Consider the following 49637-nt stretch of genomic DNA (forward strand, 5'->3'; position numbering starts at 1 on the left):
GATCTCGGGCAAGGGATGCAGAACCCGGCTGGGGTCACGCCGGTCCGGGATCACGGCGGCGAGCTTGTCGGCGATGTCCAACCGCCGGGCGGCCTGGGCGAGCAGCAGGACGCCGCCATCCGAGGTCAGGCGTCCGCCATCGAAGGCGGCTGTGAGCTTCTTGCCCCGAACGGATGGAAACGCGAACGGGAGACACGTAGGATCGGACATGGCGGGCGTGGCAGGCTCGGTGCGGTCTGAAGGCTTGGCGTCAGCACCCAATCCCTAAGCCACATCAATGCTTTACGCTACGCTCGCCATCCCAGATCCACCGTCCTCGTGAATAAGACGGGCTAGTGAGCGAGGCTACAGCATCGATCGATAAACCGTATGTTTGCGACGAGTCCGCCGTGCTTCTTATCTTGTCAGGATCGCTATGGGTGGGCCCACTGGGAAAGCTGATCCGGCGATATGCAGCCCGACGCTGCGAAGGGAAGCACCAAGCGGATGTCTTTGAGCACGGCATCTGCTTGTTTCCATACTAGTCCAGATAGCTGGTTCATCTTAGCTCTTCCGAGCTGCAATAAACCAGCTATCTTCAAGCAATAAAGAGACTCGATTTATATCAAGATTACGTAGAGGTATGCAAAAATCTCATCCGCAACAAGCGGAATTATACAAGACTAAAACACATGTCCATTTTATATAGTTTTTCAGTTTTAAGATATTCATTTATAAGGCCGTCTGGTATACTTATAACGAAACCCAATTTTAGATTTTTGTTTATAGTGTCTACTGCGTAAGTAGATCTTTCTTTTTGTGAAGAAGCTTTCCACCATTTTACGAAATCATCACAGATTGATCGCGAAAAACAGTGATCTCCAGCTTTTTGTGATAGGATTACGTCATCATACTGACCGGTTAGCGTATTACTTTGGATTAATTCGGGATGTTCACGCCAGTATCGTAAAAAAACCAGCTCGAAAATGTCATCCGATTTATATACGAAAGATGGTCTAGGGACTGGGATCATTGCACCCTCCAACAAAACATCGCTAGATTGTACGTACGATTTACCTGAGCAAATCGTACCCATAGATTTCTGCACTGACCTATCGTCCGCAAGAGCTAGATCGACAGGGTAAGCAAAATTCTGAGGCCTACGTACTCGGCCGCAAACGCTCTTAGGTGGGAAGGGCAGTCACGACACAAACGCCTTCCGAGCTCTCTGGCCTCCGATACCGTCCGCTTATCGGAAGCCAGTAGCGTCAGAGTGGGGCCCCGGCAGGAGGCAGCACACGCCTGTAAGTGGCTCCTGAGTTCTTACGTGGTCGAACGGGGCGTAACGCTTGGATGTAGCTTCTGGAACTCCTGTCGTTCCATCGCTTGCGTAATATCGGTGATCGCGCGCGAGATAGCATCCTCCACAAGTGAGGTCGTCACATTTCCTCTATCCGTCGCAAACACACCCGCTCGCTGTCCGGCAGGTTTTTTGCTGCCATCATCGGCGCTGCATGAGAACAATTTGTTAGCAATCTCAAATATGTAGATCCGGCTTTTTATACCATTGTGGCTCAACTGAAAGTGCAGTGCCGGGATACGCTTGCCGTTTAGGGTGTTGTAAAATTCGTCATGGTCGACGTCCACGTTGACATTTCGTGGTGCCAAATCTTGCTTGGCCTGTTCGATGATCGGTCGCACGACATTGTTCAGAGGTTTCATCGTCTCTGAAAACGCCTTGCTCTGCGCTTCTTGGCTGCGCTCATCAGCATCCCGATAGCCTTGGATTGTCGTCTCAGCAGCAGCTTTCGCCTTGTCGAACATCGCGCCGAAGTCCGCCATTTCAAACTCTCTAATGCCCCGGGAAGGTGAAGGCCTGCCGGCAGGCCCTACAACGCCGCTGCGTCACTCTTTGCTGGGCTTGGCGGGCGGGATCGCCCCGCTGCCGGTGGTCGGCGGGGCAGGGCGCTCACCAGGCGCGGAGGGCTGATGCCCGGCGCCGGGGTTGGAGGGGCTGTAGGTTGGCTGATGGCCGCGATCCAATTGCGGCCGGTGTCCTTCATTGATCGGCCGCCAGCCGTCCTGCGCGTAGCCAGGTCGCCCTTTATTCTCATTTGTCATTGTCAAAGCTCCTTCTTGAATTCTATAAACCGAATTTCTTTCGCAAGCAGCAAAACGCCGTGAACCTCGTCGCGGTAATTCCAAGCACCCGTTTCATCGACGTCCATGACTTCTTCGATGTAGAGATCGCGTTCAGCGGGGTCCGTCGACGCGAAAGAATTGACACCGAAAATGCCCGCGAACTTGGTGCCGTCCGTAAGCGTGACCATAACAAACCGCGCGGTTTCGCAGGTCGCGAACCGCCAATCCCACGAGGTTGGCGTGTTGTGGACGAGGCGCAACCGCAGCTTGGTTGCTATCCACCGCAACCAGTCGCGTTGTATTGCCACACCCAACAGTAAGCCGAAGGCAGACGGCCCCACGATAATCAGCGCCCACCACAAAAGCGTTTTCAGCAGCCCTTTCTCAAGATTTAAAATCAGACCGATGAACGGAATTGAAATTCCGTAATACACAAGCGTGAGCGTGAGATACCCAAGGGCGGCGTCGCTAAATTTCTCCATACGCCCGGCAATGAACTGCGCACGGATGTATGTGATGATGAGACCGGGGATAATAAACGCGGCGACCAGGTAGATGTTATTCAGATCTTTTAGATCAGGCACCAGTTCACTCCTCCCCGGTCACGCATAGCCGCGCTTTTCCTTGTCCCTGCGCTTGGCCTCCACGGCCACTTGCGCCTCGACGGGGGAGGGGTAGTGGTCGCGCCGCACGGTGCTGGCCCGGCTGATCCGCCCCCATTCCCGCATCAGGTCGCAGCCGCCGAACAGGTCGAGTTGGAGGGTAAGACGTAGAGCCGGCGCATGTTCTGCACCTCGTCCGCCCGGCGGAGCTGCACGCAGTTCATGGGCGATGTATCCGGGCGATGGTGGCTTGGCTGACGTTGAAGTTGCGGGCAACGCTGCGCTGGGTTTCGCCGGTATCGAGGCGCTGTAGGGCTTCCCGCTGCTGGAAGTGGGTCAGCTTAGGCTTGCGGCCGAACTTGACGCCCTTGGCCTTGGCGTCGGCCCGGCCCCGTGCCGTGCGATCAAGGATGCGGCGGCGTTCGAGCTTGGCGGATACGCCTAGGACCGCCAGCACCACCTCGGCAAAGTCGCCGCTTGTGTCCACAACCGGCTCGGCCAGGGAGCACAGCCCGGCCCCGGCGGTGTGCATATCGCGGGCGAGGATCAGGAGATCGGTTAGATCACGGGCCAAGCGGTCCGCGGCTGGAATGATAACCAGGTCGCCAGCCGCCAGTGTGGCCATCAGCTTCTTGAGCTGTGGCCGGTCGGCCGTGGTGCTGGTGATCTTGTCGGCGAAAATGCGCTCGCACCCGGCGGCAGCGAGCTGCGCCCGCTGGTTGGCTAGATCTTGGGCTTCGGTGGACACGCGGGCATAGCCGAAAATCATGCCGCATTATGCATCAGATATATGCATCAAGACAGCCTAACTTCACCACCGCGCCCGTTTTGATTCAAAAATTTGGAGTTTTGCATCAAAACGGACAGAGGACGGCATAAAACCGCTTTCAGGTCGCTAGTTTGCTCTATCAAAAACTATATTTTTTCGGCCGGAACGTGCCTTGAGAAACGGCTTTGGCTCTCTCGAAAGGAGACCCATTGTGACCGTTCAATTTTCGCTTCACCTGCTTATTGCGGGCGCTTACTTGCTGCTCGCGTTGACACATTTTCATCCGTAAGAGTGGAGGGCCACACGGCCCTCCACTCATTCCTCAATGACGGCACGGCGCACAGCGCCTCAAGCAGCGGGTGAGTGAGTTCCCGCCTGCGCCTCAAGCCAGCGATGACGCGGCTCGCTACGCGGGGCGCGAGGGCTACCGCCAGCACATTGCCCGACCGGTGCGGGGTGCCGGTGCAATGCAACTGCATCGGGGTCACGCCATCGCTGACCTCGAACGTCAGCCGGGCGCTCACGTCAAAGCTAACGTGTTCGGACACCTTGCGGATGCCTTCTGGTAGCTGCTGCTCGCTCTCAGCCTCGCCAATCTCGGCCTGATCGGGGCGCTTTGGCGAATGCGATAATCGCCGCCTCAATCTTTCAATGTCGAGCGCACTCTCTTAGGTTGCCTTTCGTGGAACAAAACATGCACGAGCGACTTGGCGGTGTTAGACAATAAGCCAAGCCATTGTCCTGTCAGGACGCTAACCAATGGCAAAATGGGGTACCGATCTACGATGACGAAGCTCATCAGCCGCCTTTTTGGGAAAGGCGATGACACCGAAAACTTTCCTGGTCGTCCTTACCGGGTTGTTGGTGGGGCGCTCATCATAGGCGGGATCGCTGTTGTTTCTCCAGGGCCTCGGGATGCCTTACTTGCTTACCTGAATAACACTTGGAAGCTTGGACTTTCCCTGGATGCTCCTTGGTGGATTGGCCTGCTGCTCATTGGCCCCGGCATCTTCCTGTTCGTCTTAGGCTTCATCAGGGATCGGGATGGAACCAGCAAGGGTCAATTTGTGGCGATCCGCCACCAGTCGTTTCAGCCCCTGGCCGCCAATCTGCCCTCTGACACGCTACCAGCACGCATGCGGCGGCGGAGAGTTCAGGTCTACGACTGCGATCAATCTTCATTCATGAACAGTCAACCGGTCGATCCGACCGGCGCCGTCCGCCTGCAGGAGAAACTTGCGCAGCACATTGCCGGCGTCCGCCGCAGCGATCCGGATGCGGCTCTTGGCTACTACGGGATCGTGCACATCCCGTTCCAATTCTTAACCGGCTGCAGCATCTCGACCTTCCCGGAAGTTGCCCTGTTCGAGTTGAACAGAAACGACAACAAATGGCATGAGCTTAAGGCCGGCGATGGAGCAAACCTAAAGCCAAAGCTTACCCAGGTTGCTGATCCAGCGAACCCAACTGCCGCCGTTATGCGGATTGAAATCAGCTACCCAGTACCTACCGCCGAGGTGGCGAAAATCATTCCGGGTCCTTATCGAGAATATACGCTCCGCATCGAAGCGCCGGCTATTGATAAGGTCACGCACTACGGTCAAGTTCACGCCATATGCAAGCTGTTCCGCCAAGCGCTGGATGAGATCCACAACGACCTAGACAGCGGCTTTCCGGTCCACGTCTTCTACTCAGGCCCAGTGAGTTTAGGCTTTAGCCTTGGGCGGCAAATCAGCCGCACCATCCACAATCGTGTCTTCGTCTACAACTACACCTCGCAGAATAACCCAGCCTACGCTTGGGGCGTCGATGTTACGCGCGACACGCCTCCACATGAAATGGTCGTCAAACCAACACTCGTTGTCCCCTGAGGTGTGAAATGTGGATGTTTGATCTCAAGGCGGATTTTCAAGTATTCTACGATACGCATGTTCGTCTGGGCACAACGCGCCGGAACGATCTTGCCGCAAAACGTGACCTCAATCTGAACCGCCTGAACGCTGGACTGAACGATCTGACTGCGGAGACCGGACTACCGCGTCCCTATCCAACGACCTGGTACAACCAGGGCAGCTATGCGATGCACACCCTCAACCAAGATCCATCAGATACTAACGACTTCGATATCGATGTTGGATTGATATTCAACAAGGACGATCTGCCATCTGATCCGCTTAAAGCACGCCAGCGCATTGCAGATGCGCTTGCTAAACGATGCACGAATTTCACCCAGGAGCCGACCGCCAAGAAGAATGCGGTGCGGGTTGCTTATGCCGATGGATACCACATCGATTTTGCGATCTATCGCACCTACACGGATGCCACAGGCACCCTCCATACGGAGCATGCGAGCACATCTTGGAAGCCCCGCGATCCGATGGCGGTCAATACGTGGTTCAACAAATGCGTGACTGAGAAAAGCCCCAAAGCCATGCCTGTCCTCGGGTACTACCCGAAGGTCAAGGACGGGCAGTTCCGACGCATTGTCCGCTTCCTCAAATGGTTCTCCCGTTCACGCGCCTCATGGAGCTTGCCCGGCGGCCTCATCGTGTCGACTCTCGTGGCAGAGGTCTACGTTCCGAACGACACCCGCGATGATCGGGCGCTTTACGATACGATCATCGCTCTCAAGAACCGCCTCGATATTCACACCAAAGTCTACAATCCAGTTTCAGGCAACGAATTTACAGAAAACACTGAGATCCAAAGCCAGGTAAACCGTCTGAAAAAACAGATCAATGCGGCTGCCGCCAAGCTCAGTCCCCTATTTGACCAGGAAAATTGCACGAGAGACAAGGCCAGATCTGCTTGGGATTGGGTTTTCAACCATTCATTTTGGGCAGATAAAGAGAAAGTTATCAAGGCCGCGCTGGATGAGGAGATCACAGCGTCCGCCCTCATGCCATACTTCGTAAAAATTAAATGCGAGCTGGCCGGCAGACAAGGTGGTCGACCTTATCGCACGTATGCGAGCGGCGGCGGGGTCTTACAGAAGAACGTGCATCTCAAATTTACTGTCGAAGGTACAAACGTTCCGCACCCGTTCCTAGTCACTTGGGAAATTCGTAACAGCGGCGACGAAGCTTCGGACGACAATGCGCTGAAACACTCAAGCCCGCCGAGCAATGACTACACGCATTGGACGAGTACGGCTTACAAGGGCAACCATCAGATGATCTGCACAATCACCAAGGGGGGAGCTATCGTCGCGCAAACGGCGCATCTGGTGCGTATCGCGCCCGGCAAGTGGTGGCGTCGCTAGTGGACAGACACCGACGAACGCGCCACGTGCCTGCCTGCTAACAGGCTGCTATTGCTCTAAAAAGTGCGTCACCTTGTGCATGTTTTGTTGGCGTCAGAGCACTAGACTGCCAACAGCTCACCCCTCTGGGTTGTACAGCGTTGTGAAAGGAACTCGGCCTTGAGCTTCCATGCCCGGTCGGTCCCGCTGCATGCGAACCGCACGCGGTCGGGGCCATAGCGGGCGTTGAGCTGGTCTACCAATTCCATCATGCGCACTCGGTGCAGCTGATCCGGCCGGATGAACAAGGAGCTTTGCATCTGATCGGCTGGCGCCAGGTTGGGGAACAGCACGCCGCTTTTCTTGTAGCGGACCTCTGGTCGGTAGATCCCTTTCAAACCCCATGAGGCGGCGCAGGTCAGGCGGTTGGTGTCGGCTGTCGCAATCGTCAGTTTGACGTGCCGGGTGGCGTGGTACGGGCCTGTCGCAAACTCAGGCGGTCCCTCCTATGGCCCAATCCCGAGTTTGCGACAGGCCGGGATCGCCGGATTTGACTGGCCTGGTGTTCAGCCCTTTGCGGTCATGCTGTTGGCGCGGGCACGTGGGAAGTAGCTGTAGAAGGTGTCCCGGTTGACGCCGAGGCGCTTGGCGATAACGGCGACGCTGATTGTGCCCGCTGCCAGCATGGCGCGGGCGGCCTCGAGGTCGGCCTCTGTGAGCTTCTTCGGCCGCCCGCCCTTGCGCCCGCGGGCTAAGGCCGCCTTCAGGCCCTCCATGGTTCGCTCGCGGTTCAGGTCGAGGAAGTACTCGGCCATGGCCCCGTGCATCTGCAGGGCAAAGCGGCCATGGGCGGTGGCGCTGTCGAATTGCTCAGTGAGCGAGCGGAAGTGGATCTCCTTCACCCGCAGCCCGTCGATGGTGCGCATCATCTCGACCAGTGAGCGGCCGAGGCGATCGAGCTTCCAGACCACGAGCACGTCCTCGGGACGCAGGTAGGCGAGGGCGGCCTCGAACTCAAGCCGCCGGGTTCCAGCCTTGCCGGACTTCTTCTCCTCGAACAGGCGCTCGCACCCGGCCTTAATCAGCGCGTCGCGCTGGAGGTCGAGGTTCTGATCGAGGGTAGAAACGCGGGCATATCCGACGAGCATGTCGGGATCGTGCCAGAATAGCCTTTACCCGGCAATAGAAAAGCCGACACGTTTTTCCGACAGAAACTACGCTTTTGTGGGCAACTCGCGACGTCCTGCCGCTCAGTGTCGGGAAAACGGTCGGATATCCGACAGTTTTAGGAGGACGTCCGCTCTCAGCCGATCCCGAGCCCGCGGATGAGGCCGATGCTGACCGCGATGAGGACGGCCAGCGAGGCGGTCACCGCCAGGGTCACCCGGCCGCCGACCCGGGCGAGCACGCGCACGTCGACGCCGAGCCCGAGGGCGGCCATGGACAGCACCGTCAGCACACCTGCAAGCTGCGTCAGCGGCTTGACTGCCACGTCCGGGATCAAGCCCAGGGACCGGAACGTCGCCAGGATCAGGAAGCCGAGGATGAACCACGGCACCAGCTTGGTCAGACCGGGGCGGCCCTTCGAAACCGCGCCTTCCATCCCCGGCTCGCGGGGCAGACGCGGGGCAATCAGCGAGAACGCCACCACGACGGGGCCGAGCATCAGCACGCGCACGAGCTTGACCAGGGTGCCCACCTGCGTCGACAGCAGGCTGACCGGCACGGTGGCGGCCAGCACCTGCGGCACCGCGTAGACAGTGAGCCCGGCCAGCACCCCGTACTGGTTGTCGCTCATGCCGGCGAGCGGAACGAACAGTGGCAACCCGAGCACCATCAGCACGCCGAGCACCGCGGTGAACGCAATGGCGGCGGCGATGTCCTTGGGCTGGGCCCCGATCACCGGCGCAACCGCGGCGATGGCCGAGTTGCCGCAGATGGCGTTGCCGCAGGCCACCAGGATCGCCATCCGTGCCGGCAGGCCGAGCGCCCGGCAAATCGCCACGCTGGCGGCGATACCGATCACGACGGTGCCGACGATGCCGGCGAGTAGCGCCGGGCCGGAGGCGAGGATCGCCCCGAGGCTGAGGGAGGCGCCGAGCAGGACAACCGCGACCTCGAGGAGTTGCTTGGCCGAGAAGGCGATGCCGGTCCGGAACCGCGGGTGCGGCGTCCAGGCGGTGCGCACCGCGATGCCGATCAGGATCGCCAGAACCAGGGCCTCGACGTAGGGGTGGCCGGCGACGCGCTCCTCGACCGCCTGTGCGGCCACCGCCACGGCGGTGATCACCGCGCACAGGCCGATGCCCGGCAGCATGGAGGTCGCGCGCTCGGATTGGGTGCCGGTGCCAGGCGACACCGCCGCCGTGGAGCCCATCTTTGTCGAGACTGGTTCGGGGGAGGCCTCAGGGCTCACGACAGCCTCTCCGGAGGTACTGAGAGCGGAACGGGGAGAAAACGTTTGCTGCACGGGCGCAAGAGAGAAGGAGCCTCTCCGGGCGCGAAAAACTTCGGAAGACGCGTCCATTGCTGACGCGCGTCCCAAGCGCGACACTGACGATCATGCGCACCATTCCTGACAAGCGGTCGACCATGAAGACGTTCGATCCTTTCGGCGAGCCTGTGGCTGACGGCGTGGCGCGCGCCTACTCGTCCACCTCCTCGACCGGCGATCGCATAGCCCGCCGGACTGGCGGCGCGGTGTTCTGGACGCTGGCGCTGGCGATCTTGGCAGGACGCATCTACGCCTTCGACATGCCGGCTGTGCAGAGCGTCGCCACCTACGCCACCCAGGTTGTCGCCCTTCGCTGAGCCTCGCGCAGCGCGGCCCTCAATAGGTATCGGATAGGTAGGTCGCGATCGCGCGGCCGTCGGCCTCGTCGATCGGAGCGTGGTAGATCTTGATCATCTTGCTCACCTCCGCCTCCCAAAAGGCCTTACCTTTCCCCGGCGGCTGAGTGGCGATGTAGTCGACCGAGTGGCAGGTCTGGCAATTGCCCTGAGCCGCCTCGAAGCCGGCCTGATGAGCCGTGTCCTTGGGGGCCCGGAACTGCGCCGTGGGCTCGGGGACATCGTAGCGCACCGGAGCGGCGAGCACCGCTCCGGTCAAGCCCGCGGCGATCAGAGCCGGGAGCACGAGGCCCGCGAGCGCCGGGATGGTGAGAACCGCGCGAAGAACCTTCCTCATCCTCACCTCCCTCACGCCGCCCGCACCCGGGTGGTCTCGACCACGTTGCGCATGTAGCCGGCCTGGTTCCAGCGCGGCTCCATCGGCTGCGCGCCGCCGTCATTGCTGGTCGCTCGCACTCGGATCGCATGCGCCCCCGCGGGCAGGTCGACGTCGAGCGTCCAAGTTCGAAAGGCGTAGGGTCCGAGATCCTGCCCCAGCTTGCCCTGTGCCCAGGACTTGTCGTCGACGGATACCTCCACCGCCTTGATCCCGGAGCCGCCGTCAAAGGCGATGCCGCGCAGTGGCACCGGTCCCGCTTTCACCTGCATCTCGTCGGTCAGGTTCGTCAGGAACGAGCGTACGTTCAAGCGCCCGATCGGCACTGTGGCGGCGGCTGGCTTGCCCGGCTCGGTACAGGCGCAAGCATTGTCTGGGATGCGGTAGGCCGTCTTCATCCAGAAGCCCTCGAACGGCTTGTCGAGCACGGTGATCGCGTTGAGGTGCTTAACCCAGTAGGTGCCGTAATAGCCCGGCACTACGAGGCGCAGTGGATAGCCATTGAGCCAGGGCAGGTCCTCGCCGTTCATGGCCCAGGCCAGCATCACCTGTCCGTCGCGGGCGTGTTCGAGCTTCAGCGACTTGGCGAAGTCGGGCGTCTCCGGGATAACGGGCCCGTCCAGCCCTTCGAAGGCGACCTCGGCCGCCCCCGCCTTGACGCCAACCCTGTCGAGCACCGCTTTCAGCGGCACGCCGGTCCAGCGGGCACAGCCCATGGCGCCGTTGGCGAGCTGGCCGCCGGCCATACGTGGCTCGAAGAAGCCCCGGGAATTGCCCGAGCACTGATTGACCGCCACGATCTCTGTTGGGCCAAACAGACCTTTGAGGTCGGTGAGGGACAGAGACACGGGTCTGTCGACATGACCCTTCACGTCGAGCCGGAAGGCGTCCGGGTCGATTTGGGTCGGGATGTCGGCGAGGTGGTAGCGCACGAAGAAGGCGTCGTTGGGTGTGATCGCGCTCTCGTCAAAGACGGAGAACGGCGTCTCCAGCTGCGGCGGCCGCGCTGTCATCTGCAGGAGCGGACGCTTGCCCGGGTAGGCCACCAGCGGGCGCTCGCCGTTGCCGAACGGAAGGTCTACTTCGCGCGCCAGCGCTCGGCGGCTGGCAAGGGCTAGGGCGCCCGCGCCGAACAGCATATCACGTCTCAGCATGTTCTCGTTCCTCGCATCTCTCTTCGCATGCCGTTCAAGCGTGCAGCCCGAGGCCGAGGAGCCGGTCGGCGTTGCGCCAGAGGGCGGCTTCCAGGGACTCGTCGTTGAGGCCGAGCGAGCGGAAGTCCTCGACGCCCTGGCCCATCGGCCGGAACGGGAACGATGAGCCGAACAGGAACTGGTCCTTCATGAAGCCGTTCGCCGCCTCCACGTAGAGGCCGCCGCCCGGCGCGAACGTGTACATGTCAGGCGAGACGAACACGTTCTCGTTGCGGAAGGCCACTGTCACCATGTCGGCGACATTCGGGTAGAACCCGTGGCAGCACACAAGCGGCAGCTTCGGGAAGGTCTTGGCGACCCGGTCCACCGCGAGCGGGTCGTTGAGGCGCAGGTCTGGCGTCGTCGGGCCCGACATCACGAAGGCCGGGACCTTAAGATCCTGGCAGAGTTCGTAGAGCGGCATCAGGCGCTCGTCGTCGGCGCGCATAGCGTCGCCGTAGAAGCCGGCATCGAGGTTGATCCCCTTGAAGCCCAGTTCGGTCACGGCGCGCTTGGCCTCCGCCAGAGCGGCGTCGCGGCCGAGTTCAACAGGATCGACCGAGGCGATGCCGACGAGCCGCTTCGGATCGTGGCGGACGACCGCGGCAAGAGCGTCGTTTGGGACCCGCACCCCCGGGACCGAGCGGGCGACCATCACGGCGACGTCGATCCCGGCGCCGTCCATCTCGGCGGAAAAGCCTTCGACATCCATGCCGCGGGTGAAATGGTCGATCTCCGTCGTACCGACGCGTTCATTCAGCCAGCGCACGACACCGAATTCCGGCGTGTCGGGCTCAGCGCCGAAAAACTTGTGCAGGAAAGTTGGACGGCTGCGCATGTCTGCGATGGGCATGACTTTCGGCTCCGTATGCGGGACAGGGACGGTGCACGGAACCGCGCACCGGATTGAGAACGTCAGTGCGAGACGGCTTCGAGTACCTTGCCGCGGGTCTCGACGCCCAGGGTGAGGACGAGGACGGCAGCGATCAAAAAACCACCCGCACCGACCTGGAAGGCGGTGGCCGGCCCGTAGTTCTGAACCAGCACCGGTACGATCATCGGCCCCAGGATTGCGCCGATCCGCCCGAAGGCCGAAGCAAAGCCCGCCCCCGTCGCACGGGCCCGGGTTGGGTACAGCTCCGGGGTGTAGGCGTAGAGACAGCTCCACATGCCGAACATGAAGAACTGCATCACGAACCCGGAGACGAACAGCCACGTCTGATCGACGGCGTTGCCGTAGAAGTAAGCTGCGACCGCGGCGCAGACGAGAAAGATAGCGGTTGTGGGCTTACGGCCGACCTTCTCCAGCATCAGTGCGGCGGTGAAGAAGCCCGGGATGCCGCCGATAGTGATCAGGGTCACGAAGCCGACCGAGCCGACGATCGAGAAGCCGCGCTCCTTGAGCAGAACCGCGATCCAGGAATTGAGCCCGAAGAAGCCGATCAGCGCGAAGAACCACATTCCGAAAGCCATCAGCGTACGCATCCGGTAGGCGGGCGAGAACAAGGTCGCGATGGGGTTCTGATGCGGCACTGGCGCCGAGACGGCGGCTACAACAGAGGGGGCGACCGGCGGCAGCGGGCGACCAGTGGCCCGCTCGACCTCCCGCTCCATCATCGACATCACGGCATCCGCCTCGGCATGGCGGCCATTGTCGGCAAGCCAGCGCGGTGACTCCGGCATGGAGCGGCGCACCACGAGCACCACCATCGAGAGCAGGCCCACGATGGCAAACGCCCAGCGCCAGCCGAGATAGGGCAGTACAAAAAAGCTGATCGCACCCGAGAGCACGTAGCCGATCGCCCAAAAGCCCTCCATGAACGCGATGTACTTGCCGCGTACATTGGCGGGCACAATCTCGGAGACCATCGCCTGGGCCACCGGCGCCTCGCCGCCGACGCCGACGCCGATCAGGAAGCGACAGACCATCAAGGCCGTGAGGCTCCAAGCAGCGGCAGCGGCGAGGCTGGCGAAGCCCCACACCAGCATCGTGGCCTGGAACACTGTCTTGCGCCCGAAGCGGTCGGAGGCGGTTCCGGCGATCACATTGCCAATGAGCTGGCCCGCGAAGGTCATCGCGGCGAGTTGGCCGGCCTCGGTTGGGGTAAGGCCAAAGGCTACGACGATCGAGCCGAGCAGAAACGTCAGGAGCGCCACGTCGACCTGGTCGACGAGCCAGGCGGAGGCGATAATCGCGAAGATCTTACGCTGGTAGCGTGACATCGGCAGCCGCTCCAAGCGTCCGGCGATGTTTGTGGTGGCCGCGGCCGCAGCCCTATCAGAAGCGCTGAGTTCAACCCCCATCCCAATGGGGGCGTCTGTTGCGAGTTGCATGGCGTATCTCCCAGGCGTTTCCTGATCCGTGCCCAGGACGTGCGCCGCGAGCGCCCTCCGAGCCATTTTGAGCCTGAAGACTGTCTCTCATCCAATCGGAGCAACTGGATGGAGTGCGGCATCATTTTTCTACTCGAGGCTCACCGTACGTAGCAGCTCTTCTCTTTTTCACCCGATTCGCGCAAATATAATTCTATTTTGGCCCTATAGACAGAGGTTATGGCACTCAATCTCCATCTCCTACGGCTGTTTGCGACTGTGGCTCAGAGCGGGAGTTTCTCCCGTGCAGCCGAGGAGCTGCACATCAGTCAGCCCGCAATTTCGAAGGGCGTGCGCGACTTCGAACTGCAGGTCGGATGTCGGTTGCTCGACCGGGGCACCCGGGGCGTACGCACGACCCGCGAAGGCGAGGCTCTCCTCAGGCATGCCAAAACCCTCTTCGCAATAGAACGAGCGGCGGAAGAAGAGTTAAACGTTCTGAGAGGACTGGGCTGCGGCGTATTACGGATAGGTGCAAGTACAACAATCGCGGTGTACATGATACCGTATTACCTAGGAGTATTTCATCGAAAATATCCAGGCATAAAATTGAGTATCACCAGCACCAATACCAGAGATATAACCAAACTATTGGTTTCGCACGAAATAGATATTGCCTTAGTCGAAGGACCCGTCGAGGAACCGTGTGTTCTCAGCGAAGCTTGGCGCAAAGATGAAATGGTGCTTATTGCTTCACCAGAGCATGTCCTTGCAAATGCAGCAAAGCCAATCGACCCGGCTCTCGTAGCACAAGAAACGTTTATTGCGAGAGAGTTAGGATCCGGGTCACGTGAGGTGGTCGCCGCTGCCCTGGATACAATGCAGATCTGCCCGGTTCGCCAGCTTGAAGTCGGCAGCACGGAAGCGATCAAGCAACTCGTTGCGAGCGGTCTCGGTGTGGCGATTGTCTCGGTCGCTACAATCCGCGATCAAATGGCTAACGGTACACTGGTAATTATTCCGGTCCAGAACCTGCACGTTGAGCGGACTCTATGGCAGTTGAGTGTACATGGGCGCTTAGCTAATCCGGCGACAATTGCATTTAACAAACTCATACGTCTCTAACTTCACGTTTCGCCGCCAGCGCCGGTTATCAGAGCTGATTGGTCGTGTGATGCCCCGGCGGCAGGCCATATAGCCCCGCGCTATACGAACAACCCCACCGGTCGGGAAAACGATCGAATAAACGACGCGCCGCCTTATATGACTATAGCCCTATTTGTATACGATGAGACCGGTGATTTTTTGGATCAAGAATTGAAGCCTGCCGAGATGCGGACATGGTTCCGGCGCACGGTCTGGCTTGAGCATATCTGCCGGAATGCGGCCCTGTCGTGTGCTCGGCGAGGATCTCTCGCGAGCGGAACTTGTTCGTGCTTTGCCCGGCATTGGCTGGCAGGCGGTATTCACGGAGCGAAGGGGCTGGCGTCTTGATTTCCGGGAGCACGCGCTTGTAGATCTCAGGCCGATTAACGATGCCCTCTACCAATCCCGCCCATCACCTCGCGCGCCTTACAGATGCTGCCGCGACACTCAGCACGCCTGCGGAGGTCGCGGCGTGGAGTTCCGCGGTATCGGCCGAGATTGAACGCCTCCAAGCCAAGGGGATGCGGCTTCGCGAAGCTGCGCTCCGTTCGTCGAACCAACGCAGGATCGCCAAGGCCGATGGCTTCTGCGCTGCCGTGGAACCCGAGTTGAACCGTGCCGCTGTCGCCGTGCGCGCGGTCAATACAATGTTCTTCATCGACCCGCCGAGCACGGCGAGACATTAGTCACAGGGTCTCATACAGAGCGCATCCCGGCGAAGCGACCTTATGCTCGACAGCAACGCCGCGGCGGTTTTTCAGCTAAGACTTGGCAGTTCAGCAATGGTGCCCCACTTCAGAGCGCCCAGCACGGCGACTTTCACGGGCGACATCCACGAGGAAGCGCCCCCAGTCGACCGATCGTTTTTACAGAACGGAAGCATCGATAGGTTCCGTTGGATCGAACCTTCAAGCTCGACGATGGTGGAGAACGCCAGAGTGGAGCCCCCCCTTGATCCAAGCCGCGTTTTTGTCCCCGGTCACCGAACAGGATCATCCGCATTGCCGCGGCAGTGCTACGGCGGCACAGGAGAAGACGAACGCGTGTCCGCAGGGTGGTGAGTGGTCCCCCGACCGAGACAGGGACACCCCGACACCCGGCCTGGAGCCGCGGCTGTTCCCGTACGTCTGGCGCCACTCGAAGCGCGACCAACTTGCCATCTGCATGGTCGTCCTGGCCTCGGTGCCATTCTACTTCGCTTCCCTCGACCTGCCCAAGCGCATCGTCAACGACGCGATCATCGGCAAGGCGTTCGCCCACGGCGAGGCGACCGCGCCGTTCCTGGATTTCGAGATCGCGTGGCCTGCCTCCCTCGGTGGCGGTCGGACCGAGCTTTTCAATGGCTTCCACGCCGATCGCCAGGGACTGTTGCTCTGGCTGTCCGGGCTGTTCCTCATCCTCGTCCTGATCAACGGTGCTTTCAAGTTCCGGATCAACCTGCAGAAGGGGGTTTTGGGTGAGCGCATGCTGCGACGCCTACGCTTCCAGCTGTTCTCCCTGATGTTGCGCTTTACCCCTGAAACCCAGCGCGAGGTGAAATCCTCCGAAACCGCGACCATCATCCGCGACGAGGTCGAGCCGATCGGCTCCTTCATCGGCGACGCGATCGTGGTGCCCGCCCAACTCGGCACGCACGCCGCGACTGCGCTGGCCTTCATTCTGATGCAGAACGTGTGGCTCGGACTGGCCGCCGGCGCGATAGCCGGCGTGCAGATAGCCGTCATTCCTCGGCTCAGGCACGCGATCTTACGCCTCAGTCGTCAGCGTCAGATCGACTCCCCCAACCTCGCCGGCCGTGTCGCGGAGGTGCTGGACGGACTCGATGCCGTGACGGTCAATAACAGCGTCCGCTGGGAGAGAGCTGAGATCAGCGGCCAGCTCCATGGGCTCTATGACCTGCGCCTACAGATCTATCGGCGCAAGTTCGCGATCAAGTACTTCAACAACCTGCTCGCGCAGGTGACACCGTTCCTATTCTATGCTGTCGGCGGCCTGCTCGCCCTGAAGGGCGAGCTCAGCATCGGCCAGCTGGTCGCGGTTTTGGCAGCCTACCGCGACTTGCCTCCACCGCTGAAGGGACTGATCGACTGGGACCAGCAGCGCCTGGACGTCGAGGTGAAGTACGAGGCGATCGCCGCACATTTTGGTGCACAGCGCCTGCGGCTGGCCGATGCGACTCGATCAGATCTGCCGCAGGACCAAATCCGCGCCGTGACGTCGGATGGACTCGTCCTGCGTGACCCGCAGGAGGGCCGGTCGGTGACGATCGCGGACCTGCACATCGCCCTGCCGGCGCAGGTCGGGCTTCACTCGCCCGGGACTAGCCTCGCGCACCAGTTCGCGCGCGCACTTGCCGGGTTGCAATCACCGGCGGCCGGGGCGCTCTCCATCGGCACCCTCAACCTTGTAACGGCCGGGCGTGCCGCACGAGCGCGGCGCATCGGCTACGCCGGTCGTGATCCAGTCCTGTTCCCCGGTACCATCCGTGACAACCTCGTCTATGGACTGCGCACGGCGCCACAGTCGCACCCTAAGGATGCTCAGCACCTGTCTGAGGCACACCGGACGGGCAACTCCCCAGACCCGGTGGACACACAGTGGGTCGACCTCGCCGCGCTCGGTGCGTCTGACGCCCGCGAGCTCGACCTGCGGATGCTGGATCTGCTTTCCCGACTCGGCATGGATGAGGATCTCTACCGGTTCGGTTTGACCGCGACCTCGCGCTGCGACGGCACGCCTTTGGGCGAACGCATGATCGCGGCGCGCCGGCACCTGCACCGCCGGCTCGTCGCCAGCGGCAAGGCTGATCTCGTCCTGCCGTTCGAGTCGGAGGAATACAATCCGCGTGCGACAATCGCGGAGAACCTGCTGTTTGGCGTGCCGACAGATCCAGCCCTCGTTGGCCGACGCCTCTCGTCGGAGCCGCGCTTCCGCGCTGTGCTGGCGGAACACAGCCTGCTCAATGACCTCGAATGTCTTGGTGTGGCGGTCGCCCGCACGCTCGTCGAGATCTCCCGCGGCCTTCCACCTGGACATGCCCTGTTTCGTTGCTTCCCAGTGATTGAGCAGGAGGCTCTACCCGAGGTCGAGCGGCGGCTCGCCGCGCTTGGAGATCGCGCGCTTCCGGACAGGACCGGCGACGACATCTTCCTCGCCCTGGCGCTGTCCTACGTCGAGCCGTCCCAGCGGCTCGGGCTGCTCGATCCGGCATTGTGCCGGCGGCTCGTCGGTGCGCGCGAACCGCTCCAGACGCAGCTGCGTTCGGAAGGCAAGCCTGATATCGAGCCGTTCGATCCGGATCGCATCAATATGCGCAGTTCGATGCTGGACAATCTCCTGTTCGGACGCATCGACACAACGCGGATGAACGCCGAGGCCGATATTCAGGAGCACGTCCGAGCCGCCGTGCGGCACTTCGGGCTTGAAGGCGACGTGCGGATCCGCGGGCTCGACTATGGCGTCGGAAACCGTGGCCGGCTCCTCACGGTGCGGCAGCAAGCGTCGATCGAGCTTGCCCGTGCCGTCCTGCGTCAGCCGGATCTCCTCGTTCTGGACGGCACGCTGCGGCACCTTGAGGACTGTGCAAGCGTGATCGAGGCGCTCACGTCGGGCCCGCTCGCGCCTGAAAGTCTTCTGGTCGTGACGGACACCGCCGAGGAAGCGGCTCTATTGCCGGTCCGCGTCACGGTGGAACGATCCGGTGCTGTGCACGTCGTGCAAGCCTCTCCTCCCGTGGTACTGGCCTGACGCGTGTGGCTGAAAGAGCGGGCCTTCGCGTCGCTTGGCGCGGCCAGGACAAGCAGGGTGGGCCATCGTGCGATGTCATCGGCGATGCCAGCCGAACTGCCGGGGCGGAGCGATATTGCAGCTGCCCCGCCCTTGTCCAGACTTTGCCACCGGTATCCAGGCGGAGAGACGGCGAACCTTAGTACTACTGTGTCACAAACTTTGGGTGTAGGGTTGGCGATTCAATCTCGTGATGGAGCGAGGCATGGATCGCTTGAACACCCCGCTAGCTGCCGACCAGCTGCGTTTTGCGGCCTATCTGGAGGCTTCGTCAGGCGTTCTGGGCCATGCTGATCGGATCGCACCGCTGAAGGCCTACTGTACGGGCCTCCTTCTGCCGGGTGCTCGTAAAGCATTGAGCCGATGGCGGCCCGGATCGCGCCGGCGCGTGTCCAGGCCACCCATCAGGCGCTGCATCACTTCGTGGCCAAGGGCGAATGGTCGGACAGCGCTTTGCTGGCTCAGGTACGCAGCGAGATTCTGCCTGTGATCAAGAGCCAGGGCCCGATCCAGGCCTGGATCGTCGATGATACAGGCTTTCCCAAGAAGGGCCGCCACTCGGTCGGGGTGGGACGGCAATACTGCGGTCAGATCGGCAAACAGGACAACTGCCAAGTTGCGGTGACGCTCTCGGTGGCCAACACTCAGGCCAGCCTGCCGGTGGCCTATCGCCTCTACCTGCCGGAAGCCTGGGTCCAGGATCCCGCGCGGCGCAGCAAGGCTGGCGTGCCCGAGGATATTTGTTTTCAGACCAAACCAGAGATCGCGCTGGATCAGATCCGAGCGGCCTTGGCCGATGGGGTGCCACCCGACCTCGTTCTGGCAGATGCCGGATACGGGATCGACACAGCCTTCCGCACGGCCCTGACGGCTTTGGGCTTGCGCTACAGTGTGGGCGTTCAGTCCTCGACGAGCCTGTGGGCCCCCGGAACGGCACCCCTGCCGCCCAAACCCTGGAGCGGACGCGGGCGCCCACCCACTCGGGTGCGACGCAGCCCTGAGCAAAAGCCCCTCTCGGCAGAAAAGCTGGCCCGGTCTCTGCCGGAGCCCGCCTGGCAGCATGTCACATGGCGCGCTGGCACAAACGGTCTTCTAGCATCACGCTTTGCGGCCGTGCGGGCCCGCCCGGCGCATCGGGATGAGCTGCGACACGAGCCCCGTCCCGAGGAGTGGTTCCTGATCGAGTGGCCGGAGGGCGAGGATGCGCCAACCAAGTACTGGCTCTCGACCCTGCCGCCAGAGACGCCCCTGGCCGAGTTGGTCAGTCAGACGAAGCTACGCTGGCGCATCGAGCGGGACTACCAGGAACTCAAACAGGAGATTGGGCTTGGCCACTACGAGGGGCGAAGCTGGCGCGGCTTCCATCATCACGCCAGCTTGTGCATCGCGGCCTACGGGTTCCTGGTCTCCGAGCGAGGCCGCTTTCCCCCCTCAGGACCCGACATCATCGGGCGGAAGGCGCTTGCGCTACCCGCCGGTTATAGACCCCGCGGTGCTCCCAATCCGGCCGGAGCGACACGTGCCTAACTCCATCACCACCTTGCGCCTGACGCTGGCACGGGCACTCACTCGAACCCTGGAACGATGTCCCTGCTGCCAAAAGAAATTTGTGACACAGTAGTATTAGAGGTCAAAGGCCCGGTCACGTTTTGACGTCTGGGTGGCTAGGTGCGCGCGAGAAGTTTGCGTAGCGTACGCGCGTCGATACCCAGTACACGCGCTGTCGCGCAGATGTCGTCGGTCATGATGCGCAGGATTTCCTGAGCGTGGCGTCGAGTGACAGCTTCCAGCGAGCTGTCCGCCGCACCGCTGAGCCTACATTCGTCCGATAGTTTGCGCAAGATCGCATCAATCTCGGCGGTTTCTGCCGGCCGAGCCAGGAAATCGGTCGCGCCCATGCGTAAGGCGGTAACCGCGCCTTGGAAGGTGGCACAGCACGATAGGACGACGATGCGGGCAGCGGGATCTGCTGTGATGAGCCTCGGGATCAGGCTGACTCCGCTGCCGTCCGACAGCTTGTAATCGAGGATGGCGAAGTGAGGTTGTTCAGCCGTGATGATCGCGAATGCCTCACCGAGAGATGAGGCCGCCCAGACGTGGTAGTCCAGCTGGGCCAACTCCCGCCCTCGTTGCTCTCGGCTGACCGGATCCGCGTCAGCGAGCAGGAGGCATCCGGGCCGCTCATGCGCCGCCATCGGGCAGGGCGGTGTTCGTCCCACCCGATCCACCAAACCTTTATCCCGACGCACCCAGTTCAATCCTCCAGCTTGAGCCCTGCCAGCGGCTACGTCTTGCAAGCGACATTGCCCGTCCAGAAGGTGATGGATCGAAGGCAAATTGACCTAGGTGTTTGTCATTTCTCGCCGTAAATGCGCGTCTCAGATGCGACTATAACTCGAAATGCCTATTAATTATCGAATAGTATGTCGGCGACATCTTAAAATATCCGGAGTTGACCTGAACAGCGGCCACCCGGTGACAGGTTAGGCTTTGCCGCGCTTCCCAATCCTCGATCGTCAGATTGAGTGAACCCGGCCAGCTCTCCGAAGGTACATTCAGCACGAGGAGGCGGTCCGCGACCGTATAGAGGTCATGACGCAGCTCCTCCAGTTGCGCATAGGTCGGCTTGGGTGTCGCCGTGATCGCGCAGCCCTTCGTCAATCGTGCTGCCCATTCGGCAGCTTGATCGTTCGCCTGAGTTCCAGTCATGATCAGGGCCTGTTCTGTGTGGCTTCGCCATCATACCGCCCCGAAAGAAAAGCGGCATGATGCGGGCGCCCCAAGCGCAATGCCGGTAAAGAAGCGCCGGTCGCGGGCGTCCAGAAGGTGCGCACGTGGGTGTTGATCAGGTCGGTGCGAACCAGGGCTTCGAATTAAGCCCGGTCGAACATCCGCTCTCCTACCCCCGGAACTAGGCCGCCGCGGCAGTAACCGCTACCCACAGCGTCAGTCCAGGCGGATAGCCGTTGACCCGGGCAATCAAACTGGGACCGCGGTTTGTCATAGGAGCCTCATGGTTCAGACAAGGATCTCACCCGGAAGTAGTTCGATCCAATGCATTTTTATGCTAGTTCTGATCTGGAAATTCGATCATATCCAGGCTGCTCGGTTCAGCGATGTGACCTTCGGTTACGCCAGGCCGAACGTCTCAGTGCTCAAGCCGAGGACCCGAGCCTGGATCCCACCCAAGGTGGCTACATGACCCTCGACCAACTCCGGATTTTCGTGGCGGTCGCCGAACGCGAGCACGTCACGCGTGCCGCTGAAGCGCTCAATCTCGTTCAATCCGCCGTCAGCTCGGCTGTCAGCGCCATCGAGGGGCGGCACGCCGTCAAGCTCTTCCACCGGGTTGGGCGCGGCATCGAGCTCACCGAAGCGGGCCGCATCTTCCTCGGAGAAGCGCGGGCCGTGCTTGCCCGCGCAGCGCGTGCCGAGCTGGTGCTGGCTGAACTCAGCGGCCTACGCCGCGGCACGCTGAGCATCCAGGCCAGCCAGACGATCGCGAGTGACTGGCTGCCCCGCTACCTGGTCGCCTTTCGCCGTGCCTATCCGGAGATCACCCTCAATCTGACGGTCGGCAACACCGCTCAGGCCGCGGCCGCTGTGCGCGAGGGTGGGGCCGAATTGGGCTTCGTCGAGGGCGCGCTCGACGATCCGGCGCTGGCCAGCACGACGGTAGCCGAGGATCAGCTCATGCTCCTCGTCGCCCCTGACCACCCCTGGGTAGGGCGCAGTGAGCTGTCGCTGGACGAGCTTGCGGAGGGCAGCTGGGTGTTGCGCGAGCCGGGCTCTGGCACGCGCTCGGCCTTCGAGGAGACCCTGGCCCAGCGCGGGTTCGCGCCGACACGTCTGACGGTGATGCTTGAGCTGCCTTCGAACGAGGCGGTGCGGTCCGCGGTCGAGGCGGGCGGCGGAGCAACCGTGCTCTCGGCCTCGGTGGCTGCGGCAAGCCTCAAGGCCGAGACGCTTTGTCATGTGCCTTTCGACTTGCCGAAGCGGGCGTACCGGATGCTGCGTCACAAGGAGCGCTACCGCAGCCGGGCCGCCGACGCGCTCCTCGACTTGATCAAGACCGCTCCTGCGAGGACAGCCTGACTGCTAAGGCTGCGGTCTCATGCTGGCGAGGTAATCGACGATGGCGGGCACGTCCGTATCGTCGATCGGTGCCTTGTAGATGTGGATCATCTTGTTGACCGTCGCACTCCATTCAGTCCTGGAGCGCTTGGGTTGGGTCAGCACCATCCCGGCCGAGTGGCAGGCCAGACAGTTGTTGTTGATTGCCTCGGCCTCGTGGCCGCCCGGGAAGGTCCGGTCGCTCTGCGGCAGCTCGACCGAGACAGACTTGAACCGCATCGCCTCGCTAGCCAAGGCGGCTCCTCCGGCAAGCGGGACGGCGAACAGCGCGGCGAGCGCGAGGCGGGGCAGGATCATCGTGGGCATGCTCTGCTCCTCGCCTCAGGATGCCACGACGGGCGTGGTCTCGGCCACGCTGCGCATGAAGCCATTCGGGTTCCAGGTCGGCTCCAGCGGCTGAGCCACGCCCTTCGTGTTGGTGCAGCGGACCTTCAGTTCGTGCCGGCCAGCGACCAGGGCAGGAAGGCTCGCCTCGAAGCGACGGAAGCTGTAGGTGCCCTCGTCTTTGCCGAGAGCAGCGGCAAGCCAGCTCTGCCCGCCATCAGGGGAGACCTCGACGGTCCTCACCCCACAATCGCCCCCAAAAGCGATGCCCCGCAGATTGAGCGGAGCCCCGGTCCTCACCGAGGCGTCAGCCATGACGTTGGTCAGCAGGGAGCGCGGCACCATCCGGTTGATCGGCACGGTGGCGTAGCCGGTCTCCCCGGGTCGGACATTCGCGCCAGGAGTGGCGGGGATGCGGTAGGCGGTTTTCGTCCAGAACTGCTCGTCAGCATGATCGAGTACCTCGATGTCGGACAGCATCTTGACCCAGTAGGTCGAGTACCAGCCCGGCACCACGAGCCGGAGCGGGAAGCCGTTGAGCAGTGGCAGCTGCTCGCCGTTCATCGCGTAGGCAATCATCACCTCGCCATCGCGGGCGTGATCGAGATCCAGCGACTTCTTGAAGTCGGGCGCGTCGGCGACCACAGGCTCGTCGAGGCCATTGAAACGCACCTGCACGGCGCCAGCCTTCACGCCGGCCCGGTCGAGCACGTCCTTGAGCCGCACGCCGGTCCAGAGCGCGTTACCCATGGCGCCGTTAGCCCATTGTGCGCCGGAGACACGCGGCTCGAACAGACCGCGCGAGTTGCCCGAGCATTGGTTGACCGCGGCGATCTCGAACTGCGGCAGGCGGACGATGTCGTCGAGCGAGAGGGAGAGTTCCTTCTCGACATGGCCGTGGATCTTGAGGCGGAAGCTCGGGGCATCGACTTCGGTGGGGATCGAGGCCCAGTGCCAACGCACGTAGAAGCGGTCGTTGGGGGTGAACACACCCTGGTCGAACACCTCGAACGGCGTCTCCAACAAGGGCGGGCGGGTGCGCTGCAGGATCATCGACCCCTTGCCGGGGAAGGCGGTCGTGAGGTCGCGCGCGTCGGGGCCGCCGGGCAGCGGTAGCTTGACCGAGCCAGCGGCCCAGGCAGGCGCGGCGGCACCGAGGCTGCCGAAGCCGAGACCGGCGAGGACTGCACGACGTGACAGGGCGCGGTGGTTCAAGGGTGTTCTCCGCCTTGCGGGCGCGGCGCACTGAGCACCCGCACCACGATATGCGAGGGATATCTTCTCCACTGTGGGCCGTCCAATAGAATGACCTGCTCGTTTCGATCGATTTTGCAGATCAGTGTTTCTCGTCGGCCGTGGAGCATGTACGGGCCGGCGCCGGGCACAGTGTGTTCCCCTTCAACGCTCCGCTGAGGGTCTGCTGCGTCGCCATCGGCAGGCTGCTTCAGGCTGGCGGCGTCAGAGTCGACGGCCCTTGCGTCAGGCCGAGTTCGAGCTGCGGGTTCGACTGGCGCGGTCGGCGCGGAGGCTGTGGCATGGCAATCTCCCGAGGACTCGGGCGATGCTAGCGTTGCTCGGCGCGGGACATGGCCTTTGCCCGCCGCAGCGAGCAGGACGCACAAGCTCATCAGCGCGGACAAGGCCGCGACCGGCTGCGGCGTCGCCCGCATCGCCCCGCACGCGACGGGATCGAGCATCCAGACCGGGATCTCCTGCAGGCGTGCGGCTGGCGCGTCCACGAGTGTGCAGCGCGCGGCCGTACCTGCTGCGCGCCCGATCACCTCGTGAAGGCGAACCGCACGCCCGGCTCACGGATGCCATCCGTAGACGACGACACCGTCGTCGCCAGCGCCGGTACTATGGGTCTTGTGCTGAGAGGTTGTACAACGAAGACCGACCTCATACGGCCCTGGGCGGCTTGACGCCCCGAGCCTTCGCCAACCAAGCTGTCACGGTCCGAGAACTTGCATAGGCCGTGGACCACAAACCGGGTCAACTCCAACAGCCCGAGAACTTGCATAGGTCGTGGACCACAAACCGAGTCAGGGTCACGGACACGGCGCTGTGTCAAAGGCTTCTGGTCGTGAGATGCACCGGCCTGACGGATAGGTCATGGTGCGGCTCAGCCCGCCTAACGCCCCAAGTACGGCGCCACCACCAAAGGCGGCAGGCGGGTTGAGCCGAAACCGATCAAGCATCGTGTCTATAAAACGATCGGAATGATCGTAACGTTCTGTTGGATCGGCGCCCTTCGATCCGCAATGGTGGGCTACCGCACCGGAGCCAACCACGATGCAGATCAAGCCTTTAACCGCGCGCCGCATGTCGACCGGAGCCATGCACCGCGTTCTGCCGGGCCTTGGCCTCTGTCTCGCGGTCACTGCCGTCGCAGTCGGCCTGGAGGCAACCGAGGAGCACTTGTTCGGCCGCGCCTGGCTGGAAGCGCTGGTGCTCGCCATCGTGCTCGGCACGGCCGTCCGCACTGCCTGGAACCCGGGGCCGCGCTTCTTTCCCGGCATTGCCTTCGGCGCCAAGACCGTGCTGGAGGTTGCCGTCGTCCTGCTCGGCGCCTCGCTCAGCGTCACTACCCTGCTCGCCGCCGGCCCCAGCCTGCTCGTCGGCATCGCCGCCGTGGTGACGCTCGCCATCGCCGCGAGCTACGGTATCGGTCGCGCGCTAGGGCTACACCCCAGGCTCGCCATCCTGGTGGCCTGCGGCAACTCGATCTGCGGCAACTCGGCCATCGCCGCGACCGCCCCAGTGATTGGCGCCGAGGCTGAGGATGTCGCCTCCTCCATTGCCTTCACCGCCGTGCTTGGCGTCCTCGTCGTCCTCGGCCTGCCGCTGCTCGTCCCGCTGCTTGGCCTGTCGCCGATGCAGTACGGCGTGCTTGCCGGGTTGACCGTCTACGCTGTGCCGCAGGTGCTGGCCGCCACCGCGCCGGTGGCCGTGTTGAGCGTGCAGGTCGGCACTCTGGTCAAGCTGGTGCGCGTGCTGATGCTCGGTCCGGTGGTGCTGGCGCTCTCGCTTGGCGCGAGCCGGTTGCGCGAGGAGACCGACGTGGCGGCCCCGCACGTCACCGCCGGCGAGCGGCCGAGGCCCGGGCGCGTGGCGCTGCACCGGCTGGTGCCGTGGTTCATCCTGGCGTTCCTCGCCATGGCCGGCCTGCGCTCGGCCGGGCTGATCCCGCAGGCCGCGCTGCCCCCGATCGCGGCGACCGCCAACCTGCTCACCATCGTCTCGATGGCAGCGCTCGGCCTTGGCGTGGACGTGCGCAGCGTGGCGGGAGCTGGGGCGCGGGTGACGCTGGCGGTGGTCGCCTCGCTCGCCGCACTCACCGGCGTCAGCCTCGCACTCATCCGCCTGCTCGGCATCGCCTGAGCGGTGCCCTGACGTCGATACCGCTCCAATGCGGACGGTCCAGCCGTCCGCTCAACGAGTAAAGTCTCATGCTCTTGATCGATGCCGTGCTGCTCTTGACCTGACCGGTATTTTGGACCGAGCCGATTGAGAGGCTACTGCATGGTGGCGGCCATGGGTAGCCGGAAGGCCAGGTCCGGGAAGGTGACAGGCGCGGGCGGCCGATAGCCCAAGGACGAATGCGGTCGAACGCGGTTGTAGTTATTCTGCCACATACCGATCACGGTCTGTGCCTCCTTGAGTGAGTAGAAGATCTCTTGGCGTAGGCACTCGTCCTTAAGCTTGCCGTTGAAGCTCTCGCAGTAGCCATTCTGCCACGGCGATCCTGGTGCGATGTACTGGATCTGCGGGCCGGTTTTGGCGACCCATTTCCGCAAAGCCTTCGCGATCATCTCCGGGCCGTTGTCGCAGCGGATGTTCTCCGGGATGCCATGCAGGCACATCGCATCGGCCAGCGCCTCGATCACACCCAGACTGTTGATGCGCCTCGCGACCTTTAGCGCTAGGCAGGCGCGACTGTGCTCGTCGATCAGCGTCAGGATACGCAGGCTTCGCCCGTCATGGGTCTGGCCCTGCACAAAGTCGAAGCTCCAGACGTGATTGCGATGGAGAGGCCGCAGCCGTACGCAGGAGCCATCGTTCAACCACAGCCGGCTTCGCGGCCGATGCTTCTGCGGGACCTTGAGCCCCTCACGACGCCAGATCCGCTGAACCCGGTCCTTGCCCACCTGCCAGCCCGCTGCCTGCAGCAGCGCGGTGACGCGGCGGTAGCCGTAGCGTCCGTACTGGACGCCAAGGCGATGATGGCGCGGGTCAGCGCATCCTCGTCAGCCGGTACCGTGGGCACGTAGCGTTGCGTACCCCGGTGCTGGCCGACGATCCGCCAGGCGTGGCGCTCCGAGAGGCCGTACTTCTCCTGGATCGCGTCGACTGCCTGCCGGCGTCGCTCCGGGGCTATAAGTTTTGCTGACGCTGCCCTTCGGGTCCCGCTGCGACGTCCGCCAACACCTGCTTCTCCAGGGACAAGTCAGCCACAAGCCGGCGCAATCGAGCGTTCTCACGCTCCAGATCCTTCATCCGACGGGCTTGGTCGATCTGCAGGCCGCCGTACTCCTTGCGCCAGCGATAGTAGCTTTGCTCGGAGATCTCCGCCTCCCGGCACGCTATCGCCAAACTTTTACCCTGCGCGGTCTGTACCTCAATCTGGCGCAGCTTCAGCACCACCTGCTCCGCACCCGTCTTCTAACCTCGCTTCATGTCCAGCTCCTTCAGTCCTGGCTGATCCTCTCAATCAGCCCGGTCCAAAGCCAGCCGGTCAGGTCACCGGGACAAAGGAAATCTCCCGCCAAAACGTTCTTAAAGAACGATTGCAATGATCTAAACGTTCTATTGGAAAGAATTATATCGGGCCGCCATCTTAGAAACCGCCGCAGATCGCGGAAGAAGATTGACGCCATGTCGGAGCAAGTCATCATCGAAACCGCAGAGCAAGCCCGTGAGGGAGAGACCAGCGGGCGCATGCGCTGGGTCCTCCTGTGGGGACTGCTGCTGTCCATGGCCGCACTGGCGGTCGCCGGCCTCGCGATCATCGGCTGACCGACTGGATCGGCGACCCGACCCATCACTGAGCGGAGATACTGTCATGACTGTCGAAACTGGACGGCGCGGCGTGCTGCAGATCATAGGCCTCGGCCTCGGCCTCGCGACCAGCGCGACCGTCGGCTCGGCCTTGACTTCGGCCACGGCTCGGGCCGCGGGGACTGACAAGGCTCCCCTCATCGAGGCGGGGGCGGGCGACCTGCGCGCGCTTATGGAGCGCCTCGCCAAGGCGCCGCGGCGGCGCGACTTCAAGACCGTGCCGATGATCCTCACGAAGCCCGAGGAGTGGGACCATGAGGCGCTCACGGAGGTGATGGCCTACCGACCCAAGCCCAAGCAGGTCTGGGACAACACCGACATCGCCAGCCCCTGGCTCAACCTGATGCGCAACGCCCTGAACGCGCAGATCTGGTCGTTCCGCCATCCGGACTTCCTCGCAGTCTCGGCCACCCACGGCACCGCCCATCTCGCGCTCTACGACCAGGAGACCTGGGAAAAGTACAAGCTCGCCGACCTCGCCGGTCCGAAGTTCAAGTCGAACACGCTCATCGTCGAGGGCAAGGCGGCCTCGGCCGACCCGAAGAACTTCGAGGATCCGGCGGGCGTGTTCTCGCCCGAGGACAACGCGATCCCGGTGCTGATGCGGCGCGGCGCGGTGTTCACCTCCTGCCACAACGCGATCTGGGAGGAGGCCGGCGGCCTGATCGCCAAGGGCGTCAACCCGGACAAGCTCAGCCACGAGGCGCTCGCGGCCGAGCTGACCAACCACCTCATCCCCGGCGTGATCCTCACGCCCGGTGCCGTCGGTACGCTGCCCGAGCTGCAGCAGGCCGGCTTCCACTACGCGAAGTGAGGAGAGCCCGATGCACCATTTCCGCAACGCCCTGCTCGCCGGCTGCGCCTTCGCACTGGCCCTGTCCTCCGCCGCGCGGGCCGAGGACGCGAAGGGGCCGCCCGGCCCGTTCCCGCCCTGGCAGCACGGCGACAACAACGACGCCACGCCCCGCGGTCTGCCGTTCACCGTGCCCGAGGTCGACGTGCTCGCCGACTTCCACGGCAGCCTCGACGACCCGAAGCTCGTGCTGTTCGTGGGCGGCAACTACTTTTTCGCGATGGCGCCGCTGGTGAAGGCGTTTGAGGCGAGCCACCCGGAGTACAAGGGCCGGATCTTTTGGGAGACGATCCCGCCGGGCCTGCTCGTCAAGCAGATGGAGGCCGGCGGCACGGTCACCGTGGGCAACATGACCTTCACGGTCAAGCCCGACGCCTATTTCGCTGGGCTCAAGAAGGTCGAAGCGCTGATCCACGAGGACAAGCTCGTCGGGCCGGCAGTGCCCTACGTGACCAACACGCTGACCATCATGGTGCCCAAGGGCAACCCGGCGGGCGTGAAGGGTCTGGCTGACCTCGGCAAGCCGGGCATCCGGCTCGCGATGCCCAACCCCGAGTTCGAGGGCATCGCGCGGCAGATCAAGATGTCGCTGGCCAAGGCGGGCGGGAAGGATCTGGAGACAGCGGTCTACGACACGAAGGTCAAGGACGGCTCGACGATCCTCACGCATATCCACCATCGCCAGACGCCGCTGTTCCTGATGCAGGGCCGCGCACAGGCCGGCGTGACGTGGCAGTCCGAGGCGCTGTTCCAGCAGCAGGTCGGCAACCCCATTGGCCACGTCGACATCCCGGACGCGGACAACGCCACCGCCGTCTACGCCGGCGCCGAAGTGAAGGGAGCGGCCCATCCCGAAGCGGCCAAGGCGTGGCTCGCCTTCATCCAGTCTCCCGACGCTCTGCAGATCTTCGAGCGCTACGGCTTCAAGCCGTACCGCGGCGGTTGAGGAGGCGGCGATGGGAGGCAGGATCATGACCCTGCACCAGTTTCGTGTCTTCGTGGCGGTGGCCGAGCGGCAGCACCTGACGCAGGCCGCGGCGGCGCTGCACGCGGCACCCTCCGCCGTCAGCGCCTCGATTGCCGCGTTGGAGATCGAGTACGGGCTGTCGCTGTTCGATCGGGTCGGGCGCGGCCTGCGCCTGACGCCTCACGGCACGGTGATGCTGGAGGAAGCGCGCGGGGTGCTGGCGCGGGCCGATGCCGCCCGGGCGCGCCTCGCGAGGCTGCGGACCAAGCCGAGCACGAGGGACGTTGCGCGGTGAGGCATGCAAGGCGTCTGAGTCGGCCAGCCGTCGCATCCGCCCGCCTCTGCGATCGGAGACATTCTTTCGGATCATACGAATGGACCGAAGCGCGATGAGAGCTTACATATCCGTGTTGGTAAACAGCTCCAAGACATCGGCATTGCGTGGCACCCGGGGCGTCGAAGGCGCGAACGGCTCGACGTCGTGCACGGGCACTGCGCTGATGGTGACGCTCGCGCTCCTCGCTCCGGTGCCCGTCCTGGCTAAGGACGATCCTGCCGTCGGCGCCGCCATCGCGCTGCAGCCCGGTCCTTCCGGCCGGCCGGCCTGCGCCGCCTGCCACGGCGCTGATGGCGCCGGGCAGCCGGACGTGGGCATCCCGCGCCTGGCCGGGCTCCACGCCTCCTATATGGCCGACCAGCTCGGCCACTTCGCCACGGGGGTGCGCGCCAACGCGATCATGGCCCCCTACGCCGCATCGCTCTCGGCCGACGAGCGCCGGGCTGTCGCGGACTACTTCGCCAACCTGCCGCTCACGGCGCCGGTTGATCCGATCCCCGAGCCGGCCGCCCGGCTCAAGCGGGGGGAGACGCTGTTCCAGCGCGGGGACGCGCGCGTCGGCCTGATCGCCTGCACCCAGTGCCACGGCCCGAACGGGGTAGGCGTCGGCAACTTCACGCCGCGGCTCGCCGGCCAGTCCGGCCCCTACATCGCCGAGCAGCTCCACAACTGGCACGCGGGCGACGTCCGCGACCCGCGCGGCGCCTACATGCGGGCGATCGCCGCGCGCCTGCCTCCGACCGACATCGAGGCGGTGGCCGCCTACGCGGCCGGCCTCAAGGCAAGCGAGACCATTGGCAAGACGGTGGGAGGGAAGCCGTGAAATTCATGCAAGCGACTGCGACCGCCTGTGCCATGTCGGCCCTAGCTGTGGTGGGTCTCGCCGGCACAACGGCGTGGTTCCCGCACGCGGCCGGGGCGGCCGGGGCGGCCGAGACGCCGGCACCCTTCACGCCGCCGGCCGAGGACGCGATCCCGGCCGGCAAGTTCGGCGACGAGGTCCGCCTCGGCGAGAAAATCTTCCGCGAGCCGGGAGAACACGCAGCGGCCTACGTCGGCAACGACCTGCGCTGCTCGAACTGCCATCTCGACGCCGGGCGGCTAGCAGGCTCGGCGCCGATGTGGGCGGCCTACGTGTCCTACCCGGCCTACCGCTCGAAGAACGGCCACGTAAACTCCTTCCAGGAGCGCCTGCAGGGTTGTTTCCGCTACAGCATGAACGGCAAGGTGCCCCCGCTCGGCGACCCGGTGCTCGTTGCCCTGGAGAGCTACTCCTTCTTCCTGGCAAAGGGTCTCGCGACCGGCGAGAAGCCCCAGGGCCGCGGCTTCCCGGCGCTGCCGAAGCCCGCTCTGGCGCCGGACTACGTCCGCGGCGCGCAGGTCTACGCGGAGAACTGCGCCGCCTGCCACGGCGGCGACGGCCTCGGCCAGTCGGCCGACGGCAAGGTCGTGTTCCCGGCGCTCTGGGGTCCGCGCTCGTTCAACTGGGGCGCGGGCATGGGCTCGATCAAGAACGCGGCCGAGTTCATCCACGCCAACATGCCGCTCGGCATGGGCGGGACGCTGACGCCGCAGCAATCCTGGGACGTGGCGACCTACGTCGACAGCCAGGTCCGCCCGCAGGACCCGCGCTTCACCGGCGACGTGGCCGAGACGCGCGCCAAGTTCCACGACAACCCGAACTCGATGTACGGCCGCACGGTCGACGGCGCAGTGCTCGGCGATCCGAAGCTGACGCCCCCGGCCGGCACGGTCCCGGACGCGAAGGCGGGGCCGAAGCGATGAGCGGGGACGCGGCCCCCCCGCCGCTCGCGGACGCGTCCGCCCCGACCGAACCCGTGCGGCCGGTAGGCACCTGGGCGGTGGCGGCCTTCCTGGTCGCCTCGATCGTCGTCGTCTGGTGCCTCGCGGCGCTGGTCTTCCACACTCGAAGCTGAGGACCGGCGATGAGCGAGACCGGCGCGTCGTCCGCCTTCGAGGACGCCTTCCACAAGTCCGCCGAGCGGCACGAGCGCGTCTGGGTGTTCGTTGCCGTCGCGATGCTGACCCTGCTGCTCGCCGGCACGATGTTCATCGTCGTCTACGCCTACGGCATCGTGGTGCGCACCGACGGCTTCCGCCGCGATCCGGCGGCGGTCGAGGCACCGGAGGGCAGCGTCGTGAAGACCGGCCCGAACGCCTACACCGTCACCGTGGTCGCGCGCCTGTGGCGCTGGAGCCCGAGCCCGCTCCGCATCCCCAAGGGTGCGACCGTCACCTTCCGCGTGACCAGCGCCGACGTGCTGCACGGCTTCGCCATCCAGGGCACCACCGTCAACGTCACGGCAGTGCCGGGAATCACCGGCAGCGTCACCTACACTTTCAACCGCCCCGGTACCTTCAACATCGTCTGCAACGAGTATTGCGGACTGGAGCACCAGGGCATGCTCGGGCGCATCGTCGTCGCGGGAGATCCGGCATGAGCGCCACCGCTATCCCCGGCGCGCTGCTCGCGTCCGTCGCCGCGCCCGCCGACGTTCTGGCACCGCAGCGGCGCACGATGCTGGCCTTCCTGGTCTGGGGGTTCTCGGCCCTGATGATCGGGGCGATGATCGGCCCGCTCCAGGCGCTCAACTACGGCGGCGTCAACGCCTACCCGGCCCTCGCGCCGATCCTGAAGAGCTACTACCAGGGCCTGACCATCCACGGCGTGCTCAACGCCTATATCTTCACGTTCTTCGTGACTTGCGGCCTGCTGGTCTACCTGCCGGCGCGCGAGCTCGGGCTTGCGCCGAACATGGCCCTGTGGCGCGGCTGCTTCGGAGCGATGGCGCTCGGCACGCTGATGCTGCTGGTCGCCATGTTCGACAACTCGTCGAGCGTGCTGTGGACGTTCTACCCGCCGCTGAAAGGTAGCGCCTGGTTCTACCTCGGCATGACGCTGGTCGTCCTCGGCAGCCTGATGCCTTTGCCGATCCTCCTCGACCTGCGCGCCCGCTGGAAGGCGCGCCGGCCTGGGGAGGTCACGCCGCTCGTCACCTACATGAGCCTGACGACTATGCTGATGTGGGCGCTGGCCGGGGGCGGCGCGCTGATTGAACTCATCGTCCAGCTTAACCCGTGGGCGTTGGGGCTGACCGACACGATCGACCCGATCGTCGCCCGCACGCTCTTCTGGTGGACCGGACACCCAATCGTCTACTTCTGGCTGATGCCGGCCTACGTGAGTTGGTACGGGCTGCTCTCGAAGCAGATCGGCGGCAAGCTCGTGTCCGACCCGATGGCGCGGCTAACCTTCGCGCTGCTGCTCGTGTTCTCCCTGCCGGTCGGCAGTCACCACCAGTTCACCGATCCCGGCTTCTCGCCGGTCTGGCGCGGCATCCTGACCGCGCTCACCCTGTCGGTGGCGCTGCCGAGCCTGGTCACCGCCTTCACCATCGGGCTGAGCCTCGAATACGCCGGGCGGCTGCGCGGCGGCCTGGGCTGGCTCGGCTGGTTCACCGCCCTACCGTGGCGCGACCCCAGCGTCGCCGCGCAGGTGCTTGCCATGCTCACCTTCATCTTCGGCGGCGCCGGCGGCATCGTGAACGGGAGTTGGGAGCTCAACAACATCGTCCACAACACCACCTGGGTGCCGGGCCACTTCCACATCACGGTCGGGACCGCCTCGGCGCTGACCTTCATGGGCGTGACGTTCTGGATGTTGCCGCACCTCACCGGCCGTGCGCTCCTCAGCCGGAGACTGGCGCTCGCGGCCGCGTGGCTGTGGTTTGCCGGGATGTCGATATTCGCCCTCGGCATGCACTGGGCGGGCCTCCATGGCGTGCCGCGCCGGGCCTGGATCTCCATGCTGCCGCGCTCGGTCTACGAACGGGTCTACGGTGACGCCTACTTCGCTCTATTCCTCGTGGCGATCGGCGGTTGCATCCTGTGGCTCGCCACAATCGCCTTCTACACGGTCTTCCTCGGCAGCCTCGGTACGCGCCGCCTCGACCGGCGCCCGGCGATCCCCTTCGCTCAGGCCTTCGGTGGCCGCGAGAGCTACGCCCTCGACGGCGGCGAGCCGGTCGGTATCGTCGCCAATCAGGAAGTCTCGAAGCTCGCCCGCGCCCTGGAACACCTCGGGCTCATCACAGCATTTACGGCGTTCGCCACCGCCGCGGCCTACGTGCCGATTTTTTGGCCATTCCTCCGGAACGTCACCGCCGCCCGCGGCTGGGTCGTCTGGTGAGAGGTGTCGGCATCACGCGACGGGCGGTCCTGAGCGCGCTGCCGCCTGTTGCGCTTATCACCCTGTCGCCCGTCGCGCTGCAGTGGGGACGCTCCGGCGGCGCGCTCATCGGTACGCCGGTCCCCTCCGGTCCGACGCCGCCGCTCGCCTTATCGAAGACCGATGGCCGGCCATTCGACCTCGCCGCCGAGCACGGTCGCCTGGTTCTGGTCTATTTCGGCTACACGCGCTGCCCGGACGTGTGCCCGACGACGCTGGCCGACTTGGCGTCCGCGCTCGCCCATCTTAGCTCCGAAGAGGCCACCAGGGTGCGTGTGGCCTTCGTCAGCCTCGACCCCACGGCGGATCCAGCCCCGGCATTGCAGGGCTACCTTGGCAGCTTCGGTCCCAGCCCGCCCTTCGTCGGCTTGACCGGCTCGCCCGCGGCGGTCGCGCGGGCTGCCGCCGCATGGGACGTCACGTGGCGGAAAGCGGAAGGTGGCTTCTTCGACCACAGCTCATTCGTGACGGCGGTCGATCCGGGCGGAATTCGCCGCCTCCGCTACGGATACGCGCAAACCCAGGATCCGGTCGCGCTCGCTCACGATCTCAGCGTCCTTCTGCACGATGCCTGAGCGAGCGCTTCCTTCCCTCCGCCGCGCGGCCGGTGCCACGGGCATCGCTGTGACGGTGGTAGCCAGCCTCGGTCTACGCGACCCGCTTGCCTCGATGGCGAGCTACACCGCCGCTCTGATGGCGCTCAACCAGATCGCTCCCCCCCTCCTTCTCCTCGCCCTCGACCGCCCGGGACCGCGCGCGGCGAGATTCCTCGCCGCGACGCTGGATCCGATCCTGGCGTTCACGGCCTTCTGCACCCTGAGCGTCGCGGTCAGCCTGCCCGGCATCTTCGAACCCACGCTGGCCAACGCGCTGTACGCGGCCCCGCTCGGGCTGCTCGAACTCGGGACCGGTCTCATGATGTGGGCGCAGGCGATGCCGGCGACGCGTCAGGTCCGCTCGGCCTGGCGGGTGGCGCTGCTCCTCTGGGTCGCGAGCGTCCCGATGACCGCGGTCGCCGTCGTGTGGATGCTCAGCCCCGACGTCCTCTACACGCCCTATCTCGACGTCATCTGCCGCTGGGACGTGCCACCGCTCGTCGACCAGAAGTGGTCGGGGTTCGCCATGTTCTTGGCCGGCATTCCGATGCAACTCGCTGCCGTCTGGCTGCTGCTAGGTCTGTCTAGAGCGCGCCGCGATGCCATCTGAGCAAGTCTGGGAGCTGAGCTTGACCATCTTTCGCCCACTGATCGCAATATCAATTTATACGTTCGTGAAGCGTTTGATTTTCATGCTATATAATTGCTTTGTTTGTCATAATGTCCAGCTGTGTAGGGCGGAGTAAATCTAGCCCACTTGAGCTTCGCCTAGCCCGCTGAGCCCATTGGCGAAACGATTTGCCAGGCAATCAGTTGCGCCTGTGCGCCTGTGCGCCAGTCGCGCGCCAGCGTCCGCGCCCGACGCTTCAAGGGCGGTTTGGTGGCCTGGAATGTACGCCTCCGGTGAGGCTTACAGTTACCCACATCGTCGGTCTGAGGTTTGCCTCGCCTGAACCGGCCGTGATTCTGTCCGTGACGCCGAATCACGGAGGCGTTGCGGATGAGCGGTGGTGTATTGGCCGGCGACGCCGGCTGGCAGGACGCTGAGATCGCCTGCGCGAGCTTGCCCGATCAGCGCCTGGCACGTCGCCTTCGCAGGCTCCTGGATCAGCTGTCCTGGGGCTGTCGCAAAGATTTTTGCCGCAGAAAATTCTGCTTTCAGCGGGGGGGTACCTCTATCCGCTGAGGCGGTTCCGACCCCATCAAACGGCTTCACCGACCTCGACGAGGCAGGTCATCAGACGGTGAACAGGCACCGTAACGCCCTGTTCGGAGAATATTATTTCGCCCGTCGAACGTTTGCGACACGCCCCCTTTCCTCGAAGCCGAACTCAGGATGGGCGTGCAGATCGCGCCGCCAATCGATCATCGCGGCGGTCAGTTCAGCGTCCATGATTGGGGTTCCGAGATCAACGAGCCCAGCACGTGCTGGAGACGGCATTCACGCCAGGAAGGCGGGCTCATCACGGGCGAGCACCCGCTTGACGCTCTCCAGATGCAGCCGCGCGCTCTCGGCGCGTCCAGCAGCCTCCTGGGCCGCCACGTGCTGCACGATCTCCTCAGGAACGATCTTGAGGGTGCGGCCCGTGCTCATGGCGAGCACCTGCGCCTGTGCGGCGCGCTCCAGGTAGTAGAGGTCGTCCCAGGCTTCCGCGATGGTCTCGCCCAGCACCATCACGCCGTGGTTCTTCAGGAACACCACGTCGGCGTCTCTGGCGCTCTCGGCGATGCGCTGACCTTCGTACGCGTCGAGCGCCAGCCCGTTGTAATCCTCATCTACCGCGATCCGGCCGTAGAAGCGTAGGGCGGTCTGCCCGGCCCAGAGCAGCGGCTGCCCCTCCAGCATGGCCAGCGCCGTGGCGTAGGGCATGTGGGTGTGGAAGGCGGCTCGGGCGTTCGGCTTCAGCCGGTGCAACTCGGCATGGATGTGGAAGGCTGTGGCCTCGGGCAGGCCATCGCCCTCGACGACGTTGCCGTGGAAGTCGCACAGCAGCAGGCTCGACGCTGTCACCTCCGCGAAGGCGAGGCCGTAGGGGTTCACTAGGAACAGATCCGGCCGCTCCGGCAGCACCGCCGAGAAATGGTTGCAGATGCCCTCCTCCAGGCCGTTGCGGGCAGCCCAGCGTAGGCAGGCGGCCAGATCGATCCGCAGGCGTCGCAAGCCATCACCATCGACCGGCAGATTGGTTCGGGCAGATGGGGTCTGCGGAGTGGCAATCGGATGGGCCATGGTTCGACCTTTTGCGACAGCAGATGCGATCGGCCTCAGAGCGCCAAGGCGCCCTCGGTGATGAGGATGAGAAGGCGACTGTCGGCGCCGAGGCCGAGGTCTTGAGCCTCTGACGCATCACGCCGTGCGGTGAGGGCACCGGCTAGGCTTGCCGCCCCTGACGGCGTGGTGAGCGGTCCACCATGCGCCGCGAGGATGTCGGGAGCCGTGACCAACTTGCGCTCGCTCACGGTCATCACCTGCGCGTTGTGCCGCCGCAGCAGGGTAATCGCTGGCGCGCTGGCCTCGCCACAAGACAACATCTCGGCTGACGTGTTCAGGTCACCAGACACGCGCACGGGTCGGTCAGCGGCGAGCGCTGCGGCGAGGCAAGCGGCGCGCTCGGGCTCGACGGCCACGACACACCCTGGGGCCGCCATCCAACCCGCTAGCCCGGCCGCCATCGCGGCGGCGAGACCACCGACACCCGCCGGGACGAAGACATGCGTCGGTCGTGGATGCCCGGCGGCTTCTGCTTGTTCGCGGATCTCTGTCGCCATGACGCCGTACCCTGCCATCACGTCATGGACGACGAGGTCGTTCGGGTCATCGGTCGTATCCGCGACGAGGATGCCAGTACCTTGGTGAGCCTTGGCTGCGGCAGCATCAACTGCGTCGTCGTAGGTGCCCGCCACCCAGACGATCTCCGCGCCCTCGGCCTCAATCCGACGAGCGCGCGCCTGCGGCACACCCTCGTGCAGGAACACGCGGGCCGTCGCTCCGGCAAAACGCGCCGCGGCGGCGACCGCAAGGCCGTGGTTGCCATCGCTCGCGCAAACGAGTGTCGGCTGCCCTGCGGGCTGACGGGCGAGAAGGTCCGGCAGGTCGATCCCTGCCGCACGAGCCAAGGCTCTCAGACCGGCGTAGGTGCCGCCAAGTGACTTGAAGCTTCCGAGCGACCGCGGACCTTCGTCCTTCGCGAGGACCTGCGCCACGCCGAGGTGTGCGGCGAGCTTGGGCAGATCAAGGAGCGGCGTCGGTGCATAAGCGGGATCGAGGGGCCGCAGTACGGCTGCAATCTCGGCGGAACTGGTCGTCGTCATGTCCACGATGATGCACCGAGATGGATGGCGGATGGCGTCGAACTCCGGCAGTATCACGCCTGTTTCAGGCTCTGTTGCGGGAGATCACGCTGGAAAACGTCACCTTGGACGCCTTCGACCACGCCCTTCTTGCCGCGGTACAGGTAGACAACCAGACCTCGGCGCGAGCGCTCGCCGAGCGCGTCGGCTTGTCCGAGAGTGCCGTTCTAAGGCGCCTACGTCGCCTGCGGCGAAACGGGGTCATCGTCGCGGATGTTGCGATCGTACATCCCACCGTGCTGGGAACGCCCCTGACAGTTCACGTGCTCGTCTCGCTTGAACGGGAGACATCCGACCTGCTCGATGCCTTCGTTCGCCGTCTGCGCGCCCGACCCGAGGTAAGGGCGGCTTGGTACGTCACCGGAGATTCCGATTTCGTCCTTCAACTCCGCATCTCTGGCATGGAGGCATACGAGGCGTTCACCCGCGAAGTCTTCCACGACGAGCCGAACGTGCGTGGCTTCCGCACGATCATCGCGATGCGCCAGATCGTCGGGACTTAGGCCATTGCCCCCGGCGGTGCGAGCTATCGTGAGGTGTCGGACATTCCCGTCTTCAATCCACCGCTTGCAAGCAGAATACCGATCAACCGGGTAGGAGGGGCTAACCCTCGTCAAGCACCTCGAAGCGGACCTTCCGAACTTCCGCAAAGGGTCGTGAGCGGTCGCCGCGACTATTTCCGCTTCGCTGCATCCGTCGTCCGAATGCGGACGGGCAGGAAACCACCCAGTCCAGCCGTAGGCCGGTGCCTCTCGTCAGCCTAGAGGCGGGCCTTTCCATGGCTCACAATGGAACGCACGCGGCTGCGGACGATCACGGTGCGCCTGGTTCCGTAGCGTGCCCTTATGCGAACCAGCAGAGCTGCCTGATCCTGCCGGGCGGCCGTTGTCGTATCTTCGTGTCAACACGTCATCGCGTTTGGTTGTCACCGCGTCTTCGCGAGGCGGCCTTTCCCTTTCTTGGCGAGGAGGTCGTTGATCGCCTCCATCATCACGTCCTGCGTGGTCATGTCCGCGTCAAGGCCGACGAGCTTGATCATCCGGTAAATCTCGGGCTCGACCCAGACGGTGATCCCCCGTGCACCCTGGCGCGTGGTCGGGCGTTTCGTTTTGACCGCCTCGCCCGCCGCCTTTGTGGCTCGGCGATGAGGCTCCAGCGTCGGACCGACCTCGGGTGCCGCGATGGCATCGATGGTCTCTGGTGCCTCATCTCGCCGACCGGTAGATACGCTGTCCGTCACGGCGGCACGAAGGCTGAAACGAGGTGTGGCGCTCATCAGGCGGCCTCGATGCCAGCGCGCTGCGGCAGGTTGAGGCCGATCAAGTTGGCCGTCCACTTGAAGAGATCGTGGATCTCAGTCGATGCCCTCCCCCCGGGCTCGATCTCCTGTGCCGTCCGGCCAGGGATAAAGCCACGCGAGTAGGAGACCCGCTGGTAGACTGCGCCTGGGTAAACCGGAATGTCTCGCTCGCGCAGTCCGGCGCGTGCCTCCTCCAGGTCAAACTCGGTCGAGGTGTTACAGGCGTTAAACACGACCCACGACGGCTTGCGGGCGATAGTTGTGAGATCGTGAGTTTGCCCAATGGCGTCGATATCAAGGATTGAGGCTCGGCAAGGTATCAGGATGAGATCCGCGGCCTTGCAGGCTACGAGCGCCGGCCGGTCTGCATGAGGCGCGGAGTCGATGATGAGCAGGTCGAGGCCGCCGGCCGCCCCTTGCGCCTTCACGTGCTCGAGCTGTTCAGCGGAGGTCACAACGGCTTCGGGATGATCCTTGCGCCGCTCGGACCACTTCCATGCCGAGGATTGAGGGTCGAGATCGGCGATTGCCACCTGAAGGCCAGCCCGGTGAGCGGCAACGGCGAGGTGCAGGGCTAGCGTGGTCTTACCAGCGCCTCCCTTTTGCGAAACCAGGGCAAGCGTGTGCATTGTGTTGACCTCCTGACGGTTTGACGAGCTGACAGCCTGCCGCAGCATCGCGTCGACAGGTTTACACTTCATCAACGAGACACGCTGACGACGCAACCCGTCAGAGTGTTTAACTGTCAGCATGTTGACACGTCACCACGTCAGTCCGACAACGCGTCACGGAATCGGGCGCTTTTCGAGTGGGAGCGCGGCGTCAACGTTGACTTAACGGTATCGACCGGCCGACATGAGCGTTTGAGGTGCGCGGCTAAAGGCGAGTCGCTGCCATCATCAGGAGAGACGGCCGCAGCAGAACCGAGACCCTGAAAAGCCAAAGGCCCCACCCCGGCAAGGGTGAGGCCTTCGAAAACACCGGGCGCCCGAAGGAACCGCATCTACCTCCTTCAGAGCACGCCACTCCTTACGGAGTCAAGCTGAAACATGAGTTTCGGCAACGGTGGAGGCTTGCCAGGAAGGAGCGATCATCCGGTCGTTCCTTCGATCCGCCGCGGCCCGCGAAGAAGCGGGACCGGGACCAATGACTTATGCCGAGGAGATCCGCCGGCAGGCGGAGGCAGCTCCATGCGCCGCGTTGCCGGCCGTCGCGGCAGCGCTTTGGCGCGCCTACGGGGAGGGGACTGTCACAGAAGTGGAGGCTGAGGCCCTATCCACTCTCATCGAAGCGCAGCGACAAGCGCGCAACGCTCCCAGGCTTCCCAGGGCCGAAGTAGGACCGAATACAGGTGGTCCTCATCCGCAAGGGGGATGCGTGACTGTTCCTGATCATACAGGACGATCCAGAAGGGCCTTCGGCTCACGCCCGCGCACGGATGCCTCCCTGGAGCGCCGCCGCCGCTGGGCCGCCTCGGGACGGCTCCCGCCAGGGCTAGCTGCCAAGTTTACGTCTGCAGAGCAGGCGGTCCTCGCCCTTGTCGCGGCCGAAGCCACGCGGCGGAAGGACTGCCGGCTGTCGATCGAGAACATGGCCGCGGTCGCGGGCGTGTGCCGTTCGACCGTGAAGAACGCCATACGCGAGGCGCGCCGGCTCGGGCTGCTCACCGTTGAGGAGCGGGCGGTCACCGGCTTTCGCAACGACACCAATATCGTCCGCATCGTCTCGGCCGAATGGCTGGCTTGGCTTCGTCTGGCGCGACGCGGCAACCCCCTCCCGCACCAGACGGGACGTGCTGCAGTTGCGGTTCAACAGGGGGGAGGGGTCAAAAGCGTGACCAGCACGCATACTCAAGTTCCAAATCTGTCAAAATCGGGGAAAACCAAACCGTCGCAATGCTGCCGGGAGGCAGCGGGCGACCTCGACCAAGCGACGCCTTCGGGAATCTACGCGGATGGTGGGACGACCAGAGCCATGCGCTGAGGGTCTGAAGCCGGCCGATATGACGAACGCGGCTGAAGCCGTGATTTCGCGCGCGTAGACGCGCCCACTCGGATTCCTCGCACAGGAGCCAGGATGGACGATGATGTGATCGCCAGGGAGAACACCGAGCTACGCCAGCAACTCCTCACCGCACAGAACCTACTGATGGCGACCGCGATCGACGCCGGCCGCCCGCATGGCCGCATCGCGGCGATTCAGGCCGAACGCGACGTGTGGTGCGCCGAGGCCGGGCGGTTGCCGCCCCGCAACGTGTGTAAGCTGATCGTCGGCAACTCGGATTCGAGCTGTTCCAAGAGCTGTGCTTCCCGCGATGGGCCGATGTGATCGCGATACCGCACGGTGTCGCGATCACATCGCTCAAGTTGAGTGGAATCGAGAGAGGCTTTTCTCAGGGGCTTCGGACTACGGCGCCCCTATGCATCGTCCCGACCGCCTCTTCCGCGTCGGCCTCGTCCTGTTGCTGGGGCTGGCGACCTTCCTCATCGGCTATCCGGCCGCCTACCTCGCGACCCACGGCCTCGACCCGCGGGCCTGGCCCACCATCCCGGGTACGCCCTTCGACTGGTTTTCGCCGGCCGGACCTGGCTGGGCGGGTTGGCTCGGCTTATCCCTGCACATGGCCTCGACCTACCGGGACATGGTGCTCGGGCACACGAACAGCCTCACCGGCGGTGGCCGTCCCGCCTTCCTGGCGATCTGGGCTACGGCGATCTTCTTCGCGGTGATCCTGGCCATGGGTGGCCGGCTCGTGCCGCTGCGCCACCGTCTGAAGCGCTACGGCGATGCCCGCTTCGCGGGACGGGCCGACCGCGCGCGCATGCGCCGGGGGATCGAGCTCGGGCTCGATCCGGATACCCGCCGCGCCGTCCGGGTCCAGGTCGAGGGTAACCTGATCACCATCGCCCCGCCGCGTACCGGTAAGACAAGCGGCGCGATCCTGCCGAATGTCGCCTTCCCGGAGCCCGAGGGCTGGGGTGGGCCGGTCGTCGTGATCGATCCCAAGGGCGACGTCGTGCGTGCCGCCCGCCGGCGGCGAGAGGCCATCGGCCAGACCGTGCTGGTGCTGGACCCACTCGGCTTGGCCGGAGGGACCGACCGATGGGATCCGCTGCTCGGGCTCGACCCTGAGGACGTGTTGGAACTCCAGAGCATGGCTCGCGCCCTCCTGCCCGACGTGGATCGGACCAGTGAGGCCGGGGCGTTCTTCCGCGATCGCGCCGTCGTCTTGGTCGTGGCCGCGCTGCAGAGCGTGATCCGCTCCGGGCAGGGGGTGGCCGAGGCTCCTGGTTTGATGCGCGGGCGTTGCGAGGCGCTGCTGGCCGCCCTGGAAGGCTACGATGACCCTGTGGCCGAGGAGGTGCGCGGCATCCTCGGCTCGGACGACGAGAAGGCCCGGGCCAACATCCTGTCGACCGCAGCCCAGGCGTTCGGCTGGCTGCTCGACGCGCGCATGCGCCGGGTCGTGACCGGCCACAGTTTCGATCTCGACGCGGTGTGCGCGGGCGACACCGACCTGTTCATCGTGTTGCCGGCCGACGACCGCCGTAGAGAGATCGCGCCGTACGTGCGCTGGCTCCTGGCGAGCCTGTTCAGCGCGGTGCGGCGCACGCCGGTGGCCGAGCGGGTGCTGGTGATCATCGACGAGGCGTTTGTACTCGGGCGCTTCGACGCGATCCTGCGCGGGGCGGGGGAATTGCCGGGCTACGGCGTGTCGGTGTGGACCTTCTGGCAGTCGGAGGCGCAGATGGCCGAGACCTACGGCGAGGCCGGGGCCACGATCCTGCGCGATACCGCCGAGGTCCTGATGCTGTTCAACCTCTCCGGGGCGCAAGGGACTGAGCGGGAGCGCTGGTCGACCGCGCTCGGGACGTTCACCGGTGTGCAGGAGACCGAGACGACCGATCCCACGACCGGGAAAGTGAGCCGTAGTGCCACCGCGGTGGCGGAGGCCTTAGTCCCGGCCTCGGACCTAGCCGCGCTGACCCGGGGGCACACGTTGGTGTTCCTCAACAGCCGGGCACACACCACCGACCCCCTCAAGCTCAGAAAGACGCTCGCCCACGAAGACGCACGCTGCACCAAGCTGCTCGACTTCGTGAAGCCGGTGACGGCGACCATTTCAGGGTGACGCAGACGGATGCGCGGCGGTGGGTGATCCCGGTCCGCGCGTCTGGGTCCAGGCGAACGGGTAAGCGAGAAAACGCCCGCTTTCAGAAGCCGGGATCGTCCACTTGCAGGCGTCATGATGAGACAGGGACCTACGACCGAGATGGGTGGTTTCCTGCCTGTCGGCTTCTGGTCGAAAGGTCGTCAAAGCGGACGAAATTCTAAGGCTACTTCAGCGGTAGTTCCTCTGAGATCGATACAAGCCCAGCCCCGATCGCGATCCAAACGAGATGCGCATCGGTGCGCGCCCCGAGCGTGGCGCGGATTACCGAAAGGTTGTTGTGCACCGTCTTGAGGCTCAGACACAGCGCCTCGGCGACGGCCTGCGCGGTCATCCCGCCGGCGGTCAGACCCAGGATTTCAAGCTCCCGCGGACTGAGGTCGTCTAGCGCCGTGCGCCCCCCAGCCACCTCATCCTGGGCGATCGCACGCGCGATGTCGGCGCTCATCGCCCGCTCGCCGCGGAGCACGGCCGCCACCGCTGCCAGCAGCTCACGGGGTGGGCTCGCCTTGCTGACATACCCGCTCGCCCCTGCGGCGAAGGCTTGGCGCGCGATCACCGCCCCGGTGCGCATGCTGAACACGACGATGCGGGCGGACCCATCCCACTGGAGGATGTGCCGTATGGCCTCGATGCCGCTTGGGCCGGGCAGCGATAGGTCGAGGATTACGAGATCGGGCGCGTGAGCCTTGTATTGGGAATAGGCCGCTGCTGCGCTTTCGGCTTCCGCGACCACGACCAAGCCCGGCTGTCGCTCGATCAGGCGGCGATAGCCCTCCCGCACGACTGGATGATCATCGACGAGGAGGATGGACGTGGCCATGGGGCGACCTCAGACGACGGTTGGCACGGAGGCGCAGGCACGGATGCCGGTGCCGGTGCCAGTGAGCGAGAAACTTCCACCGAGGGCGGCGAGCCGGGCCCGGATGCCGACGATCCCACGGCCCGTGTGGGACGCGGCTTGGGACACATCGCCCCCGCCATCGTCGTCCAGCGTCAGCGTCACCGTTCGTGGCCCGGTCTCCGACCGGTCGAGCCGGAGGAAGACCCGGCTCGGCCTGCCGTGGCGCAGGGCGTTCGTCAGAAGCTCCTGCGCGATCCGATAGAGGCTCGCCGCCACGTTGTCCGGCATGTCGGTGAGATCGCCCGTTACATCGAGATGCAGGGCCGGGCCGGACCTGAGTTGCCCTCGCCAGTCCACAACGAGGCTACGCAGCGCCTCCTCCAATCCGGCCTCGGCGAGATCGGGCAGTTCGAGGCGGGCCAGGGCTCCACGCAGGCTCTCCCGCATGGTGGCGATGACGGCTTCGATGCCCTGGGCGTCCTCGCGAAGATCCTCACGCTCCGGGGGCGCAGCCAGTTCGATCGCCGCGGCACGCGCCCCCACGGCGGCGAGGCACTGGCCGAAGGCATCGTGCAGGTCGCGCGCGAGGGCCTGCCGCTCCTCTTCCTGAACCGTGACGAGCCGCTGCATCAGGCCGGCGCGGTCGGCTTCTGTGTGGGCGAGCCGGTCGGCGAGTGCGTTGCAGGCGCGGGCAATACGGTCGAATTCGGTGGCGGCGAAGCGTGGCAGCGGCGGTCGGGTGCCGGCCGTGTCGAGGTTCTCCAACCCTTGCACGATCCGCCCGGCCGGAGCGACGAGGCGCGTCACGGCGAGCCAATTGAGAAGCACCGTCGCCGCCGTCAAACCGAGAGCTAACCCGCCTGCGAGACACGTACGCCGCCAGAGCCGCGCTGCCGAGGCCATCGGATCGGGCCATGCCGTGACACTGCCGATGGTGCGGTCGCGATACACGATCGGCCGGATCGTCGGCGCGGCAGCGGCCTCCCAGACGAGGGCTCCGCGGAACCAAGCTGGGGCGGCATCGAGGCCGTCCCAATCAACGCAGTAGCGGCGAGGCAATTCCACGCCGAGATGAATATCGGCACAGATGCCCGGTAGGAGCGTGACGATGGCCGGTGCGGCCTGCGGCGCGCTGGCGGGCATTGCCGCCGGTCCGGCGCTGCCGAGGCCCGGCTGACGCGCCAGCTGTGCGGCAATCCGATCCGCCGACATGGCAGCCTCCCAGCGGAGGCTCGCATGGGCGTCCCAGGCAGCCCATGCAAGAGCCCCTGCCAAGCAGAGCACGGCGACCACGAGGAGGCGCAGACCGAGATGCGTGGGCAGGCTCATGGATCAGACGGCCGGGCTCGAAGCGAGACTTATTTGGCACCGAGCTCGTCGAGGTGCGCAAGCCATGGCTCAATCAGACGGGAAGAATGCCCGGGCTTTAGCGGGAGGACTTCCCTGGCCTCATCCCGGCACGATCCGGAGGATAGCGCTGTCCCCTCTCCAAGGAGCCGGCCATGTCGCTTCATCTCTCCCGCCGCAACCTGCTGGCCGCGTCCGCCCTGCTCCCGCTCGGGTTACACCTCCCTGCTGCGGCCGCGCAGGCGAGCGGCCCCTACCGGGTCGGTGCGTTCACTGTGACGCCGTTGCGCGACGGTCTCTTTCCGCTGGAGCCAAGCATGATCCCGGCCGCGGAAAGCCGGGCCGGACAGGCACTGTTGAAGGGGGCCGGCCTTCCTGCGAACGGCCCGTCGCCGGAGCCGGTCAACGCGTTCCTGATCCGACGCGGGGAACGTCACTGGCTGCTCGATGCGGGCTGTGGCACCGTCCTTGGGCCGGGCTTCGACCGGGTGACCGCGGCCCTGACGGCGGAGGGCGTGCGGCCGGATCAGGTCGAGACCATCTGGCTGAGCCATCTGCACGCCGACCATGCCGGTGGTCTCCTGACGCCGAACCGCCTCGCGCGGTTCGCGAACGCCGAACTCGTGCTGCAGGAGCGTGAGTTGGCCTACTGGTCAGATGCGGCTGCCAGAGCCTCCGCTCCGGCCGCGTTAAGCCCGATGTTCGAGACTGCGCAGGCGGTGCTGGCAGCCTATCCCGACCGGATCCGGCGTGTCTCCGGCGAAGCGGAACTCGCACCGGGCATCCATGCGCTGCCACTGCCCGGCCATACACCGGGACATATGGGCGTCTTGATCGCGGACGGCTCCGACCGGCTGCTGATCTGGGGCGATATCGTCCACTCGCGGATCCTACAGATGCCGCATCCGGATTGGACGGTGATATGGGACACCGATCCAGCAGAGGCGATCACGACGCGACGGCGCATCCTCGACCGTGCGGCGGTGGAGGGCTTGAGGGTGACCGGGATGCACCTCGCCACTAGCGGAAAAATCGAACGCGCCGAGACGGGGTATGAGCTGCTCTAGGTGCGCCGGAACTCGGAGACCGCGGGCGTCCGCTTTTGAGGTTCCTCCAACGTACGATTGGCGACCGCATCGGGTCGTAGAACGAACCCGCTGCGCGGGAGGGCGCGGGTGGTGAAGTCGCGGTAGCACCCGGACCGTCGCGCGTCGTTGAGGCCTGTCGGCGGCGGGCCGAGCATCGCGGCTCCTTCATCCGAGGAGCCCCACGATGCACGATCTGCTTCCCGCCCCCGTGATCAGCCCGCTGCACCAACGCCTGATCGAGGAGATGGGCCTGCGCCGGTTCTCGCACGAGACCCAGCGCAATTACCTGCGCGACGTCGGCCGTTTGGCCACCTTCCTCGGACGCAGGCTCGACACGGCCACCGCGGAGGATCTGCGCCGCTTCCAGGTCGAACAGCGCGAGGCCGGCGTGCCGGTGCCGACCCTCAACAGTATCGTCTCGGCCCTGCGCTTCTTCTTCACCCACGCCCTCGACCGCCCGGATCTGGCGCACCGGCTCGTCCGTCTGGCCTATCCGCGCACGCTGCCCGTCGTCCTCAGCCGCGCGGAGGTCACCCGCCTGCTCGCCGCCACGACCTGCCTCAAGCACCGGGCGGCCCTGGCCGTGGCCTACGGCGCCGGCCTGCGCGTGGCCGAGGTCGCAGCGCTGAAGGTCACGGACATCGACAGTGCGCGCATGCTGATCCGGGTCGAACGGGGCAAGGGCGGGCGGTACCGCAACGCCCTGCTCTCGGCGGATCTGCTGGCCCTGCTGCGCCTGTGGTGGCGGGCCGGCCGCCAGCAGGGCGTGATGCTGGGCGGCGGCTGGCTGTTCCCCGGCCAGCACGCCCTCAAGCCGATCAGCACCCGGCAACTACACCGGGTCGTCGTCGAGGCCGCACGGGTCGCCGGCATCGCCAAGCGCGTCGGCCCGCACACCCTGCGCCACAGCTTCGCCACCCACCTCCTGGAGGACGGCACCGATATCCGCGTGATCCAGGTCCTGCTCGGCCACGCCAAGCTCGACAACACCGCCTTCTACACCAAGGTCGCCACCCGCACGGTGCGCACCGTGACCAGTCCCCTCGATCGGCTCGGCCTGTTCGAGGCCGGGGAGCGTGCGGCCGGCAGTTGACGCGCCGGGCCGACCCCCGTGCTGGAGGTCGCCGACGTCTTCCGCGCCGCCGGGCCGGCCTACCGCGCCGCCCGGGCCGGGCACCTGAGCCTGCACCAGCGCAAGGTCATGACGGCGATCGAGACCTGCCGCACCGCCGCGCTGGGCGGCCATGTCGAGGCCTGCGACGGCTGCGGGCACACGCGCATCGCCTACAACTCCTGCCGCGACCGGCACTGCCCCAAATGCCAGGGCGCGGCGGCCCGCACGTGGCTGGCTGCGCGCGAGGCCGACCTCCTGCCGGTCGGCTACTTCCACGTCGTGTTCACCTTGCCCGCCGAGCTCGCGCAGATCGCCTTCCAGAACAAGGCCACCGTCTACGACCTGCTGTTCCGGGCAGCCTCCGAGACGATGCTGACCATCGCCGCCGACCCGAAGCATCTCGGTGCCCGCATCGGGCTGACCGCCGTCCTCCACACCTGGGGCTCGGCGCTGACCCACCATCCGCACGTCCACATGATCGTGCCCGGCGGCGGCCTCTCGCGCGACGGGACCCGCTGGATCTCAGCAAAGCCCGGCTTCCTGCTACCGGTGCGCGTCCTCGCCAAGCTGTTCCGCCGCCTGTTCCTGGCCGGACTGACCGCCCTGCACGCGTCTGGACGGCTCGCTTTCTTCGGACGCCTGACGCCCCTGGCCGAGCGCCGCGCCTTCCTGCGCCATCTCGCGCCGATCCGAACCAAGCGCTGGGTCGTCTACGCCAAGCCGCCGTTTGCCGGACCCGCGGCGGTGCTCGCCTACCTGTCGCGCTACACCCACCGCGTCGCCATCTCGAACCGGCGGCTCGTCGGCTTCGACGCGGCCGGCGTCACCTTCCGCATCAAGGACTATCGCCGCGACGGGCCGGAGCGCTACGGTGTCCTGACGCTGGCCGCGGACGAGTTCATCCGGCGCTTCCTCCTGCACGTCCTGCCCAAGGGCTTCCACCGCATCCGCCACTACGGCCTGCTCGCCAGCGCTACCCGCCGCGCCAATCTCGCCCGCATCCGCGACCTGCTGGCCGCCGCACCGCCGATCACCCCGGCTGAGGCAGCGCAGCCATCCGATTGGCTCGCCCCGTGCCCGTGCTGCGGTGGGCGCATGACGGTCGTCGAGATCTTCGGCCGCTTCCAGCAGCCGCGAGGTCCGCCGACCGCCTCGGCTTCAACCCGGATGAGGGCCACGTGACCCGGCCCGCCCTGAGGCCCGTCGCCTGCTGCGAGCACCACGCCACAGGCCATGGACCGTCGTGCGCCTGTGCCGGCCGACGACCCCGTGGTCAGCCATCCCCGCCCGGGTATGCCCCCCGCCTCGGCCTCACAATGCGATCCTGGCGGGCAACGGATCGGCCTCAGCCGCCACGTGCGGGCCGGGACACGGTCACGCGCTGGCCACCGACAGACACCCCGCCATCGGGCCGAAACGACCAATCCCCATAGCTGAGCGCCTCGGTCCCCGCGGGTTCCTTCTTCGGAGACTTTCGTACGCCTCACGGCGCCCGAAACTCTTCACG

At 64.8% G+C, this 49637-nt stretch carries 47 protein-coding genes and 3 pseudogenes; 27 read left to right on the forward strand and 23 right to left on the reverse strand.

Annotation, left to right across the window (positions count from 1 at the left end; genetic code table 11):
* The 4 genes from BM396_RS27755 to BM396_RS27770 all read right to left on the reverse strand — a co-directional run.
* Positions 1-210 (reverse strand): transposase (locus BM396_RS27755; RefSeq protein WP_210187137.1); only part of this gene is annotated, 210 nt, incomplete at its 3' end.
* Positions 211-1302: 1092 nt separating this feature from the next.
* Entirely contained in the window at positions 1303-1821 is a 519-nt protein-coding gene (locus BM396_RS32360) for a hypothetical protein (protein WP_139239556.1), read from the reverse strand.
* Positions 1822-2102: 281 nt separating this feature from the next.
* A complete protein-coding gene (locus BM396_RS27760; protein ID WP_091995096.1) occupies positions 2103-2705 on the reverse strand; it encodes a DUF6338 family protein in 603 nt (200 codons plus the stop codon).
* Positions 2706-2943: 238 nt separating this feature from the next.
* Positions 2944-3492 (reverse strand): recombinase family protein, encoded by a 549-nt coding sequence (locus BM396_RS27770; protein WP_091995102.1) that lies wholly within the window; start codon positions 3490-3492, stop codon positions 2944-2946.
* A gap of 785 nt (positions 3493-4277) precedes the next feature.
* On the opposite strand from BM396_RS27770, the gene BM396_RS27780 reads away from it, so the two are divergent.
* A complete protein-coding gene (locus BM396_RS27780; RefSeq protein ID WP_091995105.1) occupies positions 4278-5363 on the forward strand; it encodes an SAVED domain-containing protein in 1086 nt (361 codons plus the stop codon).
* A 14-nt stretch (positions 5364-5377) separates the two neighbouring features.
* Positions 5378-6754: a nucleotide-binding domain-containing protein gene (locus tag BM396_RS33010; protein ID WP_230368345.1), complete on the forward strand. Its 1377-nt coding sequence runs from the start codon at positions 5378-5380 to the stop codon at positions 6752-6754.
* Positions 6755-6855: 101 nt separating this feature from the next.
* Here the strand turns inward: BM396_RS33010 and BM396_RS27790 are convergent, their stop codons facing one another.
* The 4 genes and pseudogenes from BM396_RS27790 to BM396_RS27800 all read right to left on the reverse strand — a co-directional run bounded on the left by BM396_RS27790 (position 6856) and on the right by BM396_RS27800 (position 9110).
* Positions 6856-7053, reverse strand: coding sequence for a DUF4113 domain-containing protein (locus tag BM396_RS27790; RefSeq protein ID WP_348273030.1), 198 nt, complete (start codon positions 7051-7053; stop codon positions 6856-6858).
* Positions 7051-7194: pseudogene (locus BM396_RS33820) on the reverse strand (DNA polymerase V subunit UmuC); the annotation flags it as partial. The pseudogene BM396_RS33820 and the gene BM396_RS27790, both read right to left, overlap by 3 nt.
* Positions 7195-7299: 105 nt before the next feature.
* Positions 7300-7881 (reverse strand): recombinase family protein, encoded by a 582-nt coding sequence (locus tag BM396_RS27795; protein WP_091995112.1) that lies wholly within the window; start codon positions 7879-7881, stop codon positions 7300-7302.
* A 155-nt stretch (positions 7882-8036) separates the two neighbouring features.
* Positions 8037-9110, reverse strand: coding sequence for a YeiH family protein (locus BM396_RS27800; RefSeq protein WP_091995115.1), 1074 nt, complete (start codon positions 9108-9110; stop codon positions 8037-8039).
* A 185-nt stretch (positions 9111-9295) separates the two neighbouring features.
* Here BM396_RS27800 and BM396_RS27805 point away from each other — a divergent pair, with 185 nt between their 5' ends.
* Complete coding sequence (locus tag BM396_RS27805; protein WP_091995117.1) at positions 9296-9544, forward strand: hypothetical protein; 249 nt, start codon at positions 9296-9298, stop codon at positions 9542-9544.
* A 19-nt stretch (positions 9545-9563) separates the two neighbouring features.
* Here BM396_RS27805 and BM396_RS27810 read toward each other — a convergent pair whose 3' ends face one another.
* The 4 genes from BM396_RS27810 to BM396_RS27825 form a co-directional block, all read right to left on the reverse strand.
* On the reverse strand, positions 9564-9920 hold the full coding sequence (locus tag BM396_RS27810; RefSeq protein ID WP_230368343.1) for a SorB family sulfite dehydrogenase c-type cytochrome subunit: 357 nt from the start codon (positions 9918-9920) through the stop codon (positions 9564-9566).
* Positions 9921-9931: 11 nt separating this feature from the next.
* A complete protein-coding gene (locus tag BM396_RS27815; protein WP_091995121.1) occupies positions 9932-11113 on the reverse strand; it encodes a SorA family sulfite dehydrogenase catalytic subunit in 1182 nt (393 codons plus the stop codon).
* A gap of 34 nt (positions 11114-11147) precedes the next feature.
* Positions 11148-12005 carry an amidohydrolase family protein gene (locus BM396_RS27820; RefSeq protein WP_091995124.1) on the reverse strand — a complete coding sequence of 286 codons (858 nt, stop codon included), beginning with the start codon at positions 12003-12005 and terminating at the stop codon, positions 11148-11150.
* Positions 12006-12067: 62 nt separating this feature from the next.
* Positions 12068-13375 carry an MFS transporter gene (locus tag BM396_RS27825; RefSeq protein ID WP_230368340.1) on the reverse strand — a complete coding sequence of 436 codons (1308 nt, stop codon included), beginning with the start codon at positions 13373-13375 and terminating at the stop codon, positions 12068-12070.
* Between the two features lie 330 nt (positions 13376-13705).
* On the opposite strand from BM396_RS27825, the gene BM396_RS27830 reads away from it, so the two are divergent.
* From BM396_RS27830 to BM396_RS27840, 4 genes and pseudogenes are all read left to right on the forward strand, one after another.
* Positions 13706-14590, forward strand: coding sequence for a LysR family transcriptional regulator (locus BM396_RS27830; RefSeq protein WP_091995128.1), 885 nt, complete (start codon positions 13706-13708; stop codon positions 14588-14590).
* A 410-nt stretch (positions 14591-15000) separates the two neighbouring features.
* Positions 15001-15297, forward strand: a complete 297-nt coding sequence (locus BM396_RS32365) for a hypothetical protein (RefSeq protein ID WP_139239557.1) — start codon at positions 15001-15003, stop codon at positions 15295-15297.
* Positions 15298-15562: 265 nt separating this feature from the next.
* The gene (locus BM396_RS27835) at positions 15563-18358 is read left to right on the forward strand and encodes an ABC transporter ATP-binding protein/permease (RefSeq protein WP_244538981.1); all 2796 of its coding nucleotides are present in this window, start codon (positions 15563-15565) and stop codon (positions 18356-18358) included.
* Positions 18359-18602: 244 nt separating this feature from the next.
* Positions 18603-19924: pseudogene (locus BM396_RS27840) on the forward strand (IS701 family transposase).
* Positions 19925-20061: 137 nt separating this feature from the next.
* On the opposite strand, the gene BM396_RS27845 reads toward BM396_RS27840, so the two are convergent.
* Positions 20062-20592, reverse strand: a complete 531-nt coding sequence (locus BM396_RS27845) for a response regulator transcription factor (protein ID WP_091995133.1) — start codon at positions 20590-20592, stop codon at positions 20062-20064.
* Between the two features lie 193 nt (positions 20593-20785).
* Positions 20786-21106: a hypothetical protein gene (locus tag BM396_RS32370; RefSeq protein WP_139239558.1), complete on the reverse strand. Its 321-nt coding sequence runs from the start codon at positions 21104-21106 to the stop codon at positions 20786-20788.
* A 489-nt stretch (positions 21107-21595) separates the two neighbouring features.
* On the opposite strand from BM396_RS32370, the gene BM396_RS27850 reads away from it, so the two are divergent.
* The gene (locus tag BM396_RS27850) at positions 21596-22492 is read left to right on the forward strand and encodes a LysR family transcriptional regulator (protein WP_091995135.1); all 897 of its coding nucleotides are present in this window, start codon (positions 21596-21598) and stop codon (positions 22490-22492) included.
* 3 nt (positions 22493-22495) lie between these two features.
* Here the strand turns inward: BM396_RS27850 and BM396_RS27855 are convergent, their stop codons facing one another.
* Complete coding sequence (locus BM396_RS27855) at positions 22496-22828, reverse strand: cytochrome c (RefSeq protein ID WP_230368349.1); 333 nt, start codon at positions 22826-22828, stop codon at positions 22496-22498.
* A gap of 24 nt (positions 22829-22852) precedes the next feature.
* A complete protein-coding gene (locus tag BM396_RS27860; protein ID WP_091995140.1) occupies positions 22853-24070 on the reverse strand; it encodes a molybdopterin-dependent oxidoreductase in 1218 nt (405 codons plus the stop codon).
* Between the two features lie 1077 nt (positions 24071-25147).
* On the opposite strand from BM396_RS27860, the gene BM396_RS27865 reads away from it, so the two are divergent.
* Positions 25148-26236: a YeiH family protein gene (locus BM396_RS27865; RefSeq protein ID WP_170867515.1), complete on the forward strand. Its 1089-nt coding sequence runs from the start codon at positions 25148-25150 to the stop codon at positions 26234-26236.
* 134 nt (positions 26237-26370) lie between these two features.
* On the opposite strand, the pseudogene BM396_RS27870 reads toward BM396_RS27865, so the two are convergent.
* A pseudogene (locus tag BM396_RS27870) lies at positions 26371-27499 on the reverse strand (IS3 family transposase).
* A 231-nt stretch (positions 27500-27730) separates the two neighbouring features.
* Between BM396_RS27870 and BM396_RS33015 the strand changes: the two are divergent.
* The 11 genes from BM396_RS33015 to BM396_RS27915 all read left to right on the forward strand — a co-directional run bounded on the left by BM396_RS33015 (position 27731) and on the right by BM396_RS27915 (position 35525).
* Positions 27731-27871, forward strand: coding sequence for a hypothetical protein (locus BM396_RS33015; RefSeq protein ID WP_170867516.1), 141 nt, complete (start codon positions 27731-27733; stop codon positions 27869-27871).
* A gap of 46 nt (positions 27872-27917) precedes the next feature.
* A complete protein-coding gene (locus BM396_RS27875) occupies positions 27918-28727 on the forward strand; it encodes a thiosulfate dehydrogenase (protein ID WP_091995147.1) in 810 nt (269 codons plus the stop codon).
* A gap of 10 nt (positions 28728-28737) precedes the next feature.
* Positions 28738-29712, forward strand: coding sequence for a molybdate ABC transporter substrate-binding protein (locus tag BM396_RS27880; protein WP_091995150.1), 975 nt, complete (start codon positions 28738-28740; stop codon positions 29710-29712).
* A gap of 10 nt (positions 29713-29722) precedes the next feature.
* Entirely contained in the window at positions 29723-30028 is a 306-nt protein-coding gene (locus BM396_RS27885; RefSeq protein ID WP_307356090.1) for a LysR family transcriptional regulator, read from the forward strand.
* A 142-nt stretch (positions 30029-30170) separates the two neighbouring features.
* Positions 30171-30893 (forward strand): c-type cytochrome, encoded by a 723-nt coding sequence (locus tag BM396_RS27890; RefSeq protein ID WP_170867517.1) that lies wholly within the window; start codon positions 30171-30173, stop codon positions 30891-30893.
* 5 nt (positions 30894-30898) lie between these two features.
* The gene (locus BM396_RS27895) at positions 30899-31855 is read left to right on the forward strand and encodes a c-type cytochrome (protein ID WP_244538982.1); all 957 of its coding nucleotides are present in this window, start codon (positions 30899-30901) and stop codon (positions 31853-31855) included.
* Positions 31852-32007 (forward strand): hypothetical protein, encoded by a 156-nt coding sequence (locus tag BM396_RS33020; RefSeq protein WP_170867518.1) that lies wholly within the window; start codon positions 31852-31854, stop codon positions 32005-32007. Before BM396_RS27895 ends, BM396_RS33020 begins: the two co-directional genes overlap by 4 nt.
* Before the next feature lie 9 nt (positions 32008-32016).
* Positions 32017-32532: a cytochrome c oxidase subunit II gene (locus BM396_RS27900; protein WP_091995160.1), complete on the forward strand. Its 516-nt coding sequence runs from the start codon at positions 32017-32019 to the stop codon at positions 32530-32532.
* The gene (locus tag BM396_RS27905; protein ID WP_091995163.1) at positions 32529-34280 is read left to right on the forward strand and encodes a cbb3-type cytochrome c oxidase subunit I; all 1752 of its coding nucleotides are present in this window, start codon (positions 32529-32531) and stop codon (positions 34278-34280) included. Before BM396_RS27900 ends, BM396_RS27905 begins: the two co-directional genes overlap by 4 nt.
* Entirely contained in the window at positions 34277-34894 is a 618-nt protein-coding gene (locus tag BM396_RS27910; RefSeq protein WP_210187145.1) for an SCO family protein, read from the forward strand. Before BM396_RS27905 ends, BM396_RS27910 begins: the two co-directional genes overlap by 4 nt.
* Entirely contained in the window at positions 34887-35525 is a 639-nt protein-coding gene (locus BM396_RS27915) for a cytochrome c oxidase assembly protein (RefSeq protein ID WP_091995165.1), read from the forward strand. The genes BM396_RS27910 and BM396_RS27915 overlap by 8 nt, the downstream gene beginning before the upstream one ends.
* Positions 35526-36356: 831 nt before the next feature.
* On the opposite strand, the gene BM396_RS27920 is transcribed toward BM396_RS27915, so the two are convergent.
* A complete protein-coding gene (locus BM396_RS27920) occupies positions 36357-37145 on the reverse strand; it encodes an aldolase (RefSeq protein WP_091995168.1) in 789 nt (262 codons plus the stop codon).
* Positions 37146-37180: 35 nt separating this feature from the next.
* Complete coding sequence (locus tag BM396_RS27925) at positions 37181-38284, reverse strand: pyridoxal-phosphate dependent enzyme (RefSeq protein ID WP_230368563.1); 1104 nt, start codon at positions 38282-38284, stop codon at positions 37181-37183.
* Positions 38285-38331: 47 nt separating this feature from the next.
* Here BM396_RS27925 and BM396_RS27930 point away from each other — a divergent pair, with 47 nt between their 5' ends.
* On the forward strand, positions 38332-38769 hold the full coding sequence (locus BM396_RS27930) for an Lrp/AsnC family transcriptional regulator (RefSeq protein WP_230368564.1): 438 nt from the start codon (positions 38332-38334) through the stop codon (positions 38767-38769).
* A 422-nt stretch (positions 38770-39191) separates the two neighbouring features.
* Here the strand turns inward: BM396_RS27930 and BM396_RS32385 are convergent, their stop codons facing one another.
* Complete coding sequence (locus BM396_RS32385; RefSeq protein WP_139239559.1) at positions 39192-39542, reverse strand: ribbon-helix-helix domain-containing protein; 351 nt, start codon at positions 39540-39542, stop codon at positions 39192-39194.
* Positions 39542-40195: a ParA family protein gene (locus tag BM396_RS27935; protein ID WP_170867519.1), complete on the reverse strand. Its 654-nt coding sequence runs from the start codon at positions 40193-40195 to the stop codon at positions 39542-39544. The genes BM396_RS32385 and BM396_RS27935 overlap by 1 nt, the downstream gene beginning before the upstream one ends.
* 961 nt (positions 40196-41156) lie before the next feature.
* Here BM396_RS27935 and BM396_RS33825 point away from each other — a divergent pair.
* From BM396_RS33825 to BM396_RS27950, 3 genes are all read left to right on the forward strand, one after another.
* On the forward strand, positions 41157-41549 hold the full coding sequence (locus BM396_RS33825; protein WP_307356331.1) for a hypothetical protein: 393 nt from the start codon (positions 41157-41159) through the stop codon (positions 41547-41549).
* A 93-nt stretch (positions 41550-41642) separates the two neighbouring features.
* Positions 41643-41894, forward strand: a complete 252-nt coding sequence (locus BM396_RS27945; protein ID WP_091995180.1) for a hypothetical protein — start codon at positions 41643-41645, stop codon at positions 41892-41894.
* 91 nt (positions 41895-41985) lie between these two features.
* The gene (locus tag BM396_RS27950; RefSeq protein ID WP_091995182.1) at positions 41986-43698 is read left to right on the forward strand and encodes a type IV secretory system conjugative DNA transfer family protein; all 1713 of its coding nucleotides are present in this window, start codon (positions 41986-41988) and stop codon (positions 43696-43698) included.
* A gap of 205 nt (positions 43699-43903) precedes the next feature.
* Here BM396_RS27950 and BM396_RS27955 read toward each other — a convergent pair whose 3' ends face one another.
* Entirely contained in the window at positions 43904-44560 is a 657-nt protein-coding gene (locus tag BM396_RS27955) for a response regulator (RefSeq protein ID WP_091995185.1), read from the reverse strand.
* 9 nt (positions 44561-44569) lie between these two features.
* Entirely contained in the window at positions 44570-45910 is a 1341-nt protein-coding gene (locus BM396_RS27960; RefSeq protein WP_091995188.1) for a sensor histidine kinase, read from the reverse strand.
* A gap of 173 nt (positions 45911-46083) precedes the next feature.
* Here BM396_RS27960 and BM396_RS27965 point away from each other — a divergent pair, with 173 nt between their 5' ends.
* The 3 genes from BM396_RS27965 (at position 46084) to BM396_RS27975 (ending at position 49312) form a co-directional block, all read left to right on the forward strand.
* Positions 46084-46995 carry an MBL fold metallo-hydrolase gene (locus tag BM396_RS27965; RefSeq protein WP_091995191.1) on the forward strand — a complete coding sequence of 304 codons (912 nt, stop codon included), beginning with the start codon at positions 46084-46086 and terminating at the stop codon, positions 46993-46995.
* Positions 46996-47200: 205 nt separating this feature from the next.
* Positions 47201-48109 (forward strand): tyrosine-type recombinase/integrase, encoded by a 909-nt coding sequence (locus BM396_RS27970; RefSeq protein ID WP_043378754.1) that lies wholly within the window; start codon positions 47201-47203, stop codon positions 48107-48109.
* Positions 48110-48127: 18 nt separating this feature from the next.
* Positions 48128-49312 (forward strand): IS91 family transposase, encoded by a 1185-nt coding sequence (locus BM396_RS27975; RefSeq protein WP_043378755.1) that lies wholly within the window; start codon positions 48128-48130, stop codon positions 49310-49312.
* The last annotated feature ends 325 nt before the right edge of the window (positions 49313-49637 follow it).

The organism is Methylobacterium sp. UNCCL125, from assembly GCF_900116795.1.
Taxonomy (GTDB): domain Bacteria; phylum Pseudomonadota; class Alphaproteobacteria; order Rhizobiales; family Beijerinckiaceae; genus Methylobacterium; species Methylobacterium fujisawaense.

What these genes read in the sequence shown, in the direction of transcription:
- BM396_RS32385 (WP_139239559.1), bottom strand. Translation starts at nt 39,542, where the DNA reads ATGAGCGCCACACCTCGTTTCAGCCTTCGTGCCGCCGTGACGGACAGC.
- BM396_RS27855 (WP_230368349.1), bottom strand. Translation starts at nt 22,828, where the DNA reads ATGATCCTGCCCCGCCTCGCGCTCGCCGCGCTGTTCGCCGTCCCGCTT.
- BM396_RS27825 (WP_230368340.1), bottom strand. Translation starts at nt 13,375, where the DNA reads ATGTCACGCTACCAGCGTAAGATCTTCGCGATTATCGCCTCCGCCTGG.
- BM396_RS33825 (WP_307356331.1), top strand. Translation starts at nt 41,157, where the DNA reads ATGGCCGCGGTCGCGGGCGTGTGCCGTTCGACCGTGAAGAACGCCATA.
- BM396_RS27915 (WP_091995165.1), top strand. Translation starts at nt 34,887, where the DNA reads ATGCCTGAGCGAGCGCTTCCTTCCCTCCGCCGCGCGGCCGGTGCCACG.
- BM396_RS27795 (WP_091995112.1), bottom strand. Translation starts at nt 7,881, where the DNA reads ATGCTCGTCGGATATGCCCGCGTTTCTACCCTCGATCAGAACCTCGAC.
- BM396_RS27800 (WP_091995115.1), bottom strand. Translation starts at nt 9,110, where the DNA reads ATGGGCTCCACGGCGGCGGTGTCGCCTGGCACCGGCACCCAATCCGAG.
- BM396_RS32360 (WP_139239556.1), bottom strand. Translation starts at nt 1,821, where the DNA reads ATGGCGGACTTCGGCGCGATGTTCGACAAGGCGAAAGCTGCTGCTGAG.
- BM396_RS27885 (WP_307356090.1), top strand. Translation starts at nt 29,723, where the DNA reads ATGGGAGGCAGGATCATGACCCTGCACCAGTTTCGTGTCTTCGTGGCG.
- BM396_RS27880 (WP_091995150.1), top strand. Translation starts at nt 28,738, where the DNA reads ATGCACCATTTCCGCAACGCCCTGCTCGCCGGCTGCGCCTTCGCACTG.
- BM396_RS27905 (WP_091995163.1), top strand. Translation starts at nt 32,529, where the DNA reads ATGAGCGCCACCGCTATCCCCGGCGCGCTGCTCGCGTCCGTCGCCGCG.
- BM396_RS27810 (WP_230368343.1), bottom strand. Translation starts at nt 9,920, where the DNA reads ATGAGGAAGGTTCTTCGCGCGGTTCTCACCATCCCGGCGCTCGCGGGC.
- BM396_RS27820 (WP_091995124.1), bottom strand. Translation starts at nt 12,005, where the DNA reads ATGCCCATCGCAGACATGCGCAGCCGTCCAACTTTCCTGCACAAGTTT.
- BM396_RS27970 (WP_043378754.1), top strand. Translation starts at nt 47,201, where the DNA reads ATGCACGATCTGCTTCCCGCCCCCGTGATCAGCCCGCTGCACCAACGC.
- BM396_RS27895 (WP_244538982.1), top strand. Translation starts at nt 30,899, where the DNA reads ATGCAAGCGACTGCGACCGCCTGTGCCATGTCGGCCCTAGCTGTGGTG.
- BM396_RS27790 (WP_348273030.1), bottom strand. Translation starts at nt 7,053, where the DNA reads ATGCAAAGCTCCTTGTTCATCCGGCCGGATCAGCTGCACCGAGTGCGC.
- BM396_RS27830 (WP_091995128.1), top strand. Translation starts at nt 13,706, where the DNA reads ATGGCACTCAATCTCCATCTCCTACGGCTGTTTGCGACTGTGGCTCAG.
- BM396_RS33010 (WP_230368345.1), top strand. Translation starts at nt 5,378, where the DNA reads ATGTTTGATCTCAAGGCGGATTTTCAAGTATTCTACGATACGCATGTT.
- BM396_RS27850 (WP_091995135.1), top strand. Translation starts at nt 21,596, where the DNA reads ATGACCCTCGACCAACTCCGGATTTTCGTGGCGGTCGCCGAACGCGAG.
- BM396_RS27955 (WP_091995185.1), bottom strand. Translation starts at nt 44,560, where the DNA reads ATGGCCACGTCCATCCTCCTCGTCGATGATCATCCAGTCGTGCGGGAG.
- BM396_RS27845 (WP_091995133.1), bottom strand. Translation starts at nt 20,592, where the DNA reads ATGGCGGCGCATGAGCGGCCCGGATGCCTCCTGCTCGCTGACGCGGAT.
- BM396_RS27780 (WP_091995105.1), top strand. Translation starts at nt 4,278, where the DNA reads ATGACGAAGCTCATCAGCCGCCTTTTTGGGAAAGGCGATGACACCGAA.
- BM396_RS27965 (WP_091995191.1), top strand. Translation starts at nt 46,084, where the DNA reads ATGTCGCTTCATCTCTCCCGCCGCAACCTGCTGGCCGCGTCCGCCCTG.
- BM396_RS27960 (WP_091995188.1), bottom strand. Translation starts at nt 45,910, where the DNA reads ATGAGCCTGCCCACGCATCTCGGTCTGCGCCTCCTCGTGGTCGCCGTG.
- BM396_RS27875 (WP_091995147.1), top strand. Translation starts at nt 27,918, where the DNA reads ATGACTGTCGAAACTGGACGGCGCGGCGTGCTGCAGATCATAGGCCTC.
- BM396_RS32370 (WP_139239558.1), bottom strand. Translation starts at nt 21,106, where the DNA reads ATGACTGGAACTCAGGCGAACGATCAAGCTGCCGAATGGGCAGCACGA.
- BM396_RS27950 (WP_091995182.1), top strand. Translation starts at nt 41,986, where the DNA reads ATGCATCGTCCCGACCGCCTCTTCCGCGTCGGCCTCGTCCTGTTGCTG.
- BM396_RS33020 (WP_170867518.1), top strand. Translation starts at nt 31,852, where the DNA reads ATGAGCGGGGACGCGGCCCCCCCGCCGCTCGCGGACGCGTCCGCCCCG.
- BM396_RS27920 (WP_091995168.1), bottom strand. Translation starts at nt 37,145, where the DNA reads ATGGCCCATCCGATTGCCACTCCGCAGACCCCATCTGCCCGAACCAAT.
- BM396_RS27865 (WP_170867515.1), top strand. Translation starts at nt 25,148, where the DNA reads ATGCAGATCAAGCCTTTAACCGCGCGCCGCATGTCGACCGGAGCCATG.
- BM396_RS27935 (WP_170867519.1), bottom strand. Translation starts at nt 40,195, where the DNA reads ATGCACACGCTTGCCCTGGTTTCGCAAAAGGGAGGCGCTGGTAAGACC.
- BM396_RS33015 (WP_170867516.1), top strand. Translation starts at nt 27,731, where the DNA reads ATGTCGGAGCAAGTCATCATCGAAACCGCAGAGCAAGCCCGTGAGGGA.
- BM396_RS27945 (WP_091995180.1), top strand. Translation starts at nt 41,643, where the DNA reads ATGGACGATGATGTGATCGCCAGGGAGAACACCGAGCTACGCCAGCAA.
- BM396_RS32365 (WP_139239557.1), top strand. Translation starts at nt 15,001, where the DNA reads ATGCCCTCTACCAATCCCGCCCATCACCTCGCGCGCCTTACAGATGCT.
- BM396_RS27900 (WP_091995160.1), top strand. Translation starts at nt 32,017, where the DNA reads ATGAGCGAGACCGGCGCGTCGTCCGCCTTCGAGGACGCCTTCCACAAG.
- BM396_RS27815 (WP_091995121.1), bottom strand. Translation starts at nt 11,113, where the DNA reads ATGCTGAGACGTGATATGCTGTTCGGCGCGGGCGCCCTAGCCCTTGCC.
- BM396_RS27770 (WP_091995102.1), bottom strand. Translation starts at nt 3,492, where the DNA reads ATGATTTTCGGCTATGCCCGCGTGTCCACCGAAGCCCAAGATCTAGCC.
- BM396_RS27805 (WP_091995117.1), top strand. Translation starts at nt 9,296, where the DNA reads ATGCGCACCATTCCTGACAAGCGGTCGACCATGAAGACGTTCGATCCT.